45 protein-coding genes, 1 tRNA gene and 9 pseudogenes (2 of these 55 only partly in view) are annotated in these 57671 nt (G+C 61.2%); 31 read left to right on the top strand and 24 right to left on the bottom strand.

The annotated features are described in order from the left end of the window. Positions 1–750: pseudogene (locus RPMA_RS04990) on the bottom strand (TRAP transporter large permease) (it extends 515 nt beyond the left edge of the window). A gap of 1 nt (position 751) precedes the next feature. Further along, positions 752–1375, bottom strand: a complete 624-nt coding sequence (locus RPMA_RS04985; RefSeq protein WP_211911798.1) for a TRAP transporter small permease — start codon at positions 1373–1375, stop codon at positions 752–754. A gap of 172 nt (positions 1376–1547) precedes the next feature. Here RPMA_RS04985 and RPMA_RS04980 point away from each other — a divergent pair, with 172 nt between their 5' ends. Then, a complete protein-coding gene (locus RPMA_RS04980) occupies positions 1548–2225 on the top strand; it encodes a GntR family transcriptional regulator (RefSeq protein ID WP_211911797.1) in 678 nt (225 codons plus the stop codon). Between the two features lie 87 nt (positions 2226–2312). On the opposite strand, the gene RPMA_RS04975 is transcribed toward RPMA_RS04980, so the two are convergent. Further along, complete coding sequence (locus RPMA_RS04975; protein ID WP_211911796.1) at positions 2313–3491, bottom strand: M20 aminoacylase family protein; 1179 nt, start codon at positions 3489–3491, stop codon at positions 2313–2315. 71 nt (positions 3492–3562) lie between these two features. Between RPMA_RS04975 and RPMA_RS04970 the strand changes: the two genes are divergently transcribed. Continuing rightward, on the top strand, positions 3563–3979 hold the full coding sequence (locus RPMA_RS04970) for a YkvA family protein (protein ID WP_249225555.1): 417 nt from the start codon (positions 3563–3565) through the stop codon (positions 3977–3979). A 186-nt stretch (positions 3980–4165) separates the two neighbouring features. On the opposite strand, the gene RPMA_RS04965 is transcribed toward RPMA_RS04970, so the two are convergent. From RPMA_RS04965 to RPMA_RS04940, 6 genes and pseudogenes are all read right to left on the bottom strand, one after another. Further along, on the bottom strand, positions 4166–5509 hold the full coding sequence (locus RPMA_RS04965) for an HlyD family type I secretion periplasmic adaptor subunit (RefSeq protein ID WP_211911795.1): 1344 nt from the start codon (positions 5507–5509) through the stop codon (positions 4166–4168). Positions 5510–5529: 20 nt separating this feature from the next. Then, on the bottom strand, positions 5530–7824 hold the full coding sequence (locus RPMA_RS04960) for a calcium-binding protein (RefSeq protein WP_211911794.1): 2295 nt from the start codon (positions 7822–7824) through the stop codon (positions 5530–5532). Further along, the gene (locus tag RPMA_RS04955; protein WP_211911793.1) at positions 7821–9566 is read right to left on the bottom strand and encodes a type I secretion system permease/ATPase; all 1746 of its coding nucleotides are present in this window, start codon (positions 9564–9566) and stop codon (positions 7821–7823) included. Before RPMA_RS04955 ends, RPMA_RS04960 begins: the two co-directional genes overlap by 4 nt. Before the next feature lie 86 nt (positions 9567–9652). Next, on the bottom strand, positions 9653–10384 hold the full coding sequence (locus RPMA_RS28375; RefSeq protein ID WP_408056539.1) for a calcium-binding protein: 732 nt from the start codon (positions 10382–10384) through the stop codon (positions 9653–9655). After that, a pseudogene (locus RPMA_RS28715) lies at positions 10276–11891 on the bottom strand (peroxidase family protein); the annotation flags it as partial. The pseudogene RPMA_RS28715 and the gene RPMA_RS28375, both read right to left, overlap by 109 nt. 408 nt (positions 11892–12299) lie before the next feature. Further along, positions 12300–19010, bottom strand: a pseudogene (locus RPMA_RS04940) (peroxidase family protein); the annotation flags it as partial. A gap of 536 nt (positions 19011–19546) precedes the next feature. Here RPMA_RS04940 and RPMA_RS04935 point away from each other — a divergent pair. After that, on the top strand, positions 19547–20965 hold the full coding sequence (locus RPMA_RS04935; RefSeq protein WP_211911789.1) for a sensor histidine kinase: 1419 nt from the start codon (positions 19547–19549) through the stop codon (positions 20963–20965). Between the two features lie 130 nt (positions 20966–21095). Beyond that, positions 21096–21755, top strand: coding sequence for a response regulator transcription factor (locus RPMA_RS04930; protein WP_328516558.1), 660 nt, complete (start codon positions 21096–21098; stop codon positions 21753–21755). A gap of 277 nt (positions 21756–22032) precedes the next feature. Here the strand turns inward: RPMA_RS04930 and RPMA_RS04925 are convergent, their stop codons facing one another. Beyond that, positions 22033–24450 (bottom strand): TonB-dependent receptor, encoded by a 2418-nt coding sequence (locus RPMA_RS04925; RefSeq protein ID WP_211911787.1) that lies wholly within the window; start codon positions 24448–24450, stop codon positions 22033–22035. A gap of 107 nt (positions 24451–24557) precedes the next feature. Then, positions 24558–25979, bottom strand: a complete 1422-nt coding sequence (locus RPMA_RS04920; RefSeq protein WP_211911786.1) for a histidine kinase — start codon at positions 25977–25979, stop codon at positions 24558–24560. Positions 25980–26213: 234 nt separating this feature from the next. Between RPMA_RS04920 and RPMA_RS04915 the strand changes: the two genes are divergently transcribed. After that, a complete protein-coding gene (locus RPMA_RS04915) occupies positions 26214–26834 on the top strand; it encodes a response regulator transcription factor (protein WP_211911785.1) in 621 nt (206 codons plus the stop codon). Positions 26835–26880: 46 nt separating this feature from the next. Beyond that, positions 26881–27726: an S-formylglutathione hydrolase gene (fghA, locus tag RPMA_RS04910; RefSeq protein WP_211911784.1), complete on the top strand. Its 846-nt coding sequence runs from the start codon at positions 26881–26883 to the stop codon at positions 27724–27726. 1 nt (position 27727) lies between these two features. Here fghA and RPMA_RS04905 read toward each other — a convergent pair whose 3' ends face one another. Then, positions 27728–28210, bottom strand: coding sequence for a DUF3280 domain-containing protein (locus RPMA_RS04905; protein WP_249225554.1), 483 nt, complete (start codon positions 28208–28210; stop codon positions 27728–27730). A 165-nt stretch (positions 28211–28375) separates the two neighbouring features. On the opposite strand from RPMA_RS04905, the pseudogene RPMA_RS04900 reads away from it, so the two are divergent. From RPMA_RS04900 to RPMA_RS04875, 5 genes and pseudogenes are all read left to right on the top strand, one after another. Then, positions 28376–29556, top strand: a pseudogene (locus tag RPMA_RS04900) (ABC transporter substrate-binding protein). 17 nt (positions 29557–29573) lie between these two features. Continuing rightward, the gene (locus RPMA_RS04895; RefSeq protein ID WP_249225693.1) at positions 29574–30542 is read left to right on the top strand and encodes a YVTN family beta-propeller repeat protein; all 969 of its coding nucleotides are present in this window, start codon (positions 29574–29576) and stop codon (positions 30540–30542) included. Between the two features lie 11 nt (positions 30543–30553). Then, positions 30554–31347, top strand: a pseudogene (locus tag RPMA_RS27955) (ABC transporter ATP-binding protein). Positions 31348–31385: 38 nt separating this feature from the next. After that, positions 31386–32192: an ABC transporter permease gene (locus RPMA_RS04880; RefSeq protein ID WP_211913434.1), complete on the top strand. Its 807-nt coding sequence runs from the start codon at positions 31386–31388 to the stop codon at positions 32190–32192. Positions 32193–32206: 14 nt separating this feature from the next. Next, a complete protein-coding gene (locus tag RPMA_RS04875; RefSeq protein ID WP_408056538.1) occupies positions 32207–32797 on the top strand; it encodes a hypothetical protein in 591 nt (196 codons plus the stop codon). 4 nt (positions 32798–32801) lie between these two features. On the opposite strand, the gene RPMA_RS04870 is transcribed toward RPMA_RS04875, so the two are convergent. Together RPMA_RS04870 and RPMA_RS04865 are read right to left on the bottom strand one after the other, a co-directional pair. Continuing rightward, a complete protein-coding gene (locus RPMA_RS04870; RefSeq protein WP_211913432.1) occupies positions 32802–33326 on the bottom strand; it encodes a PQQ-dependent catabolism-associated CXXCW motif protein in 525 nt (174 codons plus the stop codon). A gap of 32 nt (positions 33327–33358) precedes the next feature. Further along, on the bottom strand, positions 33359–34261 hold the full coding sequence (locus tag RPMA_RS04865) for a substrate-binding domain-containing protein (protein ID WP_211911781.1): 903 nt from the start codon (positions 34259–34261) through the stop codon (positions 33359–33361). Between the two features lie 159 nt (positions 34262–34420). Between RPMA_RS04865 and RPMA_RS04860 the strand changes: the two genes are divergently transcribed. Beyond that, positions 34421–35329 carry a quinoprotein relay system zinc metallohydrolase 2 gene (locus RPMA_RS04860; protein ID WP_249225692.1) on the top strand — a complete coding sequence of 303 codons (909 nt, stop codon included), beginning with the start codon at positions 34421–34423 and terminating at the stop codon, positions 35327–35329. Between the two features lie 53 nt (positions 35330–35382). Beyond that, positions 35383–36201 carry a quinoprotein dehydrogenase-associated SoxYZ-like carrier gene (locus RPMA_RS04855; RefSeq protein ID WP_211911779.1) on the top strand — a complete coding sequence of 273 codons (819 nt, stop codon included), beginning with the start codon at positions 35383–35385 and terminating at the stop codon, positions 36199–36201. A gap of 16 nt (positions 36202–36217) precedes the next feature. Here the strand turns inward: RPMA_RS04855 and RPMA_RS04850 are convergent, their stop codons facing one another. Beyond that, positions 36218–36559: a hypothetical protein gene (locus RPMA_RS04850; RefSeq protein ID WP_408056506.1), complete on the bottom strand. Its 342-nt coding sequence runs from the start codon at positions 36557–36559 to the stop codon at positions 36218–36220. 97 nt (positions 36560–36656) lie between these two features. Here RPMA_RS04850 and RPMA_RS04845 point away from each other — a divergent pair, with 97 nt between their 5' ends. Further along, positions 36657–37016, top strand: a complete 360-nt coding sequence (locus tag RPMA_RS04845; protein WP_211911778.1) for a hypothetical protein — start codon at positions 36657–36659, stop codon at positions 37014–37016. Positions 37017–37031: 15 nt separating this feature from the next. Here RPMA_RS04845 and RPMA_RS04840 read toward each other — a convergent pair whose 3' ends face one another. Together RPMA_RS04840 and RPMA_RS04835 are read right to left on the bottom strand one after the other, a co-directional pair. Next, positions 37032–37241 carry a hypothetical protein gene (locus tag RPMA_RS04840; RefSeq protein ID WP_211911777.1) on the bottom strand — a complete coding sequence of 70 codons (210 nt, stop codon included), beginning with the start codon at positions 37239–37241 and terminating at the stop codon, positions 37032–37034. Between the two features lie 77 nt (positions 37242–37318). Continuing rightward, positions 37319–38188, bottom strand: coding sequence for a hypothetical protein (locus RPMA_RS04835; protein ID WP_249225552.1), 870 nt, complete (start codon positions 38186–38188; stop codon positions 37319–37321). A gap of 158 nt (positions 38189–38346) precedes the next feature. On the opposite strand from RPMA_RS04835, the pseudogene RPMA_RS04830 reads away from it, so the two are divergent. After that, positions 38347–38653, top strand: a pseudogene (locus RPMA_RS04830) (EthD family reductase). Positions 38654–38740: 87 nt separating this feature from the next. Here RPMA_RS04830 and pqqA read toward each other — a convergent pair. From pqqA to RPMA_RS28700, 4 genes and pseudogenes are all read right to left on the bottom strand, one after another. Then, positions 38741–38809, bottom strand: a pseudogene (gene pqqA, locus RPMA_RS28315) (pyrroloquinoline quinone precursor peptide PqqA); the annotation flags it as partial. Positions 38810–38928: 119 nt separating this feature from the next. Continuing rightward, entirely contained in the window at positions 38929–39141 is a 213-nt protein-coding gene (locus tag RPMA_RS28710) for a helix-turn-helix domain-containing protein (RefSeq protein ID WP_456243458.1), read from the bottom strand. Beyond that, positions 39138–39341: a hypothetical protein gene (locus tag RPMA_RS28705; RefSeq protein WP_456243457.1), complete on the bottom strand. Its 204-nt coding sequence runs from the start codon at positions 39339–39341 to the stop codon at positions 39138–39140. Before RPMA_RS28705 ends, RPMA_RS28710 begins: the two co-directional genes overlap by 4 nt. Next, entirely contained in the window at positions 39338–39856 is a 519-nt protein-coding gene (locus RPMA_RS28700) for a cupin domain-containing protein (protein WP_456243456.1), read from the bottom strand. Before RPMA_RS28700 ends, RPMA_RS28705 begins: the two co-directional genes overlap by 4 nt. Before the next feature lie 517 nt (positions 39857–40373). Here RPMA_RS28700 and xoxF5 point away from each other — a divergent pair. The 4 genes and pseudogenes from xoxF5 to gfa all read left to right on the top strand — a co-directional run bounded on the left by xoxF5 (position 40374) and on the right by gfa (position 44535). Then, on the top strand, positions 40374–42179 hold the full coding sequence (xoxF5, locus tag RPMA_RS04815; RefSeq protein ID WP_211911776.1) for a lanthanide-dependent methanol dehydrogenase XoxF5: 1806 nt from the start codon (positions 40374–40376) through the stop codon (positions 42177–42179). Between the two features lie 56 nt (positions 42180–42235). Next, on the top strand, positions 42236–42778 hold the full coding sequence (locus tag RPMA_RS04810) for a c-type cytochrome, methanol metabolism-related (RefSeq protein ID WP_211911775.1): 543 nt from the start codon (positions 42236–42238) through the stop codon (positions 42776–42778). A 53-nt stretch (positions 42779–42831) separates the two neighbouring features. Further along, positions 42832–43941, top strand: a complete 1110-nt coding sequence (locus RPMA_RS04805) for an S-(hydroxymethyl)glutathione dehydrogenase/class III alcohol dehydrogenase (RefSeq protein ID WP_211911774.1) — start codon at positions 42832–42834, stop codon at positions 43939–43941. A gap of 31 nt (positions 43942–43972) precedes the next feature. Beyond that, positions 43973–44535, top strand: a pseudogene (gfa, locus tag RPMA_RS04800) (S-(hydroxymethyl)glutathione synthase). A 142-nt stretch (positions 44536–44677) separates the two neighbouring features. Here the strand turns inward: gfa and RPMA_RS04795 are convergent. Together RPMA_RS04795 and RPMA_RS04790 are read right to left on the bottom strand one after the other, a co-directional pair. Next, positions 44678–44754, bottom strand: a tRNA-Arg gene (locus RPMA_RS04795). A gap of 165 nt (positions 44755–44919) precedes the next feature. Then, positions 44920–46396, bottom strand: a pseudogene (locus RPMA_RS04790) (sensor histidine kinase). A 445-nt stretch (positions 46397–46841) separates the two neighbouring features. Here RPMA_RS04790 and rpmH point away from each other — a divergent pair. From rpmH to RPMA_RS04730, 12 genes are all read left to right on the top strand, one after another. Beyond that, positions 46842–46976 carry a 50S ribosomal protein L34 gene (gene rpmH / locus RPMA_RS04785; RefSeq protein ID WP_011471298.1) on the top strand — a complete coding sequence of 45 codons (135 nt, stop codon included), beginning with the start codon at positions 46842–46844 and terminating at the stop codon, positions 46974–46976. A 25-nt stretch (positions 46977–47001) separates the two neighbouring features. Beyond that, positions 47002–47373 carry a ribonuclease P protein component gene (rnpA, locus tag RPMA_RS04780; protein WP_211911773.1) on the top strand — a complete coding sequence of 124 codons (372 nt, stop codon included), beginning with the start codon at positions 47002–47004 and terminating at the stop codon, positions 47371–47373. An 84-nt stretch (positions 47374–47457) separates the two neighbouring features. Beyond that, complete coding sequence (gene yidC / locus RPMA_RS04775; protein ID WP_211911772.1) at positions 47458–49320, top strand: membrane protein insertase YidC; 1863 nt, start codon at positions 47458–47460, stop codon at positions 49318–49320. A gap of 190 nt (positions 49321–49510) precedes the next feature. Beyond that, positions 49511–50161, top strand: a complete 651-nt coding sequence (yihA, locus tag RPMA_RS04770; protein WP_211911771.1) for a ribosome biogenesis GTP-binding protein YihA/YsxC — start codon at positions 49511–49513, stop codon at positions 50159–50161. Then, complete coding sequence (locus tag RPMA_RS04765) at positions 50161–50535, top strand: DUF423 domain-containing protein (protein ID WP_211911770.1); 375 nt, start codon at positions 50161–50163, stop codon at positions 50533–50535. The genes yihA and RPMA_RS04765 overlap by 1 nt, the downstream gene beginning before the upstream one ends. A gap of 180 nt (positions 50536–50715) precedes the next feature. After that, a complete protein-coding gene (argB, locus tag RPMA_RS04760) occupies positions 50716–51612 on the top strand; it encodes an acetylglutamate kinase (protein ID WP_211911769.1) in 897 nt (298 codons plus the stop codon). A gap of 83 nt (positions 51613–51695) precedes the next feature. Continuing rightward, positions 51696–52730: a DUF1036 domain-containing protein gene (locus tag RPMA_RS04755; protein WP_249225690.1), complete on the top strand. Its 1035-nt coding sequence runs from the start codon at positions 51696–51698 to the stop codon at positions 52728–52730. A 26-nt stretch (positions 52731–52756) separates the two neighbouring features. Next, positions 52757–53455, top strand: a complete 699-nt coding sequence (locus RPMA_RS04750) for a pyrimidine 5'-nucleotidase (RefSeq protein WP_211911767.1) — start codon at positions 52757–52759, stop codon at positions 53453–53455. Positions 53456–53677: 222 nt separating this feature from the next. Further along, positions 53678–54523 (top strand): 2,3,4,5-tetrahydropyridine-2,6-dicarboxylate N-succinyltransferase, encoded by an 846-nt coding sequence (gene dapD / locus RPMA_RS04745; RefSeq protein WP_211911766.1) that lies wholly within the window; start codon positions 53678–53680, stop codon positions 54521–54523. Between the two features lie 109 nt (positions 54524–54632). Beyond that, positions 54633–55172, top strand: a complete 540-nt coding sequence (locus tag RPMA_RS04740) for a DUF805 domain-containing protein (protein ID WP_211911765.1) — start codon at positions 54633–54635, stop codon at positions 55170–55172. 12 nt (positions 55173–55184) lie between these two features. Then, positions 55185–56339, top strand: coding sequence for a succinyl-diaminopimelate desuccinylase (gene dapE / locus RPMA_RS04735; protein ID WP_211911764.1), 1155 nt, complete (start codon positions 55185–55187; stop codon positions 56337–56339). Beyond that, positions 56336–56896 (top strand): phosphorylase family protein, encoded by a 561-nt coding sequence (locus RPMA_RS04730; RefSeq protein WP_211911763.1) that lies wholly within the window; start codon positions 56336–56338, stop codon positions 56894–56896. Before dapE ends, RPMA_RS04730 begins: the two co-directional genes overlap by 4 nt. Before the next feature lie 139 nt (positions 56897–57035). Here the strand turns inward: RPMA_RS04730 and truA are convergent, their stop codons facing one another. Next, positions 57036–57671, bottom strand: partial view of a tRNA pseudouridine(38-40) synthase TruA gene (truA, locus tag RPMA_RS04725; protein WP_211911762.1) — the 3' portion only. 105 nt of this gene lie beyond the right edge of the window; 636 of the gene's 741 nt are visible here — the last part of the coding sequence; its start codon lies beyond the right edge, outside the window; its stop codon occupies positions 57036–57038.

Genomic DNA, 57671 nt, shown 5'->3' with positions numbered 1-57671 from the left:
ACCGACCAGTGCGGCTGCGACAGCGCCGACCGCGGCGGACTCGGTGGCATTGGCGAGGCCGGTGAGGATCGAGCCAACGATGACGATGGGGATCAGCAACGTCGGGCAAGTGCGCAGGATAGTCATCACGCGCTGCTTCGGCGTCTGATATTCAGCGCGCGGATAGTTGTAAACATAGCCCATCACGGCGATGACGAGGCAGAACATCACCGTAAGGATCACGCCGGGAACGATGCCGGCGATCAGCATGTCGCTGACCGAGACCTGCGCCAGCACGCTGTAGACGACAAACATCACCGAGGGCGGAATGATCGGGCCGAGCATGCCGCCGTAAGCCGTGAGACCGGCAGCGAAGGTCTTGTCGTAACCTTTCTTCTCCATCTCCGGCACCATGATCTGCGCCATGATGGCGACCTGGGCGGTGGCCGAGCCGAGGATCGAGGAGATGAACATATTGGCGAGGACGTTCACATAAGCGAGGCCGCCGCGCAGCGAGCCGATAAAGGCCATGGCCATATCGACGATGCGCTGGGTGATGCCGCCGCCATTCATGATCTCGCCGATCAGGATAAACAGCGGGATCGCGATCAGGCCGTAGCTGTCGACGCCGCCAAACAATTGCAGCGGATAGGACTGGAACAGCACGGGATTGCCGGACGCGATGATGTAGACGAAGCCGGCGAGACAGAGGCAGAGGCCGATCGGCACGCCGACCAGCATGATGATCATGAAAGCGGCGGAGGTGATCATCTCAGTTTACCCCGTCCAGTTCGGAAAGCTGGAAGCCTTTCGGCGCCACGCGCGGGACGAGATCGAGATCCTCGAGCAGATTGGCTGTCCCGTGGATGGTCATCGACACCGCGAAAATCGGCAGCGTGAGATACAGCACCCAGGTCGGCCAGTTCAGCGTCTGGGTGCGCTCAGTGTAGAGGAAGTTGAAGGTCTGACCGGCAAATTTCTTGGCATCGAAGCCCGCGCTCGCGATGCCGACCGGGTCCATCCACAACACACAGGTGATCATCAGGCTGACGCCGAACACGATCACCATGCCGGTGGCGATGATCTTGAACAGCCGCTGTTTCGAAGCGGATAGCCGCTCGGTCATCATGGTGACCGCGAAATCGAGCCGCAGCCGCGTCATCGCGGAGGCGCCGATGAAGGTCAGCCACACCACCGAATAGACCGCGGATTCGTCGATCCAGTAGATCGGGATATTTGAATAGCGGGTGACGACATTCACCAGGATCAGCGCCGTCAGCAGATACATGAAGCCCATGATCGCGAGCCGCTCAAAGGCGAGCAGACCGCGCGAGGCCGCCATCACCACGTGGCGGAACCCAACCTCCCGAGTCGACGACATCGTCTGATCACTCATGAATGCTCCCCCGCATGTCACAAAAGTGAGGTGATTTTTCAGATCGTATAATTTATACATTTTGCGAGTCAAACGAATGTCTGCACAAATGCACGGCTTGGAGCATTTTTGTGCAGCAGCGAAGAGACCAGCGGGCCAGCAGGCCTGTCGGGCAAAAAGGCTAGATATATCAATGAGCGCACCGCTGAAGCACCGCACGCTTTCGGCCATGATCACGGACCAGCTCCGGCAGGCGATCCTCGACGGGACCTATCCGGCCGGTGCGCAGCTCCGTCAGGACGCGCTCGGCGAGGCCTATGGGGTGAGCCGGATTCCGGTCCGCGAAGCGCTGTTCCAGCTCGAGGCCGAAGGGCTGGTGCGGATCGTGCCGCAGAAGGGCGCCATCGTCTCGGAGCTCTCCCTCGACGAGATCAACGACGTCTTCGATCTGCGCGTGCTGCTGGAGCCGCGAATGCTGGCGGAGTCGGCACCGCATTTTTCCGCCGATGACTTCGCAGCGCTGGAGCGCATCCAGAACCGCTTCGAGGCCGCGATCGCGGATGGCAATCGCAGCGAATGGGGGCAAATCAACGCCGAATTTCACATGGCGATGTATGTGAATGCGCGGCAGCCGCGCACGCAAGCGATCGTCACAGCGCTGCTACAGACCAGCGACCGCTATACGCGGATGCAGCTTTCCAACTCGGAAGCGATGGGCATTGCGGAGAAGGAGCATGCGCAACTGATTGCGATGTGCCGCGAGGGTCGCATTGAAGAAGCCGCAGGCTTCCTCAAGCAGCATATCGAAGCCGTGCGCAGCGATCTCTTGCGCGTGGTCGGCCGAACCATTCAGGAGAATAGCGCGGCCTGACTATCAGTCGTCATTGCGAGCGCAGCGAAGCAATCCAGAAAGCCAAGAACTGGATTGCTTCGTCGCTGCGCTCCTCGCAATGACGGGTTAAGCTAATTCCTGCTCGACCAGAGCCGCGAAATAGCTGGCGCCGATCGGCAGCAGGTCGTCGTTGAAATCGTAGCCGGGATTGTGCACGGGCACGCCGCCCTTGTCCGCGCCACGCTGGCCGAACAGTAGATACGCGCCGCGGTTCTTTTCCAGCATGAAGGCAAAGTCTTCGCCGGCAAGGATCGGATTGCCTTCGCGCTGAACGTCGGTGACGCCAGGCACCGCGGCTGCCGCCTGTGCAGCGCGTGCGGCTTCATCGGCGGTGTTGATGGTCGGCGGATAAGCGCGTTTGTAATCCAGCTCGGCGCTGCCGCCATAGGCTTCCGCCGTCGACTTCACGGTGCGCTTGAATAGCTCTTCGACGCGGTCGCGCACCTCCGGCTTCAGCGTGCGCACCGAGCCGCGCAGCTCCACCGTTTCCGGGATCACGATATTCGACGTACCGCCATGGATCTGGCCGATGGAGATGATCGCCGATTCCAGCGCATCGATCTGGCGCGACGGGATCGCGTTCAGCGCATTGATCACCTGCGCCGCCATCGCCACCGTATCGATGCCCTGCTGTGGATGTGCACCATGGGCAGAGCGGCCGCGTAGCGTCAGCGTGAAGTAATCGATGGCCGCAAGCGCCGTGCCAGTCAGCGCCTTCACGGTACCGAGCGGCATGTCCGGGCTGTTATGGATGCCGTAGATGGAATCGCAGGGGAAGCGCTCGAACAGCCCGTCATCCATCATCGCCTTGGCGCCGGCGAGACCTTCCTCGGCCGGCTGGAAGATCAGATGCACGGTGCCGGAGAAATTACGCGTCTCGGCGAGATATTTGGCAGCGCCAAGCAGCATTGTGGTGTGGCCGTCATGACCGCAGGCATGCATGCGGCCGGGATTTTGCGAGCGATGCGCGAAATCATTGCCCTCATCCATCGGCAGCGCGTCCATATCGGCGCGCAGGCCGATGGCGCGGTTGCTGCCGGCGGCCTGATGGCGGCCACGGATCACGCCGACAAGGCCGGTCTTGCCAAAGCCGCGATGCACCTCGATGCCCCATTCCGCCAGGCGCTTCGCCACGATCTCGCTGGTGCGCTCTTCCTCAAAACCGATTTCCGGATGGGCATGAAAATCCCGGCGCCATTCGGTCATTTCGGGATGGAGTTGATCAAGACGTTCGCGAGGGGTCATGAATGCTCTCGGGGTCGGAGATGGGCCTGCAAATTTCTAACCCATCGGATACACTCACCACAATCAACCGCATGGCGAGCGCCACTTTGGGGAAGCACGTGTTCTCGCAGATCAAACATTGGGCACGCACGATCAAGACGGATGCACATGCAGTCTATCTTGCTGCGAGAGACCCCCGAATTCCATGGTTCGCGAAAATTCTGGCTATCGCGGTCGCTGCCTATGCACTGTCGCCGATCGACCTTATCCCCGATTTCATCCCGGTACTCGGCTATCTCGACGATCTCATCATCGTTCCCGCTGGGATTTGGCTGGTGGTGGCACTCGTCCCGGCCGATGTGATGGACGAATATCGCGCCAAGGCACGCGAAGCTGCCGGGCGCCCGACCAGCCGGGCAGGCATGATCGCCATCATTTTGCTCTGGATCGCGAGCGCGTCACTCCTCGGCTGGATCGGCTATCGCTATTGGACGAGAGGCCCAGCCTGACTCTGACTGATCAAAACCTGACCTTTACGTCCTCACAGAAAGCACACGGCTTGGCCGGGCTGACAGACCTTGGGTCGGTCAACTCAGCGCTGCCCTTCGCATCGAAGCTTATCGATGTCCGTCTGCATGCAAACCTTCACGAACAATCAGTCTTTCGACCTGCACACACCTGCGCAAGTCACGTCATCAACGTTCACGGAGCGCCCTGTTCATTTGATCGGTGAAGGGCTTGACGAAATAGGATGCAGCAGTCCTTTCCTGCGTTGAAATGAACACCTCTGCCGGCATGCCGGGAACGAGGCGCATGTCCTTCGTTTTGGCCAACGCGTCTTCCGTAAGCTGCGCATAGGCCACATAGTGCTCCTGACCATTGACAGGGTCCTTGGCCGAGGCCGGAGACACCATGACAATCTTTGCGGTCAGCTCGGGCGTTGTCGTCCGGTTGAAAGCTGTCAGCCTGACCCTGGCTCCTTGGCCCGCGCGCACCTGATCGATATCGGCGGGCGACACCTTAACCTCGAATCTCAGCTCGGCGCCATCAGGCACGATGGTGGCAATTCGCGCCGCTGGCGTGATCACGCCACCAATCGTGAATGCGAAAAGTTCGTTGACATAGCCGGTGATCGGCGAGCGGATTTCCGTGCGAGACAGGCGATCCTCGATCGCCAGCTTGCGCTCGTAGAGTTCGGAGATCTTTGCATCCACCAGGCGCAAGTCGCGCTGCGCTTCCGTGCTCGCATTCTGGTCGATGGCGATGATCTGCACCCTGATCTCGCTCGCGCGAACTTTCGCTCTCGCGATACTGGCGGAGATTTCACCCCGTTCACCCAGAATGCGTGCCCAGTCCCGATGCACCGAATAGACACGGGTGTATTCAACGATCTTCCGCGCAAAGAGATCATCCAGCTTGTCGCGCTCGGCGCCGACCAACTTGATCTCCTCCTCCTTGGCCGCAAGGCGGGCTTCCATGCCCTTTATCTCTTCGCCGGTCTGCGAGATGCTCAGCTCTAGCTGCTCCTTCTGGCTGTCACGTCCGATCTTGTTTCCCAGGAATAGCCGTTTTTCTCCATGAACAACCGTTTCGACCGACGTCGAAATCGCGGCGAGCTCGTTTGGAAAATCCAGCGAGGGCAAGTTATCGCGCTCGGCAATCAATCGCACCTGTCGACCGATCGCTTCACCCAGTTGCGAGCGCACGATCAGAAGCTCGGCCTTGATCTGCACATCGTCCAGCGTTGCCAGAATCTGACCCTGCTGGACGAAATCACCGTGACGCACTGCCAAGGTCTTCACGATCCCGCCGTCGCGATGCTGGACCTCTTTGAGATTCTGATCGACCTTCAATATGCCAGTCGTCACCACGGCGCCTTCGAGCTTGGCCAATGCAGCCCACCCGCCGCAGCCCGCCACGAGCAAGATGACGAGCGCCAGACCACCAAAGACCCGCGGCCAGATTCGAAAAGCACGATCAGGTCGCGCCGCCGGAACGACAGGTGACGGATCGATCGTATTGACATCGAAATGTTTCATCGTGTGATGCCTCTGTCTTCCTAGCTGACCGCGACGGTAAACTGCAGATGATGGTGCCCTGCGACCTCGATCGTATAAAATTCATCGAGGTGATCGGGACGATCGTGCACATCCACCATTGTGAACGCGCCTTCGTCCTGTTGCTCGAAGCGGAAACGAACCGGGCGATTGGATTGGTTTCCAGCCAGATAGATGTCGTCGAACAGATCTTCGATCTGTTCGCCAGCGTCCGTGTCGGACAGGTACGAGATCTCATAGGTGGCGGCGATAATCCGATCACCGACGGTGAAATCAGTAATCTTCCGAACCAATAGCGGTTCGTGATCATCGTCCTTTCGCTGGAATTCAAACGTGTCCTTGCCGCGACCGCCCGTCATAGTGACGGATCCCTCGCCCGCGATGAGATGATCGTCCCCGCTGCCACCGATGATCTTCTCGAAGGACTCGATCAGATCCTGACCGATGTCACTGCCATAGGCTCGACCTCGCGACATATCGACAGTGACGCTGAGTGTCGCCGTCGCATAAGAGAGCGTATCGAAGCCCGCTCCGCCTTTATATGAATCATCGTCGCAGTCGGCCGCAGCGAGGATCAGATCGTCGCCGGCTCCGCCCTCGACCTCATCGCTGCCCGCTCCGTCTGAAATGACATCGTTGAATGATCCACCGACCAGCCGATCATTGCCGGCGGCTCCATCGATCGACACCGCCCCGTCACCAGCAACGATGACGTCGCGACCTGTTCCGCCGACCACCTTTTCGAAACCCGCGACAGTGTCGGTACCGATATCGTCGCCTGAGGCGACGCCTTGCACCAGATCGACGCTGACACCCGTTTTCGACTCCGAATAGTCGAGCGTGTCGATGCCGGCACCGCCGTCATAGGCATCAGCATCACCATCCGCTGCCGCGACCACGTGATCATTGCCATTGCCGGCACTTACGATGTCCCGACCGGCACCGTCAAAGATGACGTCATCACCGTCGCCACCGTTGACGATGTCGTTGCCTGCGCCTGCGATCAGCCTGTCGGATCCGCCTTCACCATCGAGACGATCATCGCCCTCGCCGCCGTCGATCGTGTCGTCGCCCGCGCCGCCGCGCGCGATGTCGTCGCCTGTACCGGCCAGGATAATGTCGCGACCGGCGCCGCCGTCGATGAAGTCATCGCCATCTTCGCCGTTCAGGATGTCATCGCCATCCTCGCCAAAGATCCTGTCATTGCCAGCGCCGCCAAACACAATGTCATTGCCCGCACCGGCAAACACGATGTCGTTGCCCGGTCCCGCGTAAACGACGTCATTGCCTGCGCCCGCGACGATGTGATCATTGCCGAGCCCACCGATGATGAGGTCGTTTCCATCGCGCGCGTCGATATTGTCATCGCCGGCACTGCCGTCGATCGTATCCGCACATTGCGTTCCGAGAAGATTGTCATCCCCTGCAGTCCCGACGATGGGAGGAGCTTCGATGACATTGAAATACGCGACCTGAGGGACAATCGCCTGTCCATCGGTGATAAAGTAGCTGAGTTTGACCAGCCCGAGCATGCCCGCATCGTGCGTGAACGAGAAGCCGCCTTCTGCGGTCTGGCTCAGATTGCCCCAGTTCGCCGATACGTGAAGGACTCGTAGATTGTCGCCATCGGCATCGCTCGCACCCGCCAACAGTGTCAGCACCGAAATCAGAAAGGCCTGGCATCCGTACGTGTCTTGCAGATAGACCGGACCACTGACGCGCGGCGCGCGGTTGCGCGGCGGATCCGGAGTACCCGGATTACCGGGCTGCGGGCCATTCGAATCGCCGCCACCACCACCTCCACCGCCGATCCGGATCGGTTCGCTGGCCTGCGGCGTCTGACGGCTTTCTATGGCGCGGACTGGCTCCATGAAAGAATCTGCACTGACATAAGCCTTCGATGTTCGCTCGAGCCCATTCAGGTTCGACGTCGGAACGGTATGCTGCAGGTTCTCTTCGGCCTCCCGGGCGAGCGTAATTCTGACCGGCGGCTCGCCTGTCGATGAGCCGCGCTGGCGTTCCGTGCTTCCGGTAATGTCCTCGTCCTCGCCCGCATCCGCGCGGACCTCCTCCTTCGGAGCGTCCTCGCCGTTCTCCTTGTTCGGTTCTTCGGTCTTCTCGTCCTCGCGGGCTTCGACCCGGATCGGCAGGAAGCTGCGCAGGTAAGCAACGCAACCAATCACGAAAAGAAGAAAGACAGCCGGAATGAACCGCTTCTTCTTCTCCTGCTCGACGAAGTCATCTCGACTTTGGTGGGCCGGAACGAGTGGCTTTTTGGTTGCTTTGGCGACGATCATGCGGGCCTCCTCACGGGCACACGCGTGTCTTCCGGCTTGGTCTGCGATGGCAGGCCGGGCGTCATGATGTCCTGCTTGCTTCCGAACGACACCATGCGCCCGTTCTGGATGATCGCGACGAGATCGACAGCGACCAGCGCGCTCGGACGGTGTGCAATCACGATCGCGATCCCGCCGCGTGCACGGATTTTCTCGATCGCCTGCGTCAGGGCTGCCTCACCCTCGCCATCCAGATTCGAGTTCGGCTCATCCATGACGACGATGAAAGGATTGCCGTACAGAGCGCGAGCCAGCGCAACGCGCTGTCGCTGGCCGGCGGAGAGCGCCATTCCCTGGGGACCGAGCGGCGTTCGATATCCCAGCGGCATCTTCACGATCATTTCGTGGACGCCGGCGGCCTTTGCCGCCTCCACCACCTTGCGGTAATCCGGCTGCGGCTCGAAACGGCAGATATTCTCCTCGATCGTCGCATCCATCAGGCTGACTTCTTGCGGGAGATAGCCGATGTGCTGGCCGATCTCGTCTTCGCGCCACTGGCTGAGATCCGCACCGTCCAGCCTGACGCTCCCGCGCAAGACCGGCCAGATGCCCGTCAACGCACGGACCATGGTCGTCTTTCCACCGGCACTCGGGCCGATGATGCCGAGCGCCTGACCGGCCTCAAGTTCAAAGCTGATATCGCTCAGGATGATCTGCCCCGATGCCGGTGCCGCAACCGTCGCCTTGTCCACGGTCAAGCGCATGCTTGGAATCGGCAGTTGCATCGGCTCGTCGGCCGCCGCCAGTGCGACCACCGTGTCGCGCAAACGCTGATACGCCATGCGGGCAGCGATGAACGACTTCCAGTTTCCGATTGCGAGATCGACGGGAGCCAACGCACGCGCCGACGCCACGGAACAAGCGATAATCGCGCCAGCGGACAGTTCACCCTTGATGGTCAGATATGCGCCAAGACCGAGCAGCGCCGACTGCAGGATCATGCGAAGCACACGCGACACCGCAGCAAATGTGCCGGTGATGTCATTGGCCTTGGTTTGCAGCTCGAGATGCTCGCCATTGGCTTCATTGAACCGGCCGACCGCCCGCCCGGCGAAGCCCATCGCCTTGAGCACCTCCGCATTGCGCGCATTGCAGTCCGCAATGGTGTTGCGCGCGAGAGCAGCCTTGCGCGTCGAGACGCTGAGATTCTTCGTCATCACCTCGCTGACCACTGTCATGATGGTGAGCACGACAGCACCTGCAATCGTCAGAGCACCGAGCAGGGGATGCAAGACATAGACGAAAACGAGATAGATCGGCATCCACGGCAGGTCGAACAGCGCCGATGGCCCCTGGCTTCCAAGAAACCCGCGCACCGTATCGACGTCACGCCCTCTTTCCAGAGCCTCGGAGGTCGAGAAACCGAAGCGGGGCATATCGATGGCCACGCGATGCGCCAGTGGCGCGACGCGCTTGTCCATTCTGGCGCCGACGCGAACCAGAACCTGGGAGCGGATGACATCGAAGCAGCCCTGGAACAGATAGAGGCCAATCGCCAGACCAGAGAGCACCAGGAGCGTTGGAATGCTGCCGCTCGTCAGAGCGCGATCGTAGATCTGCATCATGTAGAGCGATCCGGTCAATGCGAGTACATTGATCAGACCGGACACGATGAACAGGAAAATAACGACGCTGCGGAAGCCGCGCGTCAGTTCTGCAAGGCTTCGACGTTTCGCGGGCGTTAGCTCTTTTGACTTTGCCATTGTGATGCTGCCTGAATTCGACGCGATACAAAGGGATCATGTATCGGGCAGCAGATCCATGATCTGCCGCCCGACACATCGCACGCTTAGAGGGAGACGTTCGCCGCTGTCAGCGTTTGATGTCCGGCGATCTCGATCTTGAAGTCAGCATCGGCGTTGCCATCGATATTGCCTTGCACGATCGTGAAATCACCGTCATCCCGCGACTCGAAGCTGATCGCGAGTTGGCCAGCTGCGGTGAATGCACTACCGCTGATCAAGGTGAAGCCCTGATCACCGCTCGCAGTGACATTGGCGTCGATGCCGCTGAGGTCGAGACGGTCGCCGGGTTCAAAACCGAGGATCGTGTCGCCATTGGCTGCCGATGCGGAAGTGAACTTGAACGTATCGTTGCCGCTTCCGCCGTCCATCACGTTGACAGCATTGCTCGCAATGATGACGTCGTTTCCGGACCCTGTATTGACGTTCTCGATCCCCCAGATCGTATCATTGCCGGTCTGAGAGCTTGAAACGCTTCCCTTGGCGAGTGCTCCGGTCCCGAGATGGACCGTGATGTTGGCGGTTATCGCGGACATATCGAGCGTGTCGATCCCCGTGCCGCCGTCGCTGTCATCGCCGAAGTAAACGTCGTTGCCATCGCCGATTTCCGCAACGATCAGATCATCACCGGCGCCGCCGAACACCGTATCGTCACCGGCACCCGCATTGATCATGTCGTTGCCGCCGTCGCCGAAGATGCGATCAGCACCGCCATCACCATAGACGATGTCTGCGTGATCGCCGGCGAAGACTTGGTCGTCACCCGCGCCTGCGAAGATGACATCGCGTCCGGCGCCCCCTTGATGAAGTCAGCTCCGCCACCTGCCGAAATGGCATCGGCTCCAGCCTCACCGATCAGAACGTCGTCGCCATCAAAGGCAACGATGCTGTCATCGCCGGCCGACCCAAGCAGAACATCCGCAAGCGGCGTGCCGGTCTTGATGACCCCCGTTACGGGAGTGACGATTGGACCGTCCGGATCATCGTCGTCGCCATCGGGATCGTTGTCTTCATCGTCGTCTCCGTCGTTCTCGTCGTCTTCTTCGTCATCCCCGTCGTTTTCATCGTCTTCTTCGTCGTCCTCGTCGTCTTCACTCGTCGTCGGGGTGTCGTCTTCATCATCCTCCTCATCATCATCGCCGTTCTGATCGTCGTCGCCATCATCCTCGTCTTCGTCTTCGATCTCTTCGGTCTGGAACATATGCTCGGGCAGACCGGTCATGCCCGTGTTACGTGCGATGATGTCCGAGAACTCCTGGCCGTCGATGAAATCCTCGTAGAAGTCGAAATTATCCAGACGATCGACGTAATAGAACCGGTCGCCGTCCTGGAGACGATCGAACTGATCGTGCAGCACCACCCAGAATGTCTGGCCGACGACACCACCATTGATATGCGCCTCGGCAAGACCACCGAGCCACAGGTCAACGCGGTCGATACCCTTGACGATACCGGAGCCATTTGCCTGCATCGCAATCGCGATATCCGGATTGATCTGCTGGAATGCAGCAATATCGCCCGAACTCAGCACAAGATCAGGGAATGCCTGCTTGAACTGGTTGATGACCACGTCACTGAGGCCGTTGCGGGCCTGGAAATCCTCCCAGGACACGTAAGGAGAGAGATCGCCGGCATAGCCCACCGACTCCGCCACATGCGGATCGGTCGAGGCCGCCAGATCCCGACGCACCTGATTCAGCGTGCCCAGACCAAGATCCCAACCGCGGGCCTGATTGAAGGCGAACAGATCCGCATTGATGCGCACAAGATCGTTGCGGATCGCATCGACGAGATTGAAGTCGACCTCTTCCGCAGGCTGGCCAACGATGCCACCGATGATCGAGCTGACGCCGTGCTGCTCATAGCCGGGCTTCGGGACATAGCCATATTGCGCAAGCTGTGCGAGCGGCAGCGTGAAGGCCGATGCGTCGTTGCTCGGATTGAGGAAGGCGTCGAACAGCGACACTTGCGTCGGATTTCCGTTCGCATCGAGAACGGTCATGGTCTGGCCGATCAGCGAGTGACCGAACCGGAACACGGCGCCGGCGAATTCATGCGAGATGCCGGGATTGACGGTCGGATCATAGCCATCGAAGCCATGGGTTCCTCCGCCTGCAGGGCTCCGCAGGCCCCAAGCAATGCATCGGCGTATTCCGTGAAGACGACGCGCTGATACTCCGCTTCGTTGATGATCTTCGCTGCCTGGAACAGTTCCTCCGCCGTTCCCTGGAAACCTGCAGCCTCCAATCCCTCGACGTGATGATTATGGTTGCGGGCCCACACGGTGTGGATGGCCGTCAACGCAAAGTTCTCGTTGGCGCGACCATCGCCGGCGACGTAGTGATCGAGCGGGCTGATATAGGGGTTGGTGTCCAGCAGCAAAGCGTGGCCCGTCCCCATGAAGCTGCTGATCATGCTAGGCAGCATCGCCGTGTTGATCACGCCAGCCGACGACACCAGACCGGCATAATAGGTCTGGAAGGACACCGACCCGCCATCGAGGCTTGGCGAATGGAAGACCGTGTTGTTCGCCCAGTGATGCTGGATCAGCTCGCGCAATGTCGGGAGTAGGTTGAAGTCAGGGTTTGACGGATCAGGAGCACCTGCCAGCAGGTGCGAACCAGTCCCGCCTTGCCCGTCACCTTCGCGCAGGAACTGCCCAACAAGATCGTTCGATCCGTAGGCCTGGTTCTGATCGACAAAAGGCGAGGTGTGGTTGATGTGCAGCGGGGTGCCGTCTGCTTCATATCCGACGACCGTACCGCGCGTCAGGTCGGCCGGGTTGCCCGAGCCTGGCGCACCATTGCCAGGTGCGCCAATCTGGATCGTGCCATTGCCGCCCTTGCCGAGGAAGTCGAGGCCATGGTCGATATACTGGCCCATCGCCATGAAGAAGATATTGGCGTCATTTCCGGCGTGAGGCAGACCAGCCTCTTGGGCGCCGAGAATGTTGCTGATATTTCGCGGATCGAGCCCCGCAAAAATCGGATTGATCGACAGATTGCCATTCGCGTCCGGGGCCCCGTAGTGAGGATTTGTGATACGGATGAACGGCTCGTCCGCGCTGCCCCAGGTCGGATTGGCGACATTGTTGCCGTGACCGGACAGGTTACGCACACCGGTCGGCACTTCATCGTCGCCGCCATTGGGCTGCAGCCCGTTGACGAGCGCCTTCAGGCCGGCGAGATCGCCCGGCGTATATTCGAAAGCACCCGTCACACCGTTTTCGTTGCCCGTAGGCGGCGATGTGTCCTGGAACTGCGGCGGCACGGCGCCGGTGAAGGTGATGGAGTTGGTCCCGTTGGAATAGGTCTGGGTGCCATTGCCGTTATTGACGAGCGTGTAGGTTGCTGTGTTCTCGCCCGGCGCGAGTTCGATCACATCCTGCGGACGCAGGTTTCCGATGATCGTGTCGTTTCCGCCGAAGGAGCGGAACAGGATGCGATGGGCGGACTGCAGGCCGGAGACATCGACAGTGTCATTCCCTGCCCCGCCATTCACGGTGATGGTGTTGAAGTTCAGGCTTGTCGGGTTGAAGTCTCCGATCGGTATGACCTGATCGGCACCACCTGCGGTGTTGATCACGATCTCTTCGATATCCGTGAGTTCGGCCACGATGTTGGCCGCGGTGACAGGACCTGCAACGCCGTTGGTATTGCGCGTAATCAATATTTCCGCGAGGCCGGCGGCGCTGTAGATGCCGGCGGCGACAGCGTCGGCCTTGGCATAGACGCGGAACACTTCCGCCACATTGGTGCCGTTGAGAATGAAGCGATCTCCGGCCGCGGTGGTTTCCGCGCCACCATCGATGAAATCTCTCCCACCATCCGCGGCATTCTGGGTGATGGTGTCATTTCCGCCGCCGGCAAAAATGTAGTCGTTGCCTGCGCCGGCGTTGAACGCACTCGCCGCATTGTTGCCGACCAGGATCTGCGAGCCGTTTCCGGTGGCGATATCGTTCGTATCGCGCGTGACGCTCACAGTTGCAGTGTCGCTCGCAATGCCATCGCTGGCGGTATAGGTGAACGTCCTGTTCGCGGCCGTCGTATGCGTCACGGTCACGGCTGTCGCGGACAGCGCGACGGAAAAGTCGGTCTGATTTTCCGTCACCGCCGTCACATTGAGCGTGTTGCCGTCCAGATCCGTATCGTTGGCCAGCAGCACCCATTTCGGAACGACGATGCCCGATCCATCAACGATGTTGGTAACCAGAGCATCGTTGTTGGCGACAGGAACATCATTCACTGAAATGACATTGACCGTGGTGGTGGCCACGTTCGAATTCATCACGCCATCGTTCACCGTGACGTTGATGATGCGATTTCCGGCCAACGGTGTTTGCGACGTGTTGTTGAAACTGACAGCCTGGATCGCGGCCTGATACGCAGCCTGCGATGCAGCCCCCGTCAATGTCACGGTAATCAGCCCTGCAACCGTGGTATCGACTGCAGAGGTAATTCCTGCCGGCAGTGTGCCGACGAGCAACTGATCGCCGGCCGATGCATTCGTGAGCACGATCCGCGCCGACGCCATCAGCGCCGCATCATCGACAATGGACGGACCACTGGCGATCGCAGCCGCCGCGCCGTTCTCCGTGAATGTCGTTGCATAATTCACGGTCGGTGCAGGATTTGGCACGGTCAGGTTGAATGCAACGTTGTCGATATCAACAAATTCGCCGGCGCCGTTGACGCCAGACACCGTGAAGCGGAGGACGGCATTGGCCGTGAATGGGCCCTGGAGATCAAAGCCACGATTGACGGAGTTTGTACCGGAGTTGATCGTCTCCAGAAGCGTGAAAGGCGCCACGCCGTTCGGAGAGAATTCGACCGTTACAGTCTCGCCAGCGTCGAAGCCGGTTTCATCGACCTCATAGGTCAGTCGGGCAGAGCTTGCTGCCGACAGGTTGACCTGTCGCGAAATACTGGCGCCGTCGCCGGCATCAAACTGCAACGAACCACCGGTGATGCGGATCTGCCCCGCGGCAGCTGTGGCGCTATTGTCGTCTCCTGTTTCGGTCCAGTCAGGTCCCCAGTTCAACGTACCATTGGTGTTGCCATAGTTAGCCGTTGTAAAATTATCGACATAGGTTCCGCCCGGATTATACGCATCCAGCTTCAGCTGTGGGGGCGACAGCGTGATGGTCTGATCCGAGAACTTAAGTTGTTCGATATTCCGTAGCGTATCGATGCCGTCCGACACAATGTTACGGCCGGTTGTCGGATCGATCGCGCCGGCAGTCACGGTGACATGCTCGACACGGATGCTGCCATCGGCATTTGCGGAGATCGCGTAATTCGCGCGAACGTCGTTGTACACCGCGACGTCCGTGGCACCAACTGATCCGGCGTCCAGCACTTCACGAACGATGTGAAGCTGGTTCGGCACGATGGTACGGGAAATCATCAGCTCGAACAGCGAGTGCCCGCGCCAGGCCGCCGGGACCGACGAGTCGTTGGCGAAGACGTGCTTCAGGCTGTCTACGGTGCCGATCTGATTGGCCGCGGTATTTTCCTGGCCCGCCCCGGTGATGCGGATGCGGACATTGAGCCAGCGGTCGCCGTCGAGAATATCGTCACCGCCATTGCCCTTCAGGATATCGCTGCCGCCGCCACCAAGCAGGATGTTTCCGCGCTCGAAGAAGCCCGTCGAATCCACGCCGACAATCTGGTCGAGCCCGGAGATCCGGTCGATGCCGGCCTGGTCGAGGCCATCCCTGAAGAAGACGCCCTCGGTCGTCGCGGTAATGTCGCCGGGTCCGATTTCACCGAAGACGCGGCTGTCGCCGATCAGGGTATCGTTCCTGTTCCAGCCCGACAGCGCTTCGACCTTGTCGAAGCGATTGCGCAGGATGTCCGCCTGCTCCGTCGTGAAGATCGGGATGTTCATGTCGGCATAGCCGTCGATGTTCAATCCTTTGAAGATCGCCCAGTCAAATCCGAACATGCCTTCATTGCGGATGACGCTCTCGCCTTGAACCATGATGTCGTCGCCGGATTCCGCGTCGAAATCATGCTCGTCGGTACCCGCGAACATCACGTCATGACCGATGATCGTGCTGTTGAAGAACAGCTCGGAATTGTCACCTGCCGTGGTGTCGAAACCGGCGCCACCTTCCAGCCAGTCGTCGCCTTCGTTACCCATGATCAGGTCAACGCCGTCGCCACCGAGGACGAAATCGTCGCCCTGGCCTGCGAAGACTTCTGTATCGTCAACGCCGACAAAGATCACATCCTTGCCGGAGCCGCCCATGATGATGTCAAGGCCGTTCGAATTGGCAATGACGTCGTCGCCTTCGTCACCTTTCAGGAAGTCGCCGCTGTCGCCGGAGTCGGTGATGATGTCGTTGCCTGCTCCGCCGTTGACCAGATCGACGCCAGCGCCGGCTTCGATGCGGTCGTCGCCCGCATCTCCCCAGATGCCGTCATCGCCGAAATCGGCAATGATTGTGTCATTTCCGCTGGTACCGCCGATGACGACATGCTCGCCGCCGGTAAAGCGGATGTAGTTGGCATCGGGTCCGACCGTTCCCGGATCATTACGAATGACCTTGCCCAGTCCGATCGCTTCGAAAATCGGATTGTCGCCGATTGGATCGACACCGGCGGTAGCGGCACCGTTGTAATCGACCTGGTTCGCTGCATTGACCTCCAGAACATAGTCATAGGCAGCGAATGCATCGACGCCGATATGACGTGGAACGATGTCGTCGGCCGTGCCGCGAATACCATCGGGGCCGGGTTGCGCAAGGTCGGTATTCGCCATGATGAGCTTGGCGAACGAGTTTTGCTCCAGCGACACCAAGAGGTTCTGCCCTTGTGTACGCGTCAGATAATAGAAGCGGTCGCCGTCCTGCAGATTTTCCAGCTGCGCTTCGAAGACTGCATTGAATGTGGAGCCGAGCATGCCGCCGAACGGCATCTTCTTTTCGGCAAGACCGCCGATCCACAGATCGATATCGTTCAGACCGCTATTCGCGGCCGTCCAGGCACCTGTGCTGGTGAGGAACGCAATTCGGTCAGCTGGCGCGATTTCGTCAGCGTCGATGGTTCCGCTACCATCCAGATCTGTATCACCCATCACGAGCAAAGTTGCAGCGTCGCGCTTTTCCTGCAGCGTGCCATTTTGCGGAATGCTGGAGTGCTTTCCGTAGGCAGCAATGAAGTTGATGACCGAGGCCGGGTTCTTCAGATTCGCGGCAAAGTCCACCCAGTGGTCGTAAGGCTTGAGGAAGGTCGAGCCAGTGGCAGCATAAAGCTGCTGCCTTGCGTCATTGAGCGTCGGAACGCCGGTTTCACGACCACGCGCGATATTGATGGCTGCCAGATCGAGCGGCAAACCGAGCAGATTGTTACGCAGCGAGCTGACGATGAATTCGTCGATTTCATTGCCGCGCTCGATCGTCATCCCGCGCACGATGGAGGCTGCGGCCTGATCGGCTGTCAGATCGTTGAGGGGGTCGCCGTCGTTCTGATGGTCGAAACTGATCGGATTGAGGAATGCCTCGACCAGGCTGATGTCAGAGTCGAACACGTTGCCGTTTTCGTCGATGCGCGGCATGTTGTCCGTTAGCATCGAATGGCCGAAACGATACACCGTGTTCGCAAACTCGGCGAAGATCGCCGGATTGATGTCGGTCGCGTTGTTGAACACGAACGGATCGATATTCGGCTGGATCTTGCGGGCGAACTCCTCGAAGACGAGGTGCTGATACTGCATTTCGGTGGCGAAACGCGCTGCCTGGAATAGCCGCTCGCCGTCCCAGTTCAGGGTCGCTGCCAACGCTTGTGCGCCGGCAACGGTGGTCGGAAGTACCGTGCCCGTGGGCAAGTCGGTAGCCAGCCACTCGTTGACGAAATCCAGGTTGCCGCTCTGCAGGATGGTCAGCTTCTGCGCTTCGACCTGCCGATTGTGCTCCGAATGGAAAATGTGGTGAACCGTCGTGAGACCGATATTTTCGTTGCCGCGGCCATCGCCGGTGACGAAGTGGCGATCTAATAGCTCGTTGTCGTAAGCTAGCTTCTGCCCCTGAGCGTTCCGCGGGATTGCATTCCCCGCAATTAGATCCGCATCCGGCACGAGATTGCCGCCACTTATTACCGGCGCGGCGCTGTCCGCGATGTCATCAAGGAACGCATGTCCGATACGGACCGCTCCAGTAAAAGTGCTCGATCCTACCGTGAAACTGCCAAACGTGCTGATCGGTGCGTCCCGCGTGCCGGACACCACAATGTCATCAGCGGTGTTGGGAATGCCGTCGGCGCCGATGCCCAGAATGAGTTGGGCATATCCTGTCACCGGATCTGGAATGAACTCGCCATAGGCGTCGGTGCGGAGCAACGGGATATTGAGCACATCGCGATCGTCGAGCTGGATGCCCAGCATCGTGCGCGCCTGCTCCTTGATGTCGGCCCAGGTCGGCAGACCATCATTGGCTCCGTTGAGCAACAATCCGGTCGAAACCGTCTTGCCGGCAACGGTCGCATATTCGCGCAGGAACACCTGGTGCGACGCATGGGAGGTGTAGGTCTGGTTCTGATCTACGAAGGGCGTCGTTGTGTTTCGGGCATCATTCCCCGCAGCGGCGCCGTTGACGTCCGTTGCGCGGGTCAGGACCATGAAGCGCTGCGATGGGCCGACCTCGTCACCGGTGTTTGGAACGCCATCCGGACCATGTGTGATCAATGGGTCATCGGCCTGCAGCGGTATGTAGACCGTCCCGCTGCCGCCCTTGGTGATAAGATCCAGGCCATGGTCGAAGAACTGCCCGAAGAACGTCATCCAGGCGTTGAAGGGAGCCGTGAGCCCCTCGTCTGCCGAGATATTCGGAATTGCGGCCAGATCCGCATTGGTCAGAACCTTGTCGTTCACTCCCAGAACGGTGCCTGGAGCCACAGGGGTCTTACCGGGGTTTGCTTCCTCCCAGGCGGCGACCGCGAGAGGATTTGCAAACCAGGCAGCGATCGCGGCCGGATTGTTGACGCTCATGTCGACGATCAGATTCGAAATGATGCGTGGATCGGCATCGACCACGTGGCCGGAATTTCCGTAATTTGTGTTGGTCTGCAACCCTCCGGGGCCTGGCCCATTGTTGTCGAACTCATCACCATCGGCGTCGTTGCCGTACTTCCCGTTCAGCAGCCGCGGCATCGTCTGGTCGGCGGCTCCCCACAGCTCGCGCCCGGGCACGACGTTGTTGTAGCTGCCATCGACGGTTCGCAAGCCGACCGGGACATGCGGGTCCGGTATGGCCAAAACCGCACCGGGCGTGGATGCTGACACGACATTACCGGCGGCATCGACATAGATCTGTGTGAGCGGCGTTCCCGCAGCATGGGCTTCGGCCACCTTGATCTGACGCAGAATAAACGCGAGGTCGGCCTGATTGACGGTGAACGCGGTCATGTCCCACTCCCGGATTTGGCGCACCTCGAACGGCACGCGACTGATCTTTTCCCGGGAGTAGTGCACACCAAGTACGCGGCTTGTTTAACCGCTAACGGTCCAGTCGTTCGTACGACCAATGTCAGGGAGGAAATTGCCCGAAGGTCTGGGGACTTTGGTCTGTCGGAATTTCGACTTTAGGCCGAAAAGATCAGACCAAGGTCTTATGCATACCGTTGCGCACCTCAATTTGTGCTGGCAGCATATGGACGCCACTCAACGTCACAGGAGACGATCCGTTCCGTATTCACACCATCGATTTGGATTATTTTTTGACTTTCAGTGAAGGCGCGACACGAAGCGGCGCACATCATTTTAATCAGGCCGCTTCCAGCGCACAGGCTCGAGAGAAACGGCAGCCGCATTTCAAGGCTGCGACGACATTATTTCAGAAGCATCGGTGAGGATCTTTGCTCTCCCGTGCGGACATCATCATTTCGATCGCCTGGCTGATTGTCTTTTCGAGCAGCCTTGCGGCTCTTTGAACAGGACGTGACATGCTTTGGCATCGCTTTGACATCGGACAGAACTCGAATCTGTTTCGAGAATTCCTGGCGGCGTCCGCGTTGACCATTTTCTTGTCGATGGCCTCGCTTGCCTACTTCATCTCGCGCGAGCTGGAAAACAGCATGCTTGAAACCGCGGCTGACGAGGGCGCCATCCTGATCGATGGATTTCTAGGCCCATCTCTCCAAACGCTGGCTAGCTCTTCTCATCTGCAAAGCGACGCAATCGAGAAACTCGACAATCTCCTTAAGACCACCATGGGCGGACGAACCAAAGCGCTCAAAGTATGGCTACGCGACGGGACCCTTGTTTATGCGACCGACAAACGATTGGTCGGACAGAAATTCCCATCCGCGAAACTGGATGCAAGCTTTCAGGGAAAGAGCTTTGGCTCCTTCGCAAGCACCGACGACCAAGCCCACGAAACCGAGCGGCAGTTTCCAAAGCCTCTCGTCGAGATATATGCGCCAATCTATCGGGCGGGCACACGCGAGATCATTGCGGTCGGCGAGGTCTATAACAGCGGCGCTCGTCTCGCCGCAGAAGTCAGTGCGATGCGGTGGACCGCGGTTGGTATCGTCGGCAGCATGACGGCACCGATGATCGTTGCGCTTCTGCTGTTGGTGTGGCGCGCGAGCGGCGTTGTCAGGAACCAGCGGCATTATCTTCACAGCCGGATTCACGAAGCACGCTCACTTGCACATCAGAATGAACAGCTCAGGCAGGCGTCGGAAGCTATTCAACTGGCCGCCATGCACTCGAACGAGCAATTGCTCGGCCAGATTGGTCAGGACCTGCATGATGGACCCATCCAGCTGGTCAGCGTGCTCGCATTAAAACTGAGTGAACTCGGCGAAACGTCTTCGGCGACGAACAGCGGCTTGTTCGCCAACGTGACGACACTCACGAGCTCGATCCTCAAGGAGCTTCGCGAAATATCGACCGGACTTGTTCTGCCGGAGCTCGGTGGCCTCACTTGCACCGAAACGCTTGAGTTCGCCATCCGTCACCACGAGCGGAATACCGCTACCCTGGTCGAGTGCGATCTCGGCGCGATGTCATTCAAACCTGAGCCCGCGCTGCAGGTGTGTATGTTTCGCGTTCTTCAGGAGTGTCTCAACAACGCCTACACGCACGGCGCTGGTCGCGAGCAACGCGTAACCGCATCGGAAACTGCGTCCCTGATCACCATTGTGGTCAGCAACTCGGTTGCTTCTCAATCGGATGCAAAACCATCGTCAAGTCACCGGACGGGCCTGGGATTACCGGGTCTACGTCGGCGCGTCCTCGCTCACGGCGGCAGCTTTGTTGCGCAACTCAGCAACGGCCAAATGGTCGTGACGGTCGAGCTCCCGACGCGGGTTCTTCAGGAAGAGACGGCGGTACAAACGGCCGTCGCAATCTCGTAGTTAAGCGTAAGTTAAGTTCCATATTTACAAGGCTACGCACGCTGCTTAACCTGATCTTGCATAGTAGATATGCGCATTTGTTCATATTTGTTTTTATTGGTACCTCGGCGTTTGTGAGGATATGATGGAAATGATGTCCGTCGCTTTGGTCGACGATCATCCGCTAATGATTGAAGCTGTATCATCGTTGCTGGCGCGTTCCGGCGGGTTCGAGATAGTAGCCACGGGCGTAACGGCCAACGACGTGATCGATATTTGCGCGCGCGAGAAGCCGCAGGTCATTGTTGTGGACCTGAATATGCCGGGCGACATCTACTCGGCCATCGAGCAAGCTAGACGCGCCTCCCCCGACACGAAGGTCGTCGCGTTCACTGCGGCGACGGGCGTGGACCCTGCGATCAGGGCACTGGATTCGGGCGCAACCGGCTACGTGCTCAAGGGCAGCAGCTCGCGCGAACTTATCGAAGCCATTACAGCGGCAGATTCGGGCGAGACATATATTACGCAGCACTTTGCTAGTCGCGTGATCACAGCGCTGCGGGACTCGTCCTTGCGACGACGCGCCGCGGAGGCCGTTAAACTCAGCATTCGCGAGCAGCAGATCGTTCGCCTTCTTCTGCATGGAAAGACGAACAAGGAGATCGCATCGACGATTCGTATCAGCGAAAAGACCGTCAAACATTACATGACGCTGCTGATGCAGAAGCTCCATGTCCGCAATCGCCTGGAAGTCGTCATCGCCGCGCAGAAACTCGATGCGCGCACAATGTCGAATGCCCTCCATTCATAAGCGACTGCCGAGCCAAAATGCCCGGCCGCGTCTAGAAGACATGCACTGATCTTGAAGCTTCGATGCGAGATTGCTGAAGCGATGCCGCTCAAGGCATGAGCTGCCGCACGCTCAACGGCTGGCAGTATCATTGCAAATCTTGAAAAATGGCGCGCCAGTCAGAATAGAACTGCGAACTCTTATCATGATCGCGATCCTCATGCTGTGGCTAGCGGGTGCAGCCCTGATCGGCTCGCTCGGCTATGGCTACTGGACGCGGGGCGGTGACCTGCGCCTGTCAGAACCTGACCTTCACACCCGCATAGAAGGCGCGCGGCCGCGCCGGACTGACCGAGCGGGGGTCCGTGAACTCTGCACCGCCATTGGCGAAATTGGGCACCGAGTCGGTTTCGAAGAATGTGCCGTAGGTCGCGTAGCGCCGGTCGAGGATATTGTCGATGCGGGCAAACACCTGCACCGACTTGTCGATCTGATACGACGCATGCGCATTGAACACCGCATAGGACTCCAGCTTCGGCGCCTGGTTGGAATCGTCGCCGACGTAATACTGGCTGCTGACGAACAATGCGTCGCCTCCGACCTTGAAGGCGTCGGTCACCGCATAGTCGAACCCGGCCTTCACACGATGCCGCGGGATCGCCGGAATCTGGTTGCCGGGCAAGATCTGGATGTTGCCGTCTGCGTCCGCGAACGGACTGTTCGACCCGATCGCGAGCGCGTCGAGAAAGCGTGCATCGATGAAGGCATAGCTGGCATAGAGCTGGAGCGTCGGCGCACGCAACGTCACTTCCGCCTCGATGCCCTGCCGGCGCGTCGATCCGACATTCTGAAAATAGCCGTAGCCCTGCAGTACCGGGCTCGGGATCGCCAGAATGTCGTCGGCGTTCGTGGCCCGGAACGCGCCGAGCTTCCAGCCGAACGTGCCGAGATTCAGCTGGCTGCTGCCGCGCACGCCCGCCTCGATGGTGCGCGAGACGACCTGCTTGAGCGGCGGATCGGACACCAGAAACGCCGCCACGATGCAGGGATTCGCCGGATCCGCGCAGCCGAGCTCCAGCGGGGTCGGCGCGCGGTTGGCTTCCGAGTAGCCGGCATAGGCCGTCAGTCCCGGCGTGATCTTGTAGGTGCCGCCGATGATCGGATTGAAGCGGTTGAAGGTCTCGTTGCCATTGAGCGCGGTGCCGATCTGGTCTTCGAGCACGATCTGCGCCGTGTTGAAGCGACCGCCGCCAGTGATCGAGAAGGCGCTGGTGACGTCGAACGTATCCAGCGCATAGATGCCGCCATAGCGGTTGGTGGTGCGCAACGAGACCGGGCCGATCCCGACCGGCTCGCCGGACGGGCCGAGGAATATGCCGCTGCCGGTGACGACATAGTCGGGTCCGATGGTGCCGAGTTCGGCGCTTGCCGTGAAACGGCTGACGCTGGACGAATAGCTGGCGCCCACGACAAAGCGGTTGTCATGGCCGAACAGCTGATCGGTATTGGTCGCCTGGAGCGAACCGCCGATCGTGGTCGAGCGCGTCGTGGTACGGTCGTTCTCGCCGAGAACGGCGCCATCAGCGAACGGATTTGCGAGCTGCACGCCGTTCAGCCCGTTCGCCGGCGTATTGTCATCGTTGAAGCACAGTAGCGTCGGATCCTGACAACGCTCGACACCGGTCGGATTGCCGTCCTGCGTCTTGTTCCGGAAGAAGCGCAGATGCGCCGAGGCTTCCACCGTCCAAGTGGGCGTCGCCTCGGCCTTGCCGGTAAAATTGAGATAGCCGACGCGATTGTTTGCTGTCTGCGGCGTCGTATAGGTCGCGCCGTAACTCCGCTGCAGCAGCTCGACCGGCACCGTCGCCGCCGCGCCGAACTTGTTGTCAGCGACGCCCATATTGAGATGAAACTCGCTGCTGTCGCTGCGATAGCCGACATCGCCGTAGAAACGCCGGATGTCCGATGCCGAGAAATTGCGGAATCCCTTGTCATGCACGCCCTCGAGCGCGCCATAGACGGCGAATCCATCGACCTGCTTGCCCCATTGCGCCGAGCCCTGGATGCGGCCGAACGAGCCGCCCATCACGCTCAGCTCAGCGCCGTGATAGTTGAAGCCGTCCTTCATCTGGATATTGACCGCGCCGCCCAGCGCATTGAGGCCGAAGGCCGGATTGTTGGTGATCACGCTCACCGAGCGGATCGCCGCCGTCGGGATCAGGTCCCAGTTCACGGTGTCCCCGAAGGCCTCGTTGATCCGCACGCCGTTCTGATAGACCGCGAGTCCCTGCGGCGTGCCGGCCACCGGCGATGCGACGAAACCGCGAAACTGCAGATCGGGCTGGAATGGATTGCCGGCGACTTCGTTGATCAGTATCCCCGGCACCTGCTGTTGCAGGGCGTCGGTGACGTTGAGCGAATTGGTGCGTTCGATGGCGCGGGCATCGACATAATTGATACTCGCGGCCACCTTGCTGGAATCGATGCCGGACTGCGCGGTCGGCGTGGTCGGATACACATAGACCGTGCGCTGCTGCTGGACGACGCGCGGGGTGGCCTGACGGCGGGGACCGCGCTTGCTGGCGGCGGCGGGTGCCGACACGACCACCGCGGGCAGGACCTGCGCCTCGCCGGGCGGACTTTGCGCGATGGCACAGGTCGGTAACGGCAAAAGCCCTATCGGCAGCGAAGCGACGACCAGTACACGCACGCGCATCTGTTCCACCCCGTCCACATCGGCCGCTCTGCTGGCGCCGTTCGGTAGGCGGATACTAGCCTGCGGCAAGGGGACCGCTATCCGCAAAGTGTCGAAATCCTCCCGAGCTATTTTCCCGACAAGGTCGGGACAAATTCCCGATCCTGCAACGCGGGCGCATCCGACCACTGCTGCATCACGGGAATGATGGCCTCGACGATCACCCCATCGGCATCGGAGGTAATGGCCAGCGTCCCGCTCAAGGCCCAGACCCGTTCCCGCATGCCAAGCAGCCCGAGCCCGCCATTGCGGCTGCGATCGAGGCCGCGGCCATTGTCCTGTATGCGCACCGACACGCTGCCGTGCCCCGTCGTCGCGGCTTTCTGTTGCAGAGGCGTGATCGTCACAGTCACCTGTGTTGCCTGTGCGTGTCGGAAGACGTTGGTGAGCGCTTCCTGCACGAGGCGATAGGCGGTCAGTTCGGCGACCTCACCAAAGCGGGCGAGTTCTGGCGCGATGCGGGCTTCGATAACGACGTCCGGGCGGGATTCGCGCCACAGCCGCAGTAACACGCCGATAGCGCCGGCGAGGCCGAGATCTGTCAACCCGACCGGACGCAGCCGCTCGAGAATCCGGCGATTGAACTGCTGCAAGGCATCGACTTGCGTCAGAATGGCGGCACCGTGCTTCGACAGCGCCGCGTTGTCGGCTGGATCCTGGCCAGCCAGACGCATCAGCGCGCCGGCGTGGGCGCGCATGGCGAACAGATATGGCCCGAACTCATCATGCAGTTCGCGTGCGATCTCCTTGCGCTCCTGATCCTGCAGCGAAACGCTTCGCTCGGCCAGCCGTCGCCGGTCCTCGAGCACGCCGTCCAGCGTGACGGCGAGATGGTTGATCCTGGTGCAGAGCGCCGCGAGCTCTGGCGCTCCCGCAGGCGCGACGCGCGTCTGGTAGTTTCCCACCTCGATGTCGCCCATCGCCTGCGCCAGCGCATCAAGCGGCGCCAGCGCGCGCTTGATCACCAGACTCGTCACCGCGAACAGTGCCAATGCGACGATCAGGCCGAGCGCCAGTTGCGTGACGATCCCGTCCCAGATCTCCTGCATCTCGTCGTCGGGATGCGATGTAATCGTCAGCACTTCCCGCTTCCCGCCGATGGTGACCGACACCGGGACGGATGTCCGTTCCCGGTGGATCAGCGACACGAACCAGGATGGCGGAGAGCCCACAGCATCGTGCCGATCCCGGCTTTCGCTCTTCGCAGACGGCGCGCTTTCCTCACTTTGTCTGACGATGCTGACATGTCGCAGCCGGTTCAGATCGGCGACGATTTCATCGAGCCGCGCATCCGCATTTTGCGTGCCGCTGAGACTCGGTCCGATAGTTTCGATGAATTCGCGTGTCAGCCGGATGACGCTCTGATCCTCGGCCTCGACACGCGGCGCGGCATCTAGCGCCAGACGCGCGATATTGGCGATCAGACCGAGGGCCAGCACGACAGCCACGAGCAGATTGATACGGGCACGGAGCGACAGGTTCTGCCACATGAAAGCACTTCCACCAGCCGCACGACTGCCTGCTGCGACTATGAACTTGACAGCGAAATTCGACGGCGTTCATATCTCATCACATGCGACCTTCAGTTGCCAGTCGTGTCATTCCGAAGGCGCATGCTGGCGGCACCGCGATTTTTAGCGACATCGCAATGCAGCGCAGCAATCCGTTGCAGGCTTGAGACGTGTCGATATGAGACCTGCTGGCGAAATGTGCGGGAGCGCCCCATGCGCGTTCTGATCGTGGATGACCATCCCATCGTGACATCCGGGTGCCGCGCCGTGTTCGCAGATGATCCCGATATCGAGCTGCTGGAGGCTTCCGATGCAGCCAGCGGTGAGCAGGTTTTCCTGACCGGCGATCCCGATATCTGCATCATCGACATCAACCTGCCGACGGTTTCCGGATATGAACTGGCGCGCCGCATCCGGCTACGCGACGAAAATGCGCGCATCATCATGTTCAGCATGAATGACGACCCGGTGTTCGCCGCCCGCGCCATCGAGAGCGGCGCCAAGGGCTACGTCTCGAAGACGGGCGACCCGCATGATCTCCTCGAAGCGGTCTACGAAGTTGCGCGGGGCGGCGTGTATCTGCCATCTGCGATGGCGCGCAGCCTCGCCTTCGCGGGGCCGTCGCTCGCGCAAAGCCCTCTGGCGAAGTTGAATTCACGCGAAATGGAAATCCTGCGGCTGCTCGGCGCCGGCAAGAGCCTCGCCGAGATTGCATGGATGGTCCATGCCTCCTACAAGACAGTCGCCAATACATCTTCACTGATGCGGCAGAAGCTCGGAGTTCGCAGTTCGGTCGAGCTGGTGCGCTTCGCCATCGAGCGCGGCATCGCCTGACTTGATCGCGCCGGCTTCTGCAGCCTCGCATCGAACCGGCAGGGCCATGACCATGCAGACAGTTTCGCTCAATCGATCCTTCGGCGGCACGCAGGGCGTCTACAAGCATGCCAGCAGCGCGACCGGGACCGAGATGACGTTCTCGGTCTATGTCCCACCGCATCCGGACGGCGCAAAACTTCCCGTCGTCTGGTATCTGTCCGGCCTCACCTGCACCCATGCCAATGTGACCGAGAAAGGCGATTTCCGCGCTGCCTGTGCCGAACTCGGCCTGATCTTCGTTGCGCCGGACACCAGCCCCCGCGGGGCCGACGTTCCCGGCGATGCCGATAATGCCTATGACTTCGGGCTTGGCGCCGGCTTCTATGTCGATGCCACGCAAGAGCCTTACGCACGCAACTATCGCATGTGGACCTATGTCACGGAGGAATTGCCGGAACTCGTCGCCGCGCAGTTCCCTATCGATGGCAGCCGGCAGTCGATCCTCGGTCATTCCATGGGCGGACACGGCGCACTGACGATCGCGCTGCGTCACCCCGACCGCTATCGCGCGGGCAGCGCCTTCGCGCCGATCGTTGCACCGTCCCAGGTGCCGTGGGGCATCAAGGCACTCGGCGGCTATCTCGGCGATGACAAGGCTGCCTGGCGGAAACACGATGCAGTGTCGCTGATCGAGGACGGCGCAAGATTTTCCGAGTTCCTCGTTGATTACGGCGATGCCGACAATTTCCTGACCGAGCAGCTGCGGCCGGAATTGCTGCAACGCGCCTGCGAGACGGCCGGCATTCCGCTCACGCTGCGCCGCCAGCCCGGCTACGATCACAGCTACTATTTCATTTCGACCTTCATGGCCGATCATTTGCGCTGGCATGCAACGCGGCTCAAGGTTTGAGCTATTGTGCCAGCTGCGGCGCACCGTAATTCGGCGCGAGCAGGCGATTGCGCGCCAGATAGCTGACTGCCCGCGACCACGACTCGTCCGTGTTTCCGCGGAAGTCGGCATTCATGGTCGTCACCAGCCGCCCGGTGCGTGTGCTGCGCAGATATATCGTCATGTTGAGAATGAGGTTGGAGATCTTCTGCACGGTGCCTGTGATAGCGAGGTCCGCGCCGGCCTCCTGCGCCATCTGCACATCGCAGCCGCCGCAAGCCTGAAGATTTTTCTCATGCGCTGCAGCATTGAGCCGCGTCATGTCCAGCAATTCGAACCGGCCTGACTGCCGGAGCTGCTCGCGCAGCTGAGCGCTGATGCGCAGCAGCCTTTCGTGTTCGTCGTCGCGCGGCCCTTTCAGCTCGCCATCGAGACTCGTATCGACCAGTTCGAAGTCGAACACGGCAACTCTGGGCTCGGCGCCGTGAGCAGCAGTGGCAGCCACGAGTAACAATCCGGCCGTCGCCCACGCTTTCATCGCAGACCCCCGCATCGTCAAAATTCAACGCGACCTCGAAATCTCAGGTTGCAAGCTACGCCAATTGAGGCATGTTTCAAGCCAAGAAGCCCTTCGCGCGCGCCAAGCCCGGAAGGAGCATCGGGAGGATTCATGATTGGGTGGTTGATCGGCGCACTCGCTCTGTGCGCCGTGACGTCTCCTGCTCTGGCCGCAGATCCGGCAGTGATCGGCATCGGCTATCTCGGTCAGGCCGGCGTCAAGGCGACGCTCTCTTTCGTCGAACTGCCGTCGGACGATGATGGCATGGCCGGCGCACGGCTAGCCGTCGCGGATAACAACACCACCGGAAAGTTCCTGAACCAGCAGTTCAGACTCGACGAGGCGCGCCTCCGGGAAGGCAAGGATCCGGCCAGGGCGGCACGCGAACTCGCCAGTCGCAACTCCTTCATCATTGCCGATCTGCCTGCCGCTGCCTTGCTGGAAGCGGCGGACGCCGTGCGCGACGAAGGCACCGTGCTCTTCAATGTCGGTGCGAGCGATGACCGGCTGCGTGAAACCGATTGCCGCTCCAATGTCATCCACATCGCGCCAACCCGCTCCATGCTCGCCGATGCGCTGGCGCAATATCTGGTGTGGAAGCAGTGGAAGCGTTGGCTCCTGGTCACCGGCTCGCATGACAGCGACAAGCTCGAGGCCGACGCCTATCGCCGTGCCGCTGCGCGCTTCGGTGCCAAGATCGTGCAGGAGCGCGTGTTCGAGGATACAGGCGGCGCCCGCCGGACCGATAGCGGCGTGGCGCTGATCCAGAAGCAGATCCCCGTCTTCACGCAGCAGGCTCCCGCCTATGACGTCCTCATCGCTGCCGACGAGAGCGAAGTGTTCGCGTCCCACCTGCCCTATCGCACATGGGACGCACGACCGGTTGCCGGATCGGCGGGACTGCGGCCAGCTAGTTGGGATGCAGCGCAGGACCAATGGGGGCGATCCAGCTTCAGAACCGCTTCATGAAGCTCAACGCCCGCCGCATGACGGCACTGGACATGCAGGCCTGGCTCGCCACCCGCATGATCGGCGAAGCCGCATCGCGCGCCGGTTCCGGCGATGGCAAAGCCATTCTCGCCTTCTTGAAGTCGCCGGAATTTTCCATTGCCGGCTTCAAGGGCCAGCGACTGACCGTCCGCGATTGGAACCTGCAATTGCGCCAGCCGATCCTGCTGGTGGACGGGCGCATGGTCGTGTCTGTGTCGCCGCAGGAAGGTTTCCTGCACCAGTTCTCCGAACTCGACACGCTCGGGATCGATCGCCCCGAAAGCAAATGCAGGCTGCCATGATGATGCGTTCCGCGACGATGCGATGTATGTGCGTGATCGGCATCGCCATAGGTCTCGGCCGGGCGGAGCCTGCCGCAGCCTTCCTCGCCTATATCTCGAATGAAAAGAGCAACACCGTCTCGGTGATCGACACCGATAGCTGGACCGTCACCGCCACGATCAAGGTCGGCCAGCGCCCGCGCGGCATCGAGCTGACGCGCGACGGAAAGTCCGTTTTGGTAGCAGTCGGCGATGACGACACCGTGCAGGTGATCGACGTCGCCAGCCGGAAGGTCATCGACTCCCTGCCGTCCGGGCCGGATCCCGAACTCTTCACGCAGGATGCCGTCGGCAAGATTCTCTACATTGCCAACGAGAACGACAACACGGTTACCATCGTCGATATCGAGAAGCGCGCGCGTATCGGCGATGTGCAGGTCGGCGTCGAACCGGAGGGCATGGCGATCAGCCCGGATGGCAAGATCCTGATCAACACATCCGAAACCACCAACATGGCGCATTTCATCGACACGGCGACCCGCGAGATCGTCGCCAACGTGCTGGTGGATGCACGCCCGCGCTATGCCGAATTCAAGCGCGATGGCTCGGAACTATGGGTGTCGTCCGAGATCGGCGGCACCGTCTCGGTGATCGATCCGGCGAAGCGGGACGTCATCCACAAGATCACATTCGAGATCCCCGGCCTCAGGCGCGAAGCCATTCAGCCGGTCGGTATCGGCATGACAAAGGATGCGAAGACCGCCTTCATCGCGCTCGGCCCCGCCAACCGCATCGCCGTGGTCGATGTCGCCAGCCGCAAAGTGCTCAAATATCTGCTGGTCGGCCAGCGCGTGTGGCACGTCGCCTTCACGCCGGACGAAAAATATCTGCTAACCACCAATGGTGTCTCCAACGATGTCTCAGTGATTGATGTCGCCGCGCAGAAAGTGATCAAGACCATTCAGGTCGGCGAACTGCCCTGGGGCATCGCCATGGCGCGACCATGAGCGCCGTCGCCATCAAACAGGTCACGCCATCCCTGCAAGCGCAGGAGGTGACCATCCCGACGGTGCCTGCGCTGTCGGTCGCCGGAGTCGGCCACGCCTATGGCGATCGGCGCGCCTTGACGGATGTCTCGTTTGACGTGGCGCCGGGAGGCTTCACGGCCCTGCTCGGCCTCAATGGTGCCGGAAAGAGCACGCTGTTCGCGCTGATCACGCGGCTGTTTGCCGTTCGATCCGGGCGCGTCGCCGTGTTCGGCCACGACATCGGCGCCAATCCAGGCGATGCCCTGCGCGCGCTCGGCGTGGTGTTCCAGCCGCGCACGCTCGATCTCGAACTCTCGGTGATGCAGAACCTGCTCTATCATGCGGCGCTGCAGGGCATTCCGCGAAGCGACGCCCGCGTGCGCAGCGTCGAACTGCTCGAACGTATCGGACTTGCCGATCGGGCCAACGACAAGGTACGGGCGCTCTCGGGGGGCAGATGCGCCGTGTCGAGATTGCGCGCGCCTTGCTGCACCGGCCGCGACTGCTTCTCCTCGACGAAGCGACTGTCGGCCTCGATGTTCAGGCGCGCGCCGACATCATCGGGCATGTGCGGATGCTCGTGGCCGAGCAGGGCCTCGGCGTGCTCTGGGCAACCCATCTGTTGGACGAGGTTTCCGCGCAGGACGACCTCGTCGTGCTCCATCAGGGCCGCGTGCTGGCGCGGGGGCCGGTGCCGCACGTCCTGCGCGAGACCGGCGCCGCCGATCTCGCGACCGGCTTCCGCAGCCTCGTCGCCGCAGCGGATCGCAGGAGCGCCTCGTGAGCACGACCGCCATCACATCCGCGCCCACGCGCTTCAATATGAGCAGCTATCTGACATGCCTGAACGGCATCCTGTGGCGCGAGTCGCTGCGCTTCCTGCATCAGCGTGAACGTTTCGTATCCGCGCTGGTACGCCCGCTGGTCTGGCTGTTCATCTTCGCCGCCGGCTTCCGTCAGGTTCTCGGAATCTCGATCATCCCACCCTACGAGACCTATATCCTCTATGAAGTCTATATCGCGCCCGGCCTGATCGCGATGATCCAGCTGTTCAACGGTATGCAGTCGTCGCTATCCATGGTGTATGACCGCGAGACCGGGAATATGCGGACGCTGCTGGTCAGCCCGTTGCCGCGCTGGTTTCTGCTGCTGTGCAAATTGCTGGCGGGAACACTGGTGTCGCTGCTGCAGGTCTATGCGTTCCTGCTGATCGCATGGTTCTGGGACATCGCGCCGCCGCCGATCGGTTACCTGACGGTGCTTCCTGCGCTCATCCTTTCCGGGCTGATGCTGGGATCGCTCGGCATGCTGATCTCGTCGGGCATCCGGCAGCTTGAGAATTTTGCGGGCGTGATGAATTTCGTGATCTTCCCGATGTTCTTCGCATCGTCGGCGCTATATCCGCTGTGGCGCGTGCAGGAGGGAAGTCCGGCGCTGTACTCCCTCTGTCAGTTCAATCCCTTCACCCATGCCGTTGAGCTGATCCGCTTCGCGCTTTACGACAGGATGAACTGGCTGTCCCTCGCGGTGGTCGCCGGCTGTACCGCTGCATTCACCCTCGGCGCCATCATGGCTTACGATCCGGGCCGCGGCATCGCGCGCCGCGCCCCGGCGGGAGGCGACACGTGAAAAACAGAATGGCGATGATCGCAGCAGTCATAATGCTTGCCCATGGCGTCGCGCAGGCCGCTGATCCGCGATATCCGGACTGGCCATGCATCCAGGCCAAGGTGCCCGAGATTTCACTCCCCGCCGTGTGGGCCGGGCCGCCGATCGACGACGTTGCGAATGCCTGGAAGGAGGATGCTGAGGTTGTTGCACTGGTCGAGCAACTGGCCTCGCGCCGCGTTCCGATCGAACAGGCCAGGAAAGCTGCAGCCGACTTTCTCGCCCGATCGAACGACAAGGTGAAATTCGGCAAACTGGTCTTCGCCGGCCTGTTCGACAGCCTGAACGCACAACGCTCCGCGGTGTTGAACGGGCTGGAACGCGTGATGCGCAAGCAGCGGGATGCGGTGGAGAAAATCCGGACGGATACCGCCGCCCTGCAAGCGATCCAGGGCGCAGCATCGCCCGATCAGGCCCGGATCGATGAACTGAACAACCAGGTTCTGTGGGAAGCCCGCATCTTCGACGATCGCCGCCGCGTCGTCGCTTTTGTCTGCGAAGTGCCGACCATCATCGACCAGCGCCTGTTCGCGCTGAGCCGGACGATTCAGCAGGAAATGGAATAGCGCATTATTTCGCAGCAGCCCTCGGTTCGGGCTGCGCATCCACCAATGGCAGGCGCGCCTGCTCCCAGCCGTCCGTGCCGTCCGGAAACCAGGCAACACGGCTGTAGCCATAGGACACAGCCCGCTTCGCGGCGTTCCAGGACATCCAGCAATTGGCCTGACAATAGAAGACGAGCAGCGCGTCCTTGTTGCCGCCCGATGCGCGCGCGAGACCATCGCGAAAGTAGGTCTCGGATTCCGCAGCGAGCCTGCCGTAACCGGTATCGACCAGCCACAAGCTGCCGGGAATATTGTGACGCGGCCTGTCGCGCCAGATCGTTTCCGCAGGCAGGTTGGCCGGTTTCGGCGGGCGCGGCATCACATCGATGAAGGCACCGCGCCTGTCGCGCCAGATCGCCTCGGCCTCCGCCGTCGTTAATACACGCGCCCCGCGCAATGTCGGCGGCGTCGGCGCGCGATAGTCTTCGGTGCGATAAAGCTCGGGCTCGGCGACCATCTCCTGCGCACAGGCCGGCATCATCGCGAACATCTGAACGGCAATCGCAGCCGCAGCCCGCCGGGTCACGGCGCCTTTGCGGCGGACTCCGCGCCGATCGGGCGATTGTTCTCGTCGAGCAGCGGCACGCCGAAATCGAGCAGAACCTTGTTGATCGCCGGCTGGTTCTCCTGGATCAGGCGATTGAGCAGCCGCTTCCAGTTCTGGTCGCCCGCGCGAACGCCCATGCCGATCCGATAGACGAGCCGTGGTCCCGTCGTCTCCCTGACGAGCGGCGTGACATGCAGCGGCGGATCGGAGGTCTTTGCGTAAAAGCCGGCCATCGGCCCCCACAGCACCGCGGCATCGATGCTGCCTTCCGCCAGATCCTTGATCATCATTGCCGCCGACGAATCGATGCGCGTATCGATCACCAGCGGATACGGCCTGGCATTCACCATCAATCCGTTGACGGCCATATTCGTGGCGGGCGGCGTTCCGGCCACGATTCCGATGCGCTTGTCCTTCAGTCGCGCATCTTCGAGCGACGCGACATCTTCGAGCCCCGAACCGCGCTTGGACACCAGCGCATAGGAGGTTCGGTAGTAAGGATTCGTTCCCTGTGCGATATCGTCACCCTGCGGAAACCCCATGATGACATCGCAGCGATGGGCGCCGAGCGTCATCCGCACGAAGCCCGTCGCTTGCGGAAAGTACACGAAATCCAGCTTCTTCTGCAGCTTCGCTGCAAACAGCTCGGCAAGCTTGTTCTCGAAGCCTTCGCCCTTCTCGTTCGAGAACGGCATGTTGCGCGGATCGGCACAAACACGAAGCACGTGCGGGTCGATCAGTTCGACCGACAGATCACCGGTCGGCGCTGGCGCCGGCTGCGCGAGCGCGGCGGACAGGCCCGCGACAACCAGCGCACCGACGACGATTGCGCTTGTCGGCCATCGATAGGCAGCGACCCGTCCGGCATAATGTGACATGCGTCACCTGCGATTGCGCTTCACACGACATCCATGATTGCGGCGGAGGCTATGCTTCTCAATTTCGGCGTGCAAGATAGAATTCGTATTCGCCGATGTTGCGGCGCATGAACATCGCCGGGGATCGCGAGGAGAAGATGCATGCGATTTTGCATTGCGATGCTCACCGCATTGACAGCATCGATCGCGTCACCGTCGGTGCACGCGCAGGAGAGATCGCTTCCCGTCAGCGAGGTCGCGCCCGGCGTGTTCGTGCATGAGGGCCGCATGGCGTTGATGGCATCGGACAATGACGGCGCCATCGCGAATATCGGCTTCATCGTCGGCGAACAGGCTGTGGCGGTCATCGACACCGGCGGCAGTGTGCGCGAGGGACGCCAGTTGCGGGCAACGATCCGCGCCCGCACCGACAAGCCCATCCGCTACGTCATCAACACCCACGGTCATCCCGATCACCTGTTTGGAAACGCCGCCTTTGCCGCCGACGGGGTAGAGTTCGTGGGACATGCGCGGCTGCCGCAGGCGCTGGCGGCGCGCGGGCCGTTCTATCTCGAGGCCTTCCGGCGCAGCATGGGCGGCGATCTGATGGACGAGGTCCGCATCGTGCCGCCGACGCGGCTGGTGGACGGTTCGCTCACGCTCGACCTCGGCGCGCGGCCAATCATCGTCAAGGCATGGCCGGTCGCCCATAGCGACAGCGACGTCACGGTGTTCGATCCGGCGTCCAGAACATTGTTCGCCGGCGACCTCGTATTTGTCCGCCATATCCCGGTGATCGACGGCAGCATCAAGGCCTGGCTCAAGATCCTCGACGATCTGGCCGCGATCCCCGCCGAACGCGTCGTTCCCGGTCATGGCCCCGTCAGTCGATGGCCGGACGGGCTTGTGGCCGAAAAGCGGTATCTCGAAACACTCGCCGCCGATATCCGCCGCGATGTCATGGAGGGCAGGCCGATCGCGCGCGCAGCGGAACATGCAGCGGCGACCGAGCGCGGTAATTGGGAGCTTTTCGACGACTACAACATCCGCAACGCAACTGCAGCATACTCACAATTTGAATGGGAATAGGCGCGCGTTGCGCTAGGATAGTGTGCGTCGCTTCCCTTGGTGAGGATCGTGCCATGCCGGGAATCACTCTTCGCAATGCCTTCATCGTCGTCGTTCTGGGTTTGCTGGCCGCGCCGGCCATGGGTGCGGAGAAGGACGATCCGTGGCCCGGCCTGGTGCAGGATATCTTCGACAGCAAGCCGATGGATGACGGCAGCACGCTGATCGCGCTCGATATGCCGACACGCGCGGAGGACGCAGCCATCGTTCCGGTGACGCTGCGGATCAAGCCGGCAACGGATCCCGCTCAACGTATCGTCGCCATCACGCTGGTGATCGACGAGAATCCGGCGCCGATGGCCGCCAGGTTCACACTGGGCGCCGATGCGCGTGTGTCGGAGATCGCGACCCGCGTCCGCGTCAACAATTACACCAATGTCCACGCGGTCGCAGAAGCGAGCGATGGCAAGCTCTATATGGTGAAGACCTACGTGAAAGCCTCGGGTGGCTGCTCGGCCCCAGCCGCGAAGAATGCCGAGGAAGCCAAAGGACGGCTCGGCCAGATCCGCTACCGGCAGTTCACGAAGGCGGCGGATAGCGCGAATGGCGGCCCCCGCGATGCGCAGGTGATGATCGGCCATCCCAACAATTCCGGCCTGCAGATGGATCAGGTCACGCAGCTCTACGTCCCCGCCTTCTATGTCGACCGGCTGCAGCTCTGGCAGGACGACAGCCCCATCCTCGCGATGGAGGGCGGCATCTCGATCTCGGAAGACCCGAATATCCGCTTCACCTATGTCGCCAATGGCGCGAAGACCTTTCGCGTCGAGGCGAAGGACACCGAGGGCCACGTCTTCAAGAAGGAATGGAAGATCGACGGCAGCACGATGTAGCGATTTACGGCGTGGGCTAGAAGCACCTCACCTCTGCTTCGGCCTGCGCGCGTCGCACTTCGTTGACCGCACTCATCGCCTGCTCGGAGGTGCGGAATTGAGCGCTGAGATTGCCGCGCACCTGCGCCATGCTGAGCGCGGTTTCGGCAGTGATATAGCGCTGATACGGCACCAGCGATGCCACCACGTCGATCGAGCAGGAGCACTGTTCGATCGATTGCCGCGTTTCGCCATTCGCCTTCATGCAGCCGAACACATATTCGGCCCGCGTCGAGGTGGGATAGTCGTTCAGCTCTGCAGCGAAAGCCGCGCCCGGCCACGCGAGTGCAAGTGCGAAGGTGACGTTCCTCATATTCATGCTTCGTCTCACGAGCGCCTCTTGAAGCGAGCCGCGATTGCGCCTCAACTATACTAACCAAATTCGCCAGTTCAACGTGAACTGATCGGGAGGCGAGATGTTGCGGACATCAATCATGGCGGCGGTCCTGCTCGCGGCTGCCAGCGCGGCGCATGGACAAGGTAAGGCGGGAAAGGGCATCCGCCTCTGGAATCTGACCACCGCCACCATATCCAGCTTCCAGCTATCGCCTGCCGGGCAGGACAGATGGACAGCCAATCTGACACTGGCCGACAAGGACAAGGAGGTCGATCACGACGAACGGCTGCGGATTTCCGGCATCGAACCGGGGCGCTACGATGCCAAAGTCGGCTATCCCGACGGCCGGCAATGCATGGTGCGAAATATCGAGATCAAGGCCGATGCCGTGTTCGACATCGCCGACAAGGATCTGACGGACTGCAACAAACAGCGATAGCCGCGTGCCGCGGCGTCAGGCCCTGTCGTTGGGGCGCGGATATTCGCAGCGCCACTTCACGGCAGTCCATTTCGGGTGCTCGCCGACCCATTGCGCGATATAGGGCTGCGCCGCCATGGTGCATTGCTTGAGCGAGAAATCCGCCGCGAACACCAGATTTCGCTCCTCGCAGGTGTTGGGCGACATCACCGCACAGACCGTCATTACCAGATTGATGGTATTCATTGAACCTATCCCGGATCGTTCGAAGTCTATCATCTCGAATACGCAACCGGCAGCCTGAAGTTTCGCCACATCGGCCGTCAGAAATTCACGCCGTAGACCAGCCGCGCCTGATGGCGTTCAAAATTGACCAGATCGAGCGCCGAACCGCCCCCGTCCGGACGCCCCCAGGCCTGCGTGCTCCAGCTCGCGGTCAGGCGTGTCCGTGGCGATAGCTGGACGTAGGCAGTCGGGCCGACAAACAATGTCTGCCCGGCCAGTTCGTTGAGGCCCACCCCCTCGTATCGACGCAGATAGCGCGCCTCGCCGCCGAGCAGAACGCCGGCGCGCACCTGCACCATCATGCCGAGCGAGACGCCGAGAACGGATTCCCGCTCCATGCGCCCGGTGTCGGCGAAACGCGTCCACTCCGGCTGGTAGAGAAAATTGACCGCACCGATGAAGCCCGGAGCGACCTCCCGGTCGAAAGCCAGCCTCAGCCCCGCACCCAGCCCGTTCACCCGCTGCGCGCGTCCTTCATCGAGCCGGCTGACATCGCCGCCGAATGCCAGGGTCATCCCCACCGGCGCGGCCTCGCGATCGAGCAGGCGATAGCGAATATCGACCGATGCGCCCTGCCAGGCAAAACCGCGCCGATCCGCGACACCCGGAATGCCGGCCAGATCATAGGCCGAAATGCTGCTACCGAGTTCGATGCGGATATCGCGTGCCGGCACCAGTTCGAGCTCGAATTCCTGCTCGCCGACGCGATAGCGGCCGCCGCTCTTGCCGGAGCGTCCGGTGGTTTCGCTCTGGAATTCGCGCTCGCCGACCTGGCCGATATCGCTGCCGATCATGAACGCGAAAATATGCTCCGTGTCGATGTAACCGGCGAACGCGCATGACGGAACGAGCATCGCCGTCGCAACAATAACGCCCCGGATCGCCGTGACCATGCGCGCTTTCTGCATTCGGCCCTGCTTGCATCTATCGACGAGACATCCGCGCAATCACTTTGTGCTGTCACCGGCGAATGCCGCACGGGATTTCCTTGAACAGCTCATCAAGATCGGCTGCTATCGAACCGCGACTTGATACGACAACATCCACTTCAGGGAAGGACAGGTCAATGGCGCGTCTTCTCGTGCTCTACAAGACACCGAAAAATCCCGAAGCCTTCGACAAGTATTATCGAACAGTGCACATCCCCTTGGCCAGGAAGGTCCCGGGCTGAAACGCTATGATATCAGCAAGGCACCGTCGGAACGCCGGCCGGTGATAGCGACATCCACCTCGTCGCTGCGCTCGATTTTGAATCGGCGGCTGCCTTGAAGCTTGGCCTCGCCTCGCCCGAAGGACAGGCAGCCGCAGGCGATCTCGCCAACTTCGCAGATGGCGGCGCGGATCTTCTGATTTTCGAGACAGAAACCGTCTGAACGAATCTCGATCGCCACTGCCGGCCGCCGACCGAGGCCTGCGAGCCGGGAGAGATCGATCTGGATGATCGTTCTGTTACTTACGTGCGCGCAAGCGTACATGTTGATTTCCATGCCGACTTGCACTTCCACGATCTTCGGAGCTTTCCAACTCATCTTGGTCTCCTCGGAATATGGCGAACATCGCGCTCGATCACGATAGTCACGGAAGCGAGATATTTCAACGTCACGTCTTTTGGTTGCGACGTTAAGTCTTCAGCGCAGATGCACCGCAACTAAAGTTGCCGCGTGACCACCGACGGCAAGCCGCCATGCTGGGCGCGGTGGATCGCGGAAGGAACGATGCCGAAATACTTCCGGAACACGCGGCTGAAATGCGACGAACTGGAGAAGCCCCACGAGAAGGCCACATCCGTGATCGTTTGCCGCCCTGGCTCCGAGTTCCTGCGGCAATTCTGCAGCCGTGTCTGCCAGATATAGTCGCTCACGGTGATCCACGATCGCTGAACAACATATGCAGGTAACGTTTGGTGCACTGCAGTGCCGTCGAGATCTGGTCGATGCTTAGTTCGGGATCGCGCAGATGTTCGCGGATGAAGGCCTGCGCCCGGATATACATCGCTTCCGGGCCGACGCGATCCAACGTCGTCTCTGCTTCGCGCAGCGGCATCAGCAGCATGTCGATCAATGAATCGGCAACGCCGCTGGCATTCTGCGGCGACAGCTTTGCCGCCTCAATGAAGGTGGCCTGCATGAAATCATGTGCGATACGGCCGTTCCAACGCGCGACGACACCTTGCATGCAATGACATTGCCATTGCCGAGCCCTCGCTCGCGCAAAAGCTCTTTCGGCACGATGACGACGTCATGACGCGTGAAGGCCGGGCTGATGATCGTATGCGGACATGACACGTCGTAGACGAGACAATCGCCAGGGCCGATCTCGATACGGCGGCCATCCTGTTCGAAATGCGAGATGCCATGCGTCTGGAACAGGATTTTCACATAGGGATGTTCGGTGTTGCGGATGCGCGAGGCGGCATGGCCGATCCGGTGAGGGCTTGCCTCGATCTGGCACAGCTTCAGCCGCGACACCGACGTGTAATTGACCAGTCCGTCGAATGTCGGCGCATCCAGCGGATCGATGTCAAAACGCCCGCACAGATCGGTCAGTGCATCTGACCAAAGCTGAATCTGTTTCACGGTCGTCAGGCGGAGGTGGTGAGCGAACCAAGACTTTCGGACATGAGTCAGTCACCGATCCAAGTCCATCGCAGTGACGCGCCCGTCTCAGGATGGAACGACACAAACTACTCACGGGAGCGATCGGCAGATCGAAGAAAGTTTCTCACATATCGATGCATGGACGCGACGTGGACGAGAGGAAGTATGGTCCAGACGACGCGGAGGCACCAACGATGAGACTCAGAACCGTTCGCGAAACTCCATAGCAATCCTCTGACCTTCGCTTTGCCCCGTCAAGCAAAACATCAACCGGAGGTGGCGGCGCACACGATGCGCGTGCGCTGCAGCAGGCGTCGCGAATGACAGGGATGCGAATGATGAGGTGCGTGAAATTATTTTGCGTGGTTTCGCTTTCAAGCAAGCCGGTTTCGCTCTTGGGCAAGTCTGCACAGGCATGGCGAGCTACTGATGAACTACCAAAAACGATGCCGGATCATCACACAGAGCCGGCGCTCATGTCTGGGAGGACGTCACAATGCGGAAGGTGCTTCTCGCGACTTGCCTTGGGACAATGGCTGTTTCTGCCGCCAGCGTCGCCATCGCGAATGATGAACTATCGAAAATGGCGGCCAACCCGAAAGATTGGGTGATGCCCGCGGGGGACTACGCCAACACGCGCTATTCCAAACTCAACCAGATCAATGCCGGCAATGTCGGCAAGCTGCAGGTCGCATGGACCTTCTCCACCGGCGTGCTGCGCGGCCATGAAGGCGGGCCGCTGATCATCGGCAACATGATGTATGTGCACACGCCGTTCCCCAACAAGGTCTTTGCGATGGACCTGTCGCAGGACAGCAAGATCGTCTGGAAATATGAGCCGAAGCAGGATCCGAACGTCATTCCGGTGATGTGCTGCGACACCGTCAATCGTGGCGTCGCCTATGCCGACGGCAAGATCTTCCTGCATCAGGCCGACACCACGCTCGTCGCCCTCGACGCCAAGACCGGCAAGGAAGTCTGGACCGTGAAGAACGGCGATCCCGGCAAGGGTGCCACCGGCACATCGGCGCCGCTGGTCGTCAAGGACAAGGTGTTGATCGGCATCTCCGGCGGCGAATTCGGCGTTCAGTGCCATATGACCGCCTATGACCTGAAGACCGGCAAGCTCGCCTGGCGCGCTTATTCGGAAGGACCGGACGACCAGATCATGTTCGATCCGCAGAAGACCATGGCGCTCGGCAAGCCGGTCGGCAAGGATTCCAGCCTGATCACCTGGCAGGGCGATCAGTGGAAGATCGGCGGCGGCTGCACCTGGGGCTGGACCTCCTATGATCCCGAGCTGAACCTCGTCTATTACGGCTCGGGCAATCCCTCGACCTGGAATCCGAAGCAGCGCCCCGGCGACAACAAGTGGTCGATGACCATCTTCGCACGCGATGCCGACACCGGCATGGCCAAGTGGGTCTATCAGATGACGCCCCATGACGAATGGGACTATGACGGCGTTAACGAGATGATCCTCAGCGACCAGCAGATGAACGGCCAGAACCGCAAGCTGCTGACGCATTTCGATCGCAACGGTCTCGCCTACACTATGGATCGCGTCACCGGCGAACTGCTCGTCGCCGAGAAATACGATCCGAAGGTGAACTGGACCACCGGCGTCGATATGAACAAGTCGTCGCCGACCTATGGTCGGCCGAAGGTGGTCGATCAGTATTCCACCGAGAAGCAGGGCGAGGACGTCAACACCAAGGGCGTCTGCCCGGCGGCACTCGGCACCAAGGACCAACAACCGGCCGCCTATTCGCCGGATACCCAGCTGTTCTATGTACCGACCAACCATGTCTGCATGGATTACGAGCCGTTCAAGGTGAACTACACCGCCGGCCAGCCCTATGTGGGCGCGACGCTGTCGATGTATCCGCCTCCGGGTGAAACCCACATGGGCAACTTCATCGCCTGGGACAACAAGACCGGCAAGATCGTGTGGTCCAACAAGGAGCAGTTCTCGGTGTGGTCCGGCGCCCTCGCCACCGCGGGCGGCGTGGTGTTCTACGGTACGCTGGAAGGCTATCTGAAGGCGGTCGATGCCAAGACCGGGAAGGAGCTCTACAAGTTCAAGACCGCCTCCGGCATCATCGGCAATGTCACCACCTACGAGAACAACGGCCGGCAATATATCGCGATCCTGTCCGGCGTCGGCGGCTGGGCCGGCATCGGTCTCGCAGCCGGCCTGACGGATCCGACGGCAGGTCTCGGCGCCGTCGGCGGCTACGCTGCCCTGAGCAACTACACGGCGCTCGGCGGCTCGCTCACGGTGTTTGCACTCCCTCAGTAAACTGACCGCTTCGTCACCCGGCGCATGGCTTCGTCCATGCGCCGGTCTTTTCTGAAATGCATGCCGAGGACAAGCTCTTGCGCCAGTTCCGTTTCGCACTCGCCGCGATCGTCGTCGTGGCATCCGTCCATGTGAGTTTCGCCGGTGACGTCGGCGATCCCACCGCCGTCAAATCCGAGGAAGGCAAATATCTCGACAAGGACGGCAACCCGACCTTCAAGGTCGGCGCCGATGGCACCGTGGACTGGTACACCTATTCCGGTTACCGGCGCTATCACTCGGAATGCCATGTCTGCCACGGCCCCGACGGCATGGGCTCGACCTACGCGCCCGCACTCCGGGACTCGCTGCAGAAGATGGACTACGGCGCCTTCCTGGAAGTCGTTGCCAGCGGCCGCAAGAACGTCAATTCGTCCCAGGAGAGCGTGATGCCCGCCTTCGGCGATAACACCAATGTCGCCTGCTACATGGACGACCTCTACATCTATCTGCGCGCCCGCGCCAATGATGCGGTCGGCCGCGTCCGCCCGGCCAAGCGCGAGGAAAAGCCTGCCGCCTACACCGCAGCCGAGAGTTCCTGCATGGGCAAGCCGCAGTGACGTCAAATGCCGCCAAACCGCCCGCCCCAACGGCGTGATATCGGGAGCCAAAAATGAAAACGCGTGCTGCAGTCGCCTTCGAAGCCAGGAAGCCGCTCGAAATCGTCGAGGTCGATCTGGAAGGACCGAAGGCCGGAGAAGTCCTGGTCGAGATCAAGGCCACGGGCATCTGCCACACCGACGCCTATACGCTCGACGGCTTCGACAGCGAGGGCATCTTTCCCTCGATCCTCGGCCATGAAGGCGCCGGCATCGTCCGCGAGGTCGGCCCCGGTGTCACCTCGGTGAAGCCCGGCGATCATGTCATCCCGCTCTACACGCCGGAATGCCGGCAGTGCAAAAGCTGCCTGAGCCAGAAGACCAATCTCTGCACCGCGATCCGCGCGACACAGGGCAAGGGCGTGATGCCCGACGGTACCTCGCGCTTCAGCTATCAGGGCAAGCCGATCTATCACTATATGGGCTGCTCGACCTTCTCGAATTTCACGGTGTTGCCGGAGATCGCCGTCGCAAAGATCCGCGAGGACGCTCCGTTCGACAAGAGTTGCTACATCGGCTGCGGCGTCACAACCGGCGTCGGCGCCGTGGTGAACACCGCGAAAGTCACCCCCGGCAGCAATGTCGTCGTTTTCGGCCTCGGCGGCATCGGCCTTAATGTGATCCAGGGCGCCCGCATGATCGGCGCGGACCGCATCGTCGGCGTCGACATCAATGACGACAAGGAAGAATGGGGCCGCCGTTTCGGCATGACCCACTTCGTCAATCCGAAAAAGATCGACGGCGATATCGTGCAGCACCTGGTGGGCCTCACCGATGGCGGCGCCGACTACACATTCGACTGCACCGGAAACACCACGGTGATGCGCCAGGCACTGGAAGCCTGTCATCGCGGCTGGGGCGTCTCCGTCGTCATCGGCGTCGCGGAATCCGGCAAGGAGATTTCGACGCGGCCATTCCAGCTCGTCACCGGCCGCGTCTGGAAGGGCACCGCTTTCGGCGGCGCACGCGGGCGCACCGACGTTCCAAAAATCGTCGATTGGTACATGGGCGGAAAGATCGAGATCGATCCGATGATCACCCACGTGCTCAAGCTCGACGAGATCAACAAGGGATTCGATTTGATGCATGAGGGCAAATCGATCCGCTCGGTCGTGGTGTTCTAGGTCAAGGCAACAAAACAGGGAGGATCAACTGATGACTGTTCATATCCATCCGTCGGTCGATGGCGGCGTCAAGGCAGGTAATGGACACTTTGCCGGCGGCACGCTGGTCTGCAAATGCGCGGACCGGAAGGTGAAGGTCGCCGTCAAAGGCGATGTTGCCCACAATCACGCATGCGGCTGCACCAAATGCTGGAAACCGGAAGGTGCAACATTCTCCGTCGTCGCCGTGGTACCGCGCGAGAACGTCTCCGTGACGGAGAATGGTGACAAGCTGCGCGTCGTCGATGCTGCTGCAGTGATCCAGCGCCATGCCTGCACGGGTTGCGGCACGCATATGTATGGACGCATCGAGAACAAGGGCCATCCATTCTATGGTCTGGACTTCATCCATCCCGAACTGTTCGAGGAAGCCGGCTCGGCAGCACCGGGCTTTGCGGCCTTCGTCTCGTCGGTGATCGAATCCGGCGTGCCCCGGGTGACATGGGTGGCATTCGCGCTCGTCTTAAGGAACTGGGACTGGAGCCCTATGACTGCCTGTCACCGCCTCTGATGGATGCGATCGCCACGCACGTGGCCACAGCGAAAGCGGCGTGACATCAAAGAACAGACAACTGGCGGCGGTTATACGGGCGCCGGCTGAGGCACCATTATCGATGTCCGCTCCCGGCTCCGGCGGCGGGCATCACTTCTTTGGGTAAGAGCCGGAACGCAGAGCATGTCTCGCTTGGCAATAAAATGGCGCGCCCGAAAGGATTCGAACCTCTGACCCCCAGATTCGTAGTCTGGTGCTCTATCCAGCTGAGCTACGGGCGCGTGCTGTGGATGTGGACGGAAAAGCCTGAAGGCAGAACCACCGACATCGATGCGTTTCGGGAAACTGTGTTCGCGAAAGCGGGCCATAGCTACCGGGTCGAAGGCGGCTTGGCAAGCACCCTGAGCCGGTTATTTCATCGATGTGACACGCAAAATGATCGACCGTCAGGCGCGGGCGCGTTCGGAGCGGATTGTGTGCAGCTCCACGGGCCGGTCTGGCAGCGTAATGCGGAAAGTTGCACCAAGCGTCCCCTCGACGAGATTGATGTCGCCATCATGCGCGCGCACCAGCTCGGCCGCGATGGCGAGGCCCAGGCCAGTCCCGCCCGGCCGAGACGATCCCTGAAACGCCTCGAAAAGGTGATCTCTCGCCTTTTGCGGCACGCCGGGACCGGTATCTGACACTTCAAGAATCGTCACGGCGCCTTCGCGGCGCCCGGTGATCCGAATCTGCGGCGGCGCTGCGTCGCTGTCCGGCTGTCCTTCGAGGGCCTGCGCGGCATTGCGGACCAGATTGAGCAGGATCCGAAACAGCTGGTCCGGATCGGCATCGATCACCAGACCGCGCTCGATGGCGTCAATCCAACCGATGGATGCATCGGCTGCAAGACCCGCGGATTCACGCACATCACTGACGACCGTTTCGACCAGGATCAGCCGTCGATCCGGAGCTGCTTCCTGCGCGCGACCATAAGAGAGCGTCGACTGACAGAAGGCGATCGCGCGCTCCAGCGAGCGCATCAGCTTCGGCGCAAAGCGCTGCACGCGCGGGTCCGGCACACTGCTCAGCTGATCGGACAGCAATTGCGACGATGCCAGCAGATTGCGGAGATCGTGATTGATCTTCGACACGGCGAGGCCGAGCGCGGCGAGCCTGCTCTTTTGATGCAGCATCGAGACCAGATCGCGCTGCATGTCCGACAATTCGCGCTCCGCCACGCCGATTTCATCGGCGCGTTGGCTGGGGACTATGATGCGTGCTGGACTTTCGGGGTTTTCGTGAAATGCGACCATATTTGCGGTCAGCCCCGCATCGGCCGCACGAACAGGTAATGCAGGGTAATATAGACCAGCCCCGCGGACAGGATCGCCAGCCCCAGCGAGACCCACAACAGATTGCTGGAAAACCGGTACATCGCCTGCCGCAGCGGCAATTCGTCGAACACCACCTCGATGAACTGAGCCCCGCCGGGAGCCGGGCCGATCACCCGGATGGCCTGATTGCCGGTTTCGAACATCATCTGGAAGGAATCGATGATCGCGGACCACACCGTCATCGATCGCATGTCGATATCGTGATCGATCTGGGCCGGGAGGTCGGCGCTGGCCAGAAGCCTGCGCTGCTGTCCCCATTTGATGGCCACGGCCCGCGCGCCGATACTGCTGAGAATCTGCCGGGACAGCGATTCCGGCACCATGCCGAGGGGGCGGCATCCAGCACCAGCGCGGCCGTATTGGCCGCCGCCAGTTTGTCATTGAGACGGTTGATGCGGAAATTGGCGATCGAGGGCACGTAAATCAGGATCTGAGCCGCCAAAACGAGCGGAATGGTCAGCAGCAGCAACTTGCCGGACAGACCAAGCTTTCGCCAGGGGCCGAGACCCAGCGTTGGGATGGATGGTCGTTGGTCCGCCGATGACACGCGATGCGCCTCGAATTTCTGACGTTATGACGCTGACTTTTAGTAAGTGGACTATTCGGCGATACGGGTCGAGCGACGAATAGTTACGGTAAAGTAACACACTACGGCGCTCGTCCGCCCAGCGAACAGACGGCCATCCAGACTACATGCGGCCCAGCCCGTCAACTTGTCCAAATCTGAGGTTTTCCGCCAAGATGGCTGTGATATTCGCGCAGCCGATGCTGCAAGTTGTTACCGGGCAAGATTGACGAAAACAGGACGCTCGCTTATAAGCCGGCCAACTGTCCGCGATGGCCCGGCTTTTGTCGGGGCGGCCTTTAGGGGTCGAACGCGCTTGCAGCCGGAAACGGCTCGCGAAGTCAACGTCTTAGGGCACATCTCAATTTAATTGGTGATCGATTGCCAGCACGGCGGTCTATTGCCCGGTTCTTTCGGAGTACGACCCGTGAAGCGCACTTATCAACCCTCGAAACTGGTGCGCAAGCGCCGCCACGGCTTCCGTGCCCGTCTCGCCACCGTTGGCGGCCGCAAGGTTCTCGCTGCTCGCCGCGCCCGTGGCCGCAAGCGCCTCAGCGCCTGATCGGATCTCCTTCCGAGACATCATCATGGAGCGGTTACGGCAGCGAGCGGACTTCCTCGCTGTCGCCGCTTCATTGCGCGTGAACGCCCCTGCTTTTGTCCTGCAGCAGCGACACCGTGATGACACCGGCCCGGTCCGGGTCGGTTTTACTGTTACCAAGAAGAATGGAACCGCGCCCGAGCGGAACCGGATCAAACGCCGGCTTCGCGAACTGGTGAAGCGCGTCGATCCATTGTCTATGCGCGCCCACAGCGATTATGTGCTAGTCGGCCGTCGCAATGCGCTGACGCGCGATTTTGCTACCATGCTCGATGACCTCCGCTCGGCGCTGCACAGGCTCGAACGGCAATCTTCCAAAACCGCGACTTCAAAGATCACTGCTGCAAAAACGACGTGACCTGACGGCTCCGGCCTGCCACAAGCAGCGCGCAGCCGGCCCCAGGCCCGCCGCACCTGCATTTCGGATAACGAGACCTGAACGATGACCGACAATCGCAACACCATTATCGCCGTCGTTCTGTCCGGCCTGGTGCTGATAGGCTGGCAATATTTCTACAACATCCCGCAGATGGAAAAGCAGAAGGCGCAGCAGGCCACCCAGGCCCAGCTCGCGAACCCTGCTCAACCCGCGGCCGGCGGCAGCACGCCGCAGCCGGGCTCGGCGGCCCCGACGCCGGCTGGTGCGCCCACCAATGCCGCTCCCTCCAATGCGCCGGTCAGCCGTGACCAGGCGATCTCGTCCACCAAGCGCGTGAAGATCGACACGCCGCGCCTCGCAGGCTCGATCTCGCTGAAGGGCGCCCGCCTCGACGATATCGCGCTCACCAAATTCCGCATGACCGTCGATCCGACTTCGCCGCCGATCACGCTGTTCTCGCCCTCGGGCACCGCCGCGCCTTACTACGCCGAATTCGGCTGGGTCGGCGCCACCGGCACCACCGCGAAGCTGCCCGACGCCAACACCGAATGGACGCAGGAAGGCACCAACGCCCTCACCCCGTCGTCGCCGGTGGTTCTGAAGTACAACAACGGCGAAGGCCTCACCTTCACCCGCACCATTTCGATCGACGACCGTTACCTGTTCTCGATCAAGGATGACGTCGCCAATGCCGGCAGCAACCCGGTCACGCTGTACCCGTTCGCGCTGATCTCGCGCCACGGCACGCCGCATGTGGAAGGCTATTACATCCTGCATGAAGGTCTCGTCGGTTATCTCGGCGACCAGGGCCTGCAGGAATACGGCTACAAGAAGATCGAGGAAGCCAAGTCGGTCCCGTTCAACGTCACCAATGCGTGGCTCGGCATCACCGACAAATACTGGGCCTCGGCGCTGCTGCCCGACACCACCGCGAAGCTGCAGGCGCGCTTCTCGTCGAACCTCGCCGGCACCGTCCGCACCTATCAGACCGACTATCTGCAGGACGCGCAGACCGTCGCGCCCGGCGCTTCGACATCGGCCAATGCGCGCCTGTTCGCCGGCGCCAAGGAAGCCGCCACCGTCGGCCTCAACTTCCCGATCGCGGTCGGCCTCGGCGGCTATAATCAGTCGCTCGGCCTCAACCACTTCGATCTGCTGATCGACTGGGGCTGGTTCTACTTCATCACCAAGCCGATGTTCCTGGCGCTCGACTGGTTCTTCCACCTGTTCGGCAATTTCGGCGTCGCCATTCTGCTGGTGACGGTGCTGGTCAAGATCATCTTCTTCCCGCTCGCCAACAAGTCCTACGCCTCGATGGCGAAGATGAAGGCGATCCAGCCGCAGCTAATGGCGCTCAAGGAGCGCTATCCGGACGACCGGATGAAGCAGCAGCAGGAAATGATGGAGATCTACAAGAAGGAGAAGATCAATCCGGTCGCCGGCTGTCTTCCCGTCCTGCTGCAGATCCCGGTGTTCTTCTCGCTCTACAAGGTCCTGTTCGTCACCATCGAAATGCGCCACGCGCCGTTCTTTGGCTGGATCAAGGATCTGTCGGCGCATGATCCGACCAACCTGTTCAACCTGTTCGGTCTGCTCCCGTTCGATCCGACGGCGATCCCTGTTCTCGGTCACTACCTCGCGCTCGGCATCTGGCCGATCATCATGGGCATCACGATGTGGTTCCAGATGAAGCTGAATCCGACGCCGCCGGATCCGACCCAGAAGATGATCTTCGACTGGATGCCGCTGATTTTCACCTTCATGCTTGCGGGCTTCCCGGCCGGCCTCGTGATCTACTGGGCCTGGAACAACCTGCTCTCGGTGCTGCAGCAGGCCTACATCATGAACAAGAACGGTGTGAAGGTTGAGCTGTTCGACAATATCAAGTCGACGTTCGGCAAGAAGCCCGCCGAGAAGAAGAGCTAGTCTCTGAATTCACAACGACGCAAGGACACCTCTCCCCGCCGGGGAGAGGTCGGATTGCGAAGCAAGCCGGGTGAGGGGGCTACACTCGGACAAAGCTTGCGGCGCCCCCTCACCCGCGCGCAAGAGCGCGCGACCTCTCCCCGGTGGGGAGAGGTGTTTGAGCGTCGCTGAGAACAAGGAAAGCTCACGCATGACCACCGAACCCGATGCGGAGCTGATCGAACAGGGGCGCCTGATGTTCGCAGGCGAGTGGAAGTTCATCTGGGCTTCCCCCTCGCTTGAGACCCTGCCTCCCATGGCCGGGATGGAAGTCGCCTTTGCCGGCCGCTCCAATGTCGGCAAGTCCAGCCTGATCAATGCGCTCACCGGCCGCAACGCGCTGGCGCGCACCTCGCACACGCCGGGCCGCACCCAGGAACTGATCTTCTTCGAAGGCCCGAACAACGGCGATTTCCGTCTCGTGGATATGCCGGGCTATGGTTATGCCTCCGCGCCAAAGGCCAAGATCGCGTCCTGGACCAAGCTGATTTATTCTTTCCTGCAGGGCCGCGCGACGCTGGCCCGCGTCTATGTCCTGATCGACAGCCGCCACGGCCTCAAGGACGTCGATCTCGACGTGCTGAAGTCGCTCGACCGTTCCGCCGTCAGCTACCAGATCGTCCTCACCAAGGCCGATCAGGTGAAGAAGGCCGAGCTTGAGAAAGTGAAAGAAGAGACCCAGGCCGCGCTGCGCACGCATCCCGCTGCCTTCCCGGAAATCCTGGTGACGTCCTCGCGCGACGGCGGCGGCATGGCCGAGCTACGCGCCGCGATGATGCGCCTGCTCAACGAGCGCAGCTGATGAACCGTATGGCCCTGTTTCGCATCGTGATCATCTGTGCCGGCATCATGGGTGCCGATGGCGTAATTCTCGCTGCCGCCTCGGCGCATCAGCCCGACGCCTCGCGCCTCGCCTCCGCATCCTCGATGCTGCTGTTTCACGCCGCTGCGGTTCTCGGCGCAGTCGCGCTGATCGAGCGCGGTATTGCGCATCTGCGGATCGGCCTGACCGCGGCATTCGGTCTTGTCATTGGCGCGTCATTGTTCGCGGGGGATCTAACGCTGCGCCAATATATCGGCCACGGCCTGTTTCCCATGGCCGCGCCGACCGGTGGAACGCTCATGATCGTCAGCTGGATTGCGCTGGCGGTATCCGCGGCATGGCCGCGGAAATAGGCTCTGTCCCGTAGCCTGGATGGAGCGAAGCGAAATCCAGGAATCAGAGCTTCAACACATCGCCGGTCCCCGGATTGCGCTCCGCTCCATCCGGGTTACGCCCATGCGGCCTCGGCCTTTGCACCCCTCCCGCCAATCAGCTAGAACGCGGCGCAGATTGCTCACCGTGAGATCCGCTTCATGACCGACGCGCCCATCATCAGTGCTCTCGAAAAGGCCCACATCCTCTCCGAAGCGCTGCCGCATATGCAGCAATATGACGAGGAAACTATCGTCATCAAGTATGGCGGCCACGCCATGGGCGCCGAAGATACCGCCCGCGCTTTTGCCCGCGACATCGTGCTGCTCGAGCAGACTGCCATCAATCCGGTGGTCGTCCATGGTGGCGGCCCGCAGATCGCGCAGATGCTCACGCGTCTCGGCATCAAGTCGGAATTCGCCGCCGGATTGCGCATCACCGACGCCGCGACCATCGAGATCGTCGAGATGGTGCTGGCTGGCTCGATCAACAAGCAGATCGTCAGCTATATCAACGAAGCCGGCGGCAAGGCCGTTGGCCTCTGCGGCAAGGACGGCAACATGGTCACCGCGTCAAAGGCGACGCGCACCATGGTCGATCCGGATTCGAATATCGAGAAGGTGGTTGATCTCGGCTTTGTCGGCGAACCCGAAAAGGTCGATCTCACGCTGCTGAACCAGCTCATCGGCCACGAACTGATCCCGGTGCTGGCGCCGCTCGCTGCATCCAAGGAAGGCAAGACCTACAACGTCAATGCCGACACCTTTGCCGGCGCCGTCGCCGGCGCATTGAAGGCCAAGCGTCTTCTGCTGCTGACCGACGTGCCGGGCGTGCTCGACAAGTCGAAGAAGCTGATCCCGGAACTGTCGATCAAGGATGCCCGCAAGCTGATCGCCGACGGCACCATTTCCGGCGGCATGATACCGAAGGTCGAGACCTGCATCTATTCGCTGGAACAGGGCGTCGAAGGCGTCGTGATCATCGACGGCAAGACCCCGCATGCAGTGCTGCTCGAACTCTTCACCAATCAGGGCACGGGCACGCTGATCCACAAGTGATGGACAAGTCGCGCAGCAGAAGCTCCGTCGTGCCCGGGCTTGTCCCGGGCATCCACGTCTTCTGGCAACGCGTGACCCAAGGCGTGGATGGCCGGCACAAGGCCGGCCATGACGGTGGGAAAAGTTTCGGGCACGCACTACTGCTTGGCGCCAGCTTCTTCCTGACCGCCTTCACTACTACCGCCTCCGCCGATCTCAAGCTCTGCAACCGCATGAGCTATGTCGTCGATGTCGCCATCGGCATCGATGACAAGAGCGCGACCGCCACCCGCGGCTGGTTTCGCATCGATCCCGCGCAATGCAAGGTCGTCGCGCAAGGCACCATCGCTGCCGATCGCCTGTTGCTGCATGCCCGCGTGCTGCCACTCTATGGCGCAGCCCCCGCGCAGAGCGGCAGCGACAATCTTTGCATCGCTTCAGACAATTTTGTCATTGCCGCCGCGCGCCAGTGCCGTGCCGGGCAGACGCTGGCGCCCTTCACCACCATCCAGCCATCACAGACCGAAGACGGCCACATGGTCGCCTATCTCGCCGAAGACAGCGAATATGACGACGAGCAAGCCAAGCTCGCCGCAATCCAGCGCCTGTTGTCGATCGCCGGCTATGACACCACACCCATCGACGGCGTCGACGGCCCGAAAACGCGGAATGGCCTCGCCGCCTTCCTGAGGAGCCGCGGCCTCACCGACGATATCGTCAATGCGCCGAACTTCTTCGAGGCCATGGTGACGGGCGTGCAGGCGCCGTCCGCCAATGGACTGACCTGGTGCAACGACACATCCTACAAAGTGATGGCCTCCATCGCGACCGACGATGGCAAGGGCGTCATCGCGCGCGGCTGGTATCGCATCGAGCCCGGCAAATGCCTGCGCCCCGATGTCACCGGCCAGCCGAAGCAGCTGCTCTCCTTCGCCGAAGCCGTCGATGACACCGGCCGCGCCATCCGGCTCGGTGACCAGCCGCTGAACTGGGGCGGCCCGCGCACGCTGTGTACGCGCGAGAGTAAATTCGAGATCCGCGAACACACCGACTGCGCCGCGCGCGGCCTCACCGCGTCCGGCTACGCGACCGTGGACATGACCGCCGGCGGCAAGACGCTACGATTCGCGATGCCTTGAGCGAGACAATTGACGAGACAATTGAAATGACCAAATCGCCGCGCGCCTTCGATCATGTCGACACCTGGGTGTTCGACCTCGACAACACGCTGTATCCGCATCACGTCAATCTGTGGCAGCAGGTCGATGTCCGCATCCGCGACTTCGTGGCGAATTTCCTGAAGGTCACGCCGGAAGAAGCCTTCAAGATCCAGAAGGACTATTACAAGCGCTACGGCACCACGATGCGCGGCATGATGACCGAGCACCGCATCAGCGCCGACGATTTCCTCGCTTATGTGCACGAGATCGACCACTCCCCGCTGGAGCCGAACCCCACCATGGGCGCGGCCATCGCAAAACTTCCCGGCCGCAAGCTGATCCTCACCAATGGCTCCGTCGCCCATGCCGGCGCCGTGCTGAAACGTCTCGGTTTCGCCGACCAGTTCGAAGCCATCTTCGACATCGTCGCCGCCGAACTGGAGCCGAAGCCGGCCCAGCGCACCTATGACAAGTTCTTGCGCGACCACGGCGTGAACCCGGCGAAGGCAGCCATGTTTGAAGACCTGTCGCGCAATCTCGTGGTGCCACACAGCCTGGGCATGACGACGGTGCTGGTGGTGCCGGACGGCGCCAAGGAGGTGGTCCGTGAGGACTGGGAACTGGAAGGCCGCGAGGACGTGCATGTGGACCATGTCACGGATGATCTGACGGGATTTCTGGTGAAGATGAATAAGGGGCGGTGAGCCCCCCCTTGTCGTCACCCGGCTTGACCGGGTGACCCAGTAAACACCGCCAGCAGTGCCAGAGCCGGACCGCCGCCGCATACTGGATCACCCGCTCCAAGCGCGCAATTGCGCGCCAGGGCGGGTGATGACAAGTGGAGTTTCAGGCTCTGTTCTTGACTCCCCGCCCCCAAATCCCGACAAAAGCGCCAACTTTCCACTCTATCGCCCAAGGACCGCCCCATGTCGCATTCCGCCCTCGAATCCATCATCAATGCCGCCTTCGAAGCGCGCGACACCGTCAATGCATCGACCAAAGGCGAAGTCCGCGAATCCGTCGATTACGCGCTCGATTTGCTCGACAAGGGCGAAGTCCGCGTCGCCACCCGTGGCGATGATGGCAAGTGGACCGTCAATCAGTGGCTGAAGAAGGCCGTGCTGCTGTCGTTCCGCCTCAACGACATGACCACCATTGCCGGCGGCCCCGGCGGCGCAGCCTGGTGGGACAAGGTGCCCTCGAAGTTCGAAGGCTGGGGCGACAATGCGTTCCGCGACGCGGGTTTTCGCGCGGTGCCGGGCGCCATTGTCCGCAAGTCGGCCTTCATCGCCAAGAACGTCGTGCTGATGCCGTCTTTCGTGAACCTCGGCGCTTACGTCGATGAGAGCTCCATGGTCGATACCTGGGCCACCGTCGGCTCCTGCGCCCAGATCGGCAAGCGTGTGCACATCTCGGGCGGCGTCGGCATCGGCGGCGTGCTGGAGCCGCTGCAGGCCGGCCCCGTCATCATCGAGGATGACTGCTTCATCGGCGCCCGTTCGGAAGTCGCTGAAGGCGTCATCGTCCGCAAGGGCGCGGTGCTGGCCATGGGCGTGTTCCTGGGCGCATCCACCAAGATCGTCGACCGTGCCACCGGCGAAGTGTTCGTCGGCGAAGTGCCGGAATATGCCGTGCTGGTCCCGGGCAACCTGCCGGGCAAGCCCATGAACAATGGCGAGATCGGCCCCTCCACCGCCTGCGCCGTGATCGTCAAGCGCGTCGACGAGCGCACCCGCTCGAAGACCTCGATCAACGAACTGCTGCGCGACTGATCTGCACACGGGCGGCTTGCGCAACAGGCCGCCCGACGCTCCCTGCTTCGAACCATCGCCCGCCAGCCACGACACACTCCTGCACGCGCAACGCGACCGGAGTGAGCAGATGGGTTTCCGAGGATTTTGGTTCGGCTTCGACGGCCGCATTGGCCGCGCCAGATACTGGCTCGCATTGCTGACCTATTGCTTGGCGATGTTCATCTTCATCCTGGCCGTGGCATCATGGCTCGGCGACGGTCGCGGCCGGACGTCGGTCGTGCTCGGTGGCTTCGTGCAGATCAGCGGCCAGCCACATTATGGCCTGCTGTCGTGGTTTCTCACGCTCCTGTTCAACGTGCCGATGGTCTGGTCTTTCGCGGCGACCTCGGTGAAACGCTTTCATGACCGCAACAAGAGCGGATGGTGGCTGATTCCGCTTGCCGCCGTTCCGCTCGCATTTGGCCAGTTCGGCGACATGCTCGACGACGGCTACTTTGCGCGCGCATTGCAGCTTCTGACTTGCGCGTTGCTGCTCTGGCTGTTCGTCGAAGGCTACTGCCTGCGCGGCACCCGCGGGCCAATCGATACGGCCCCGACCCACTGCCCAAGACCCGGCGTGGCGCGATCTTCGCCTGATCAAAGCTGGCCCGGAACCCGGCACCCATGATATGCGGTGGGCATGACTGACGCCCTTTCCATCGCCCGCGATCTCATTCGCTGCCCATCCGTTACCCCTGCCGAAGGCGGCGCGCTCGCTATGCTCGAGCGCCTGCTCGGCGATGCCGACTTCACCGTCCATCGCGTCACATTCAGCGAGGACGGCCACGCCGATATCGAGAACCTCTATGCCCGCATCGGCACCGAGGCGCCGCATATCTGTTTCGCCGGCCATACCGATGTAGTCCCACCCGGCGATGAGGCGGCATGGAGCCACGGCGCCTTTGCCGGCGAGGTGAAGGACGGTCTGCTCTATGGCCGTGGTGCCGTGGACATGAAGGGCGGCATCGCAGCCTCCGTCGCTGCGACGCTCGACCATCTGGCTGCGAACGACGGCAGGCCCAACGGCTCGATCTCCTTCCTCATCACCGGCGATGAAGAAGGCGTCGCCGTCAATGGGACGATCAAGCTGCTCGCCTGGGCCGCCGAGCGCGGCGAAAAGTTCGATCACTGCATTGTCGGTGAGCCCTCGAATGTCGAGGCGATGGGCGACACCATCAAGATCGGTCGCCGCGGCTCGCAGTCGGGCACGCTGGTGGTGGAAGGCGTGCAGGGCCATGTCGCCTATCCGCATCGCGCCTCCAATCCAGTGCCGGACATCGCCGCGCTGATCGTGGCGCTGAGCAATGATCCGCTCGATCAGGGCAATGCGCAGTTCCAGCCGTCCAATCTCGAATTCACCTCGGTGGATGTCGGCAACACCGCCAGCAACGTCATCCCGGCGCAGGCGAAGGCGAAATTCAACATCCGCTTCAACGATCACCACACGCAGGAGAGCCTGCGTTCGCTGATCGATGCGCGCGTCGCGGCAGCAGCCGGTAATCGCATCAAGGCGCATGTGATCTGGGAGCCGAGCAATTCGGACTCCTTCGTCACCAAGCCCGGCGCCTTCACGGATACGGTCGTCGCCGCCATCAAGGATGTCACCGGCCGCGTGCCCGATCTCAACACCGGCGGCGGCACGTCGGATGCGCGCTTCATCAAGAACTACTGTCCGGTCATCGAATTCGGTCTCGTCGGCCAGACCATGCACCAGATCGACGAGCGCACGCCTGTCGCCGATCTCGAGCAACTCACAAAGATCTATCGCGGCGTCCTGGATCGGTATTTCGCATGAGCGACGGCATTTTGGTTCTCACCGCCCTCGACAGCGAACTGGATGTCGAGCGCGCGCCGAAAGGCTTTCGCGTCGTCTTCACCGGCGTCGGCAAAATCAACACCACCATCGCGACGCTGGCTGCGATCGTCGCCGAGAAGCCAAAACTGATCGTGAATTACGGCACCGCCGGCAAGCTCAACAGCGCGCTCCATGGGCTTGTCGAGATCAGCGACGTGATCCAGCGCGACATGAATGCCGAGCCGCTGGCCCCGCGCGGCACCACGCCCTATTCGCCGGAGCTGGATCGCCTGACGTCAGGTCGCGACGGTTTCATCTGCGGCACTGGCGACAGTTTCGTTACGTCCGCCGATCCGTGGCTGGTGGCCAACAAGGTCGATGTGGTGGACATGGAGCTGTTCGCCATCGCGCAGGTAGCACTGCGCCACGACATTCCCTGGCGCGCGTTCAAATTCATCACCGATGACGCCAATGATGCCGCGCATGAACATTGGACGGCGAATGTCGCCAACGGACAGGACCTGTTCTGGGACGCGATGAAGGGTGTGAGGGCTTAACTCTCACTGTCGTCGCCCGGCTCGACCGGGCGATCCAGTAAACGCCGATATCTCGGCTCAAATTGCATCGCCAGTGTTTACTGGATCACCCGCTCCAAGCGCGCAATTGCGCGCCAGGGCGGGTGATGACAGGCAGAGATCAGTAATCCACCTTCGCCAGATACAGCCCGTCCGGCGGTGCCACGATCCCACACGCGGCGCGGTTCTTCGCTTCCAGCGCGGCACTCATGTCGTCCGGCGTCCAGCGGCCGTGGCCGACCCACACCAGCGAGCCCACCATCGAACGCACCTGGCTGTGCAGGAACGACCGCGCCGAGGTGCGGATCGTCACCGCCTCGCCGTCCTGATCCACATCGAGTTGATCCAGCGTGCGGATCGGCGATTTCGCCTGGCATTCGGTATCGCGGAACGTCGTGAAATCATGCCGGCCGAGCAGCCGCTTGGCGCCTTCGCGCATGAGCGCGACATCGAGCGGCTTCGGCACGCGCCACACATGGTTCAGGCCGATGGCGAGATTGGCGCGGCGATTCGCGATCCGATAAATGTAGTGCCGCTTCACCGCCGAGAAGCGCGCTTCGAAATCATCCGCCACCACGTCAGCGGACAGCACCGCCACCGGATGCGGGCGCAGATGCGCATTCATGCCGTCGCGGAAGCGGCCGGACACCAGGATCTTCGGCACATCGCAATGCGCGACTTGTCCCAGTGCATGCACGCCGGCATCGGTGCGGCCGGCGCCATGGACACGGATCGGCTCGCCGCAGATCGCCTCGGC

Origin of the sequence: Tardiphaga alba, assembly GCF_018279705.1 — a bacterium.
Taxonomy (GTDB): Bacteria; Pseudomonadota; Alphaproteobacteria; order Rhizobiales; family Xanthobacteraceae; genus Tardiphaga; species Tardiphaga alba.
Note: the sequence above shows the minus strand (reverse complement) of the source record. Positions and strands in the feature narration are given on the sequence as shown.

Coding starts and splice junctions, on each gene's coding strand:
- RPMA_RS04985 (WP_211911798.1), bottom strand. CDS start 1,375: ATGAGTGATCAGACGATGTCGTCGACTCGGGAGGTTGGGTTCCGCCAC.
- RPMA_RS04980 (WP_211911797.1), top strand. CDS start 1,548: ATGAGCGCACCGCTGAAGCACCGCACGCTTTCGGCCATGATCACGGAC.
- RPMA_RS04975 (WP_211911796.1), bottom strand. CDS start 3,491: ATGACCCCTCGCGAACGTCTTGATCAACTCCATCCCGAAATGACCGAA.
- RPMA_RS04970 (WP_249225555.1), top strand. CDS start 3,563: ATGGCGAGCGCCACTTTGGGGAAGCACGTGTTCTCGCAGATCAAACAT.
- RPMA_RS04965 (WP_211911795.1), bottom strand. CDS start 5,509: ATGAAACATTTCGATGTCAATACGATCGATCCGTCACCTGTCGTTCCG.
- RPMA_RS04960 (WP_211911794.1), bottom strand. CDS start 7,824: ATGATCGTCGCCAAAGCAACCAAAAAGCCACTCGTTCCGGCCCACCAA.
- RPMA_RS04955 (WP_211911793.1), bottom strand. CDS start 9,566: ATGGCAAAGTCAAAAGAGCTAACGCCCGCGAAACGTCGAAGCCTTGCA.
- RPMA_RS04935 (WP_211911789.1), top strand. CDS start 19,547: ATGCTTTGGCATCGCTTTGACATCGGACAGAACTCGAATCTGTTTCGA.
- RPMA_RS04930 (WP_328516558.1), top strand. CDS start 21,096: ATGATGTCCGTCGCTTTGGTCGACGATCATCCGCTAATGATTGAAGCT.
- RPMA_RS04925 (WP_211911787.1), bottom strand. CDS start 24,450: ATGCGCGTGCGTGTACTGGTCGTCGCTTCGCTGCCGATAGGGCTTTTG.
- RPMA_RS04920 (WP_211911786.1), bottom strand. CDS start 25,979: ATGTGGCAGAACCTGTCGCTCCGTGCCCGTATCAATCTGCTCGTGGCT.
- RPMA_RS04915 (WP_211911785.1), top strand. CDS start 26,214: ATGCGCGTTCTGATCGTGGATGACCATCCCATCGTGACATCCGGGTGC.
- fghA (WP_211911784.1), top strand. CDS start 26,881: ATGACCATGCAGACAGTTTCGCTCAATCGATCCTTCGGCGGCACGCAG.
- RPMA_RS04895 (WP_249225693.1), top strand. CDS start 29,574: ATGCGATGTATGTGCGTGATCGGCATCGCCATAGGTCTCGGCCGGGCG.
- RPMA_RS04880 (WP_211913434.1), top strand. CDS start 31,386: ATGAGCAGCTATCTGACATGCCTGAACGGCATCCTGTGGCGCGAGTCG.
- RPMA_RS04875 (WP_408056538.1), top strand. CDS start 32,207: ATGATCGCAGCAGTCATAATGCTTGCCCATGGCGTCGCGCAGGCCGCT.
- RPMA_RS04870 (WP_211913432.1), bottom strand. CDS start 33,326: ATGTTCGCGATGATGCCGGCCTGTGCGCAGGAGATGGTCGCCGAGCCC.
- RPMA_RS04865 (WP_211911781.1), bottom strand. CDS start 34,261: ATGTCACATTATGCCGGACGGGTCGCTGCCTATCGATGGCCGACAAGC.
- RPMA_RS04860 (WP_249225692.1), top strand. CDS start 34,421: ATGCTCACCGCATTGACAGCATCGATCGCGTCACCGTCGGTGCACGCG.
- RPMA_RS04855 (WP_211911779.1), top strand. CDS start 35,383: ATGCCGGGAATCACTCTTCGCAATGCCTTCATCGTCGTCGTTCTGGGT.
- RPMA_RS04850 (WP_408056506.1), bottom strand. CDS start 36,559: ATGAATATGAGGAACGTCACCTTCGCACTTGCACTCGCGTGGCCGGGC.
- RPMA_RS04845 (WP_211911778.1), top strand. CDS start 36,657: ATGTTGCGGACATCAATCATGGCGGCGGTCCTGCTCGCGGCTGCCAGC.
- RPMA_RS04840 (WP_211911777.1), bottom strand. CDS start 37,241: ATGAATACCATCAATCTGGTAATGACGGTCTGTGCGGTGATGTCGCCC.
- RPMA_RS04835 (WP_249225552.1), bottom strand. CDS start 38,188: ATGCAGAAAGCGCGCATGGTCACGGCGATCCGGGGCGTTATTGTTGCG.
- xoxF5 (WP_211911776.1), top strand. CDS start 40,374: ATGCGGAAGGTGCTTCTCGCGACTTGCCTTGGGACAATGGCTGTTTCT.
- RPMA_RS04810 (WP_211911775.1), top strand. CDS start 42,236: ATGCATGCCGAGGACAAGCTCTTGCGCCAGTTCCGTTTCGCACTCGCC.
- RPMA_RS04805 (WP_211911774.1), top strand. CDS start 42,832: ATGAAAACGCGTGCTGCAGTCGCCTTCGAAGCCAGGAAGCCGCTCGAA.
- rnpA (WP_211911773.1), top strand. CDS start 47,002: ATGGAGCGGTTACGGCAGCGAGCGGACTTCCTCGCTGTCGCCGCTTCA.
- yidC (WP_211911772.1), top strand. CDS start 47,458: ATGACCGACAATCGCAACACCATTATCGCCGTCGTTCTGTCCGGCCTG.
- yihA (WP_211911771.1), top strand. CDS start 49,511: ATGACCACCGAACCCGATGCGGAGCTGATCGAACAGGGGCGCCTGATG.
- RPMA_RS04765 (WP_211911770.1), top strand. CDS start 50,161: ATGAACCGTATGGCCCTGTTTCGCATCGTGATCATCTGTGCCGGCATC.
- argB (WP_211911769.1), top strand. CDS start 50,716: ATGACCGACGCGCCCATCATCAGTGCTCTCGAAAAGGCCCACATCCTC.
- RPMA_RS04750 (WP_211911767.1), top strand. CDS start 52,757: ATGACCAAATCGCCGCGCGCCTTCGATCATGTCGACACCTGGGTGTTC.
- dapD (WP_211911766.1), top strand. CDS start 53,678: ATGTCGCATTCCGCCCTCGAATCCATCATCAATGCCGCCTTCGAAGCG.
- RPMA_RS04740 (WP_211911765.1), top strand. CDS start 54,633: ATGGGTTTCCGAGGATTTTGGTTCGGCTTCGACGGCCGCATTGGCCGC.
- dapE (WP_211911764.1), top strand. CDS start 55,185: ATGACTGACGCCCTTTCCATCGCCCGCGATCTCATTCGCTGCCCATCC.
- RPMA_RS04730 (WP_211911763.1), top strand. CDS start 56,336: ATGAGCGACGGCATTTTGGTTCTCACCGCCCTCGACAGCGAACTGGAT.